Source organism: uncultured Fibrella sp. (assembly GCF_964250085.1).
Taxonomy (GTDB): Bacteria; Bacteroidota; Bacteroidia; order Cytophagales; family Spirosomataceae; genus Fibrella.
This window is the reverse complement of the sequence record NZ_CAXUEC010000004.1, coordinates 172,790-230,460: the sequence shown is the minus strand read 5'-3', so window position 1 is coordinate 230,460 and position 57,671 is coordinate 172,790. Positions and strand designations below refer to the sequence as shown.

The following is a 57,671-nucleotide window of genomic DNA, read 5'->3' as shown; positions in this document are numbered from 1 at the left end:
GTAGCTACCGCCTGATGTAATGTTCGTAAGCCCGTACACAAAACCAAGTGAGTTTGTGCCTGTGGCATTAGAGAAGTAGTACTCGCCCTGCGCGTTTGTTGTTACGCTAACGCTACCGGTAATGCCAGGGCCTTTCAGTTGAACCACCACGCCGCCTAAAGCTGGCTCGCCGGGGTCCTGCACGCCATCATTATCAGTATCAACCCACACCCGGTTCCCAATCTGAATGGGTGAAAGGTTACACAGGGCTTCCAGGTCGCCCAGGCCATTGGCCTTTCCATAGGTTAAACCACTACTGGTATAAAACTCCACACCCGCCCCCGGATTGTAGGCAGTGCCCGTTGGGATGCCATCCTTGGCACCCGTGGCATTGATCAGGCGTTTGATACCCCCCGTATTGAACTGATCCACCGGGTCAATGGCCGTCATCGCTACTCTGGCACTACCCGCCAGTTGGGCTAAAGATCCCTGCGAACTTATTCCGTGGTTGTCACCATCCTGTACCCGGTCTCCCCAGTAATATTTGCCATCGCCAGGCCCCTGCGAGTTTGCCTGTGTGGTTGATGTGGGACTGCCACAAAGCGACCCTGCCGACTCGATAGTCCAGGTGGGTGCGGTAGACGTACATTTCCGGGCACGAAGTATTTCGCCGGGCGAAATTGCACTTACCAGTGTTGTAGCTGAGCTGAACGGCAGGTAGTTTTGATAGCCCATCTGATCGCCAAAACGATCCCGGAGTCCAATGATCATGTCTCCTGTGCCAGGCTCAAACTCAATACCTGACAACCAGGCCTGGGGGTAGGAGAACGGATCTGTCCGGTCTGCCTGAAAGACCGTTGTCCAGGGACGCCAGTATTCGGCTCTTGGCTGCCCCGCCAAATCCGCGTTGGTAGGCTGCTTCTTGTAGGTCAGGGGAAAAGCGAGCACGGAACTAAATGCGGTGCTGCCCGTCAGCGTGGCCGGGTCGATAGCATACACGGTGGCACTCAAACCGGGGCTTGACCCGTAGGCAACCGTAGTGGAGCCCAGATCTTCTCGCGTGCAAACAACGCCGATGTATAGTTTGTCCCGATAATATTTGAGCGCAAACGGACGATACGACCCGTTTACTGTTGTTCCCGACGTTGTGCAACCTGGGTTTGGAATGGCCACAACGCCAGTGACCAATTTTGTGGCCACATCAATCGAGTACAGGCTGCGATTTTTAAGGTTGACTACATACAGGGTTTTACCATCATCCGAGAGTTCAATGTCTCCCAGGCTCGTTTTGCCCACTGCCGTGAATGAGTTGTTGTCATGGCTGGCAATCTGGAGGGTTGTTGGTGAGCCTGTTGAAGGCGTTGGCAGGTCATTGCTGTGCGTTTCAGATGCCGTACTGACAGCAGTGCCCCCGACCGACGTAAAATTGAAAAAGACGCTGGTGTTGCCACTGGTGGCTGAGGTTACGTTGGTTACGTAAATAGCATTCGGGCCACCGTCGGAAAAACCGACATGGCGTTTGGTGAATGCCGCCGAGAAAAGCTGCCTGGTGTCTTTCTTGTACGCGATTCCCCAGGAAGCCCCCACTTCACCGACAGTAGCATAATCGGTAACAGTAGAGCTATTGTCTACGGCTGTATAAGGAATGCCTATTAAAGCTGGTCGTGTTTCAAGGACTGGTGAATTTGTGGCATTGATGGCCACAAAGCAGGTCGTTACTAGCTGGGGAAAAGTAGATTGGCAGTAGTTGGCGGGGTAGTTCACGCCAAAATTTACCCCTGTCGTTCCGCCGGTGACGAAACGGACACTGGACTTACTGGCGGTCGTTGCTGCGCCCACAAAGCTGTCGAAATCACCACTTACCACGTTTGTGAATTCGAGTCGGAACTCAGCCGAACTGTTAACGATGAGCGTATACGCTCCACTACTGGTTGTCGTAGCAGAAATGGGTGCTGTAGCCGAATTGCTACTGTAAGCTGTTACAATAACACCTGCTACACCGGGTTCCCCGTAGGTATACGTACCTGAGGCGGGTATGGCCACGTAGGTTCCGTTGGCGTCGAAGTCTCTAAAAACTGTTCCTGTAATCGTCTGCGCCTGCGCAAGTGCGGGAAGCAAGCCTGATAAGGCTATAATTAACCAGACTAGTAGACGATAGGAGGTTGGCACACAGGAGAAAGTCCAGTAATTTTTTTTCATGACCGAAACAGAATACAGCTAGCTAAGTATTTATTTGTTCGGTACAGACAATTATAAGGCCACAGTAGGTCCTACTTGGGTATTTAAATATAGATAATATTACTTATGCCAATAGTTGTGTCCTATTGGAGATTTTTGTTCCTGTAATGAGTAAACTAAAAGCGTATGTACATGTACTCATACGTGAGATTAGTATATAGACTATATGGGTTACAATATGCCTTTTCCAAATACTCCTGATTCTATGTAAACTGGTTGTTGCGCTAGGCAATAACTGTACCACTCTTACTCTTCGGGCCGTTTATACAGGGCGCATTCGTTAAACTGGCAGCCAGTAGCCTGTGTAGTTGGGTTATATCGATGAGTAATTTGCATCACATATCGTGAGAGCATTTAACAGGCAGTAGTGTACGTCAACCGGATTAACTCCTCTGCCAGCGAACCAAAAAAACAGGCCAACCCCGTGTATCGGGCTGGCCTGACTAATGTCTATTAGATGGTTAACTTGTCAGCGCCCCATTGCCCTCACTAAAATAGGAGCGCATTTGGCCGGTAGACATTAGGCTGGTAACGGCCTATTGTTGCCGCCAGTCCGACAGGAAGAGGGGTGTATATGGACGCACGCCAAATAAGAGTTCGGTACAGGGCCTGGTGGCAAAATAGAGCTGAATAAGATCTACGCCAAGCAAGTGAATTTTTTTCATGACACTCAATAGTCGAAGGGTAGGTAGGGGAAAAATACTAATCAGTATAATGGGCAACTATGAGGCCAGTCTAACAAGGGTTTTCGGACTCCTTTCGGGCCGATAGAAATGAAAATATGTCTACTGAAGTGGTAATGCTTTACTAATGAGTGTATTATACGTATAGGTATCCTGCCTTTGGCTCCATGTACTACTTGATGAATTCCTGCTCTTCGTCTCTCTTAGTTTGCAATTCGAGTGTATAAAGAAATAATAAGTTTATTTAAGAAGTTTTGCAAAAACCGTGCCAACAGAAAAAGGTGACCTTGAACGAGATGCGCCAACAAAGCATTATAAGTAGTTTTACGACAGGCGGTAGTTAAGGTATAAGTGGGTGTTAAATTAGTTCGGTAAGCCAATTGCGCGCTATGAGAAGGTTGGTAGTGAGTACACAGCGGCTACGATTGTACGTTGTGGTTACAGGTCTGGTCTTTATCACTAGTTGTGAAAACTGGAATCTACCCATAAGTAGTAATAGTCTCACGAGTGGGTTGATTGCTTATTACCAATTCAATGGCAACACGCTGGATGTGGGCGGAAATAGCTTGACCGGCCAACTTATAAACGGAGCTTCGTACGGACCAAACCGAAGCGAAACGGCTCAGTCGGCACTGCAACTGGATGGGGTCGATGATTACTTTGAGATTCCCGATAATGCTAAGCTGCGTCCCGATTCAATCTCCATCAGTCTCTGGCTGAAAGCTGATCAGGTAGTGGATATCACAACGACGACCAGACATATATATAATAAAGACAATTTTTCGGATCACATCAATCAGCAGTACAGTGCCTTCATCAGTAAACCCAAGCTGCCCAATACAGCCACTGCCTGCTGCGAAATAAGTGTCGACGTAAACAACGACGGCTCTTGTGTCAGAGAAGACCCGGTTAAGAACAGACTGATTTACTACGCCCCGGCTTTTGAGTTGAATCAGTGGTACCATTTCGTCAGTGTTTTTACGGGGCAAACGCTGAAACTGTATATCAACGGTGAACTGAAGATGGCACAGCGAGAACAGACTACCAACCCAATTGACCGGTGTTCGGGCGGCAATCTGCGATTTGGTGCGCATACCAATGGCGACGAAAATTATTTCGATGGGTTGATGGACGAGATTCGGATCTATAATCGGGGACTCACCCAGGCAGAGATCACTGCACTCTATAAGCAATGAACGCGTCAGGTAGTTTCGCCCTTCGGTTTGCCGCTATCATGGCTATATGGCTCCATCAGGAGATGGCTATTGGCCAGCCTTCGGTGAATGGCCGGGTTACGGTGGCCAACGTTCGGGTTGACCTGGATACTAATCGGGCAAAAATACAGTACGATATAAGCGGGGTAACCAGTCGCGACTCGGTCTATGTGCAACTTGAAAGCCGGAGCCGGGGGCTGTTAAACGCCCTCACCGTGACCGGCGACGTGGGGACGGCGGTGCTGCCGGGCAAAAACAAAACAGCCTATTGGGATTACCGGCTCGATGGCCTAACGATTGAGGATGCCATTCGGGCAACCGTGCTTGTCAAGCAACCGTTGCAGCCGACGTCAGCCGTTACTGCTGGCGGTGGCCCGGCCAATGCGTTGCTATCGGTGGTAGCGCCGGGAGTAGGTACTATTTTTGTTCAGCCTAACCGAAAGGTGGGATTAAGGCCTTTACTGACAGGGGCTTATGTAGGGCTGTGGGTGTATGGGCTGGTTCGGAAAAGCCAGTCTACCCAATACTATGAGCTGTATACCAGTCAGCTAGCCAGTACCGACTATGCAGAAGCCAATCGATTGCATCATCACTATTTAGTTGCCTCCTGGGCCGCGGTAGCGTTGATGGTGACCGACGCGACATATACCTTTTTGAAGGGACGAAAAAACGAAAAGCAAAAGCGGGCAACCCGGCAGCAGGTTGCTATCAGGTACGTTGGCAGCACGCCAGCCGTTGGTATTCAGATTGATTTCTAATCAGGTACGTTCATGAAAAGCAGGTTAACGCTTCTGATCTGTTGTCTGCACGCAGGTAGTCCGCTGGCAGCCCAGCCGTCAATAATCAGTTCGGCCAGTAGTGAGTGGGTGTCGTTGAAAAAAGAGCCGCTGACGGCACCAATCATTAGCTGGCAGGCACCAGCGGTAAAGCAGGTAATCGAACACGGGCTTACCGCTACAGTGAAGGTTCGGGTACAGGCGGTCGATGCCATGACCCGGCTACAGTTCATCCGCAATGGCATTGAATTGAATCGGGAAACGCGCGGATTCAAGCGGGAGGGTGGCGTGGAATTTTCAGAAGTAATTCCGTTGGTAGCTGGCGCGAACGAAATTTATGTGAAGGCCACAAACGCGATCGGAAGCAGCAAATCTGAGCCACGGATCATTATCTGCCAGCCTGATTCGGCTCAGTTGGTGGTAACTGTACCTAAATCGTCGGCACAAAAACGGCTGGCGCTGGTTGTTGCCAACGGGAATTACGGCAGGTATCCGCTCCGAAATCCAACCAATGATGGCAAGGCTGTAAAGCAGCAACTGGAGACCCTGGGCTTCACCGTCATCTACAAAGAAAACCAGCCGTTGCGCGAGCTGAAGCACACGTTCGACGCATTCATGACGGAACTGGGTACGCATAACGTGGGCCTTTTTTACTACGCCGGCCACGGACTGATGGTGGGCGGAGAGAACTACGTTCAGCCGGTCGATGCTGATCCCAGAGCGGAGCCGGATGTAGAGTTTGAGTGTTACCCGTTGCGCCAGATCGTAGCTCGGATGGCCTACGCCAACGCCAGGGGAACCAACCTTGTTTTTTGGGACGCCTGTCGGAATAACCCGTATCGATCGTGGCGGCGGGGGGGGAGCGAACCAATGTTTGCCCCCGTTCAGCCTGCAGTGGGGACCATGATCGTTTTTGCGACCGAACCGGGCAAGCAATCCTACGATGGTGATGGGCAAAATGGTTTGTTTACCAGTGAATTACTGAAGCACATGAACCAGCCTAATGTCGACATTTTCGAACTGGTCGACCGTATTGATCAGGGCCTGGAAGAGCGCGGTTTCAAACAGCCGCCTTACCTGGAAGGGCGGCTACGAGGCAAGTTTATGTTCAAGGCGAACTGAGGTATGGCAACGTACCTGACCAACCGGCTACTGCCAATACTCAGCCTGTATCTGGGAATGAGCGTAGTGGCTTTACCCGGCGAGGCGCAGACGGTACACGCCATACTGGTGGCCGATACGAACGATCCGTTGCTGTATACGGCCTGCAAACGGGATATGGAAACCATGCACCGGCAGTTTGTTCAGGTAGCCGCCGCTATCCGGTATACGTTGAGCGAACAGGTTGTAGAGGGCAATGCATTTAGCACTAAACGGCTCGATGCGGTGATCCGAAACCTGGCACCGGCACCAACCGATGTTATTTTTCTGTACTACACAGGGCATGGCTACAACGCCAGTGGGCGGGCGGGGCGTTTTCCGGTCATGTTGCTCAACAAAGCGGCGGCGGTCAGCCAGCAGAACCCTGGTCTGGCAACGATTCACCAGGCACTGAAAGCCAAAAAGGCCCGATTGTGCATCACCCTCGGCGATTGCTGCAATCAGTTGGTCAGGAATATGCGTGGTATGGTCAAAAAAACGATCGCACCCAGGGCGTTGACGCTGACCAACGATTCACTGAATGAAGCGTACCGGACACTTTTCCTGCATGTGAAAGGGGATGCATTGATTGCCAGCAGCCAGCCACCGCAGCAAGCCTATGCGCATCCCGATTCGGGCAGTTTTTACACGCGCTCGTTCGATGAAGCGCTGGAACTGGCCAGCCAGTATAACAGGCAGGTGAACTGGGAAACGCTCCTGCGGGATACCCAAACCCGATTGACCCGGCATCAGGCCACTCGAACCAGGCTGTCTATCTACGAGGTGCATGTGGCTGCTCTTGCGCCGGTTCAACCGACCATTGATTTCGATCTGATCAACCGCTACCTGAACGAACTTAACGATACAACGCGCCCGGCAGAGTACCGGTTGGCGCTTATGAATCGCCTGACCAGTTGCTTCGTGAAGCAGGCGCGTATAGACACCTACGTTAATTCGACGCCGATGGGGCAACAGCCTATCGAAATGGTCCTGCAACGACTCTATTCGACGGCCGGTCAGAGTCAACAGCTTAACCTCATTGAACGGCTCTCGGAAGTAACCGCCGATGGTAAACAATACAAGCGGGCGGCTATTCAGGAAGTGCGGCCAGATACAACGGCCAGGTACGTTGCTGATACCCCAAAAACCGGACCGACTGCGCCAAAGAGTGCGCTGACGCTAACGATTCGGACCGATAAGGGGCGAACAGCGGTGGCTTATCTGGAAGGAAACCGGCTTGTTGTGGAAGCAAAAGCGAACCGGCCCTGCCACGTGCGACTGGTGTATGTGCTGGCCGATGGCACAAAAACCCTCCTGGAAAACGATTTCGAGATCAAGCCCGGACAGGAGAATCAGTACGTTCGTATGGCACCTGATGTGGCGTTTATCTGTGCGGCTCCGTTCGGTATGGAGTACTTGCTGGCCTACGCAGCCGATGCGCCATTCTGTCCGTTGCCGGTGACGCCCAATTCGACGTTTTATTGCCGCAACGAGAATGGATACACGATACTTGTCGGCTCCATTTCTGAACTACTAAAGGCAGTTACGTGCACAAAAGAAGAAAGCGAGGTAGCCGACGATCAACTTCAAATTGCTACCCGCGCGGCTTACTGATTACTTCACAACATAGCCATAGCGTGTAAAACGGGCCATATCCCGGTAGCTGATCCAGCAGAAGCCGCCATCGGCCCAGGCTTTCCCAAAGCTGTTCACTACCCGGAAGGCGCCCCCGGCCCGGTTATCGTCATAACCAATCAGGCAGAGGGCATGCCCCCTCAACTGCTTGTCCTGTGGCGATTCGTCGGGGGCCGGTTTCCAGACTTTACCGGCGGTATAGAACGAAGGCGGAATCACCATGCCCACCACTACGGGGGTGCCTCCGGCCAGTGCTTTCTTGAGGCTTATGGTTTTTTTCAGATCGCTATCCTGCACGTTGAACAACCGCTCATAATCCCGGATGCGATAGCGGGCGGCCAGCGCATCAACGGCTTGCGTCTGCTGGCCGCAGGCAGGGTACGGGAACCGGTTGAATGGCACACTGCCAATGTCTTTGAGTACCGTAAACACTTTAGACAGGTAGACGCCTTCTGCACAGGCATAGTCTCCATCGGTCTTGGCTTTTTCGTACAGATAGCTAGGCGAAAAAGCGAGTTTATTGATGCCTGCTCTGGTTTTTACCCGCCTGGCTTTGGCTTCCAGCATGGTGCGTAGGTAGTAGCCGCAGGCGAAGCCCACACAGGTGCCATACGCGCCCTGTGCCTGCACGGGGGGGCATAGTGACTCGAACGAAACCCGACCCGGAAGCGGCTCTTTGCTCAGGATTTCCTGAAAAGGCACTTGCGCGTATTCCTCATCGTCGAGCCGCAAACCAGGGCTGGGAGTGGTTTGCGCCGACACCGAAATGGCTGACAGCCAAAGCAGACAACCAATGAGGAAGGCGGTTTTCATGATCAACGGGCTGATGAAAGCGGCAACTGACTGAGCAGCAGACGGGCTTCCTGCTGGTAAGGATGCCCGTTGAGCCCAGCTATTTTTTCTAAAAGTGGCCGGGCCTGGGTACGTTGGTTAGTCTTCAGATAGGCCAATGCCAGATACCACTGCGCACTGGCAGACCAATGGCCCGGTTTACGGATCGACAGGGCCGTAAGCTCGGTGATAACGGGCTGAAGATCAGGTTGAGTTAACCCGTTGATGGCCATTTGTAACCGCATTGAATCCGGCGCCGCCCGGCTGTTTTCCAATGGGGCGGCTACCCGGTCAGGGTCGGGCGGCAGGGGTGGAACTGGCTTTGGGTCAGGCGAAAAGAAGCGGGTAAACGCAGCGTCGTTTTGAGCCATTTCCTGCCGTTGCTCTGTTCGGTTCGAGTAAACTACCCAGCCGATACCCAGCAGCAGGGCCAATGACGCCGCCATAACCCAACTTGCCCGGCCATACCGGAACAGGTTCCCGCCGGGCTGATGCTGCTGAGGCAACGACCCGACGGCCGGAGCGCCAACTGGCGGCTGGGTACGTTCCGGCTGGCTGACCTGTTTATCCGTTTCGGTTAGCAGACCCCGCTTGTCCAGGTCGGCGTGCAGTTGCTTGAATCGGTTTTTCTGGGCCAAAAACGACAAACCCTGTTTCAGTTCCCGCTGAAGGGCCACTTCCTGCCGGAGTTCCGGCTCTTGCCGGAGGCGGGCGTCGAACCGGGCCTTTTCCTCATCGGCTAATTGCCCCGACAGGTAGGCACCAATCTGTTCCAGTAGGTCATCGGATAGCTCCATCGTTATGCTGTTTTATACTGACTATACAGGGCCTTCAACCGCTGGGCGCATCGGAACCGTTTCACTTTGGCGGAGCTTTCCTGCAACCCGATTCTTGCTCCGCATTCGCCCAATGATTTCTCCTCCACATAAAAGCAGTTCAGCATGGTTTGGCAGTCGGCCCCTACTTCGGCAAAAGCCCGACCCACTGCCTGCCAGTCTACTTCGGCGGTACCCCAGATCGAGTCGGGTCCTGCCGGTGGATCGTTCGTGTCATCGCTAAACGTCCCATCAAGGCTAAATCCGCCACGTTCGTTTGCCTGATATCCCGATGACTCCTCGTCTTCATCGGCGACTTCCTGGCTGGTATCTACCTGTTGGAGGTGATTTCTTCGCAGGAAACTTACCCATTGATTCCGGCAGACGGTGAAGACGTAGGCCGCAACAGGTTTCCCCTGGAAAACGTACTTGCCGTTCTTCAATTTAAGGGCAAACTCAGCCATGCTTTCCTGCAAAATGTCGAGAGCATCATCGGTTGAGATGGGGCTACGTTGCCGGGCGTAAGGAATAAAACTTCGAAAAGCGCTGATGTACAGGCACTCCCAGGCTTGTTTGTAGTCGGCCAGCAGAGACTGGTAAAAGGCCAGGCTACCCTGTTCGACGTTCAGGCAGGGGTTATCAGTCTCTGGAGTCATGGTGATCGGCTTTGGTGGCACCGGGACGGCATAGGTACTGATTTGGCTGGCAAAAAGCAATTGCCCAGGTACGTTGCAGGTGGCAACGTACCTGGCACGGTCCCGTTTATAGTATCGCTGGTGGCGGGCACTCGTTATCAACGCGGTTACTTTTTTCTGCGCTGTTAACCTCAGCTACCGAGTTGCGATACACAGGTGAGATACCCTCAAAGTCAATTCATCTAGACCATGTATCAATCATGAAAACGTTACTTGCTTCATTGCTGGCGGTTGCCACGATCTACGCTGCCAATGCCCAATCGAATACGCTGTCGCTCAGCCAGTCGGGTTCGGGAAACACTACGCCGGTTTCGCAACGCGGCCCTGGAAATACGGCATCGGTAACGGTCGCCGGGGATAATAACCAGACTTCGCTGGGTCAGACTGGCGGCAATACGGCTACTGTCGTCGTGACGGGCAACCGAAATGTGGGCGCGCTACAGGCAGCAGGTAGCGAAGCGTCGCTGACGCAGATTGGCGACGATAACCGGGCGTCGACCACCAGTTTTGGATCGTCCGGCAATCAGTACAACCTGTATCAAAACGGAAACAGAAACACGGCGCAGGTAGAGTCTGTTTGGGGAGGAAATAACCAGGTATCGATTGCTCAGACGGGCTATAACAACCAGAGTACTGTCAGGGCGTCGGGGTATGATGGGCAGTCTATGCCTTTCAACAGCTACAACAACCAGGTGATCATCAGTCAGACGGGCAACGATAATGTCAGCAATGCCAACATTCAGTACAGCTCATTCAACCGAGTGACGATTAGCCAGACGGGCGACGACAACGTCGCCAGAACCAACCATACAGGTGGAGCCAACTATGGACAGGGTTCGTATAACCAGGCAACTATTTCGCAAACTGGCGAGGCAAACCAGGCTGTGATTGAACAGCCCGGAAGTGTAAACCAGGCGACTCTGACGCAACTCGGCAGCAGTAACGAAGCCCGCCTCATGCAGGGTAGTAACCTGAACACAGCCACTGTTCTTCAACGGGGTAACGCTAACGTACTGGCCGGGCTAGGTTCGGGGGCTACCAGCGCGATGCAAACCGGCGGTAATGGTAATGCATTGATGCTCACCCAATCAGGCGATGGTAACGTACTGCGCTTCGGGCAGATCGGCAACAATAATACGGCCACCGTGACGCAGGGCGCTAACTAAATAGAGTCTCTATCATCCTACTTTTTGGACAATCATGAAAACGGTCATACTAGTTGCCCTGGCGGCAACCACTTTCTCTGCGGCTCAGGCCCAGGTCAATACGCTATCTCTGAATCAGACGGGGAATGGCCATCAGGCAGCGGCTACCCAACAGGGGGCTGGTAACATGGGTGCCATCTCGGTGGGGGGCACTGGCAACAGCACAACGTTGGAACAGATAGGAACGAGTCTGCGGGGGTCTATTGTAGTAGCGGGCAACAGAAATACGGCCCTGGTTCAGGCTAACCATTACCTGAACGAAACCACCGTACGGCAAGTCGGTGACGACAACGTGGGCGTAGCTGCGGCTACGTTCCTCAGCGACCATAATCGGGTAGCGCTTCAGCAATACGGAACTGGCAACCACGGTACTGTTTATACGGCAGACCACAGCGACGATAATCAGATTAGTGCCTGGCAACGCGGTAATGGCAATACGGGCGACGCTTATGCGGCCTATCACAGTACCCATAACCGGATTACCCTAAACCAGAGCGGCGACGGGAATACAGCTTCTGCTATTGCCTACGGCAGCGACAGAAACCAGATCGGTCTGACGCAGACGGGCGACGGGAATACGGGCTCTGCCGCTGTCTGGAGCGCCGATAGAAATCAGGTTTCCCTGTATCAGAGTGGGGATGGAAACAGGGGCACTATGTCGGCCAATGACGGAAGAGATAATTACGGCAGCATGGTGCAGGCAGGAAATGGCAACGACGCAACGTTCTCACAGGCAGGCAGTTCCAATACGGCGACGGTGCGGCAAACGGGTGATGGCAACACGCTCACCAATCTGGAGGTAGATCCCAATGGTCGGGTACGTATCCGCTACCTGGGCGCGGTTCAGCAGGGCATCGGCAATACGTTTACACTGACCCAAACGGGCGATAGTAACACGCTACGCTTTGGCCAGAACGGTACTAATAACGTCGCTACGGTAACGCAGGGAGCTTATTAAATGGTCATTTATTGTCATTAGGTGGTCATTAGGCTGCGCTGTCATTAAGTGGTCATTGATGGTCATTTGTCGCAAAACAATAAATGACTATAAATGACTACTCAATGACAGCGCAGCCTAATGACCACTTAATGACAATAAATGACCATCAATGATCAACTTCACCATGAAACTCTTTGCTACTTTCCTCTTGCTCAGTGGATCAATAGCCGCTGTAGCTCAATCGGAAGCCTATTTTCGCGCACCGGTAGCAGACCGGGCGATGGCTGGATTGTCGGCCGGGGAAGCTACCCTTGTGCAGACGGGGCAGCTCAATCAACTGCACTATCAGGCAACCGGCCGCAGTAACATCGTGAACCTCTCGCAACAGGGTACAGCCAATGCGCTGGACCTCACGATTACCGGCACCAACAACCGGTATTCGTTTGCCCAGCAGGGCGATAATAACGTGGCCCGCTGGCAGTCGCGGCAGAGCAATGCCCAACTGGATGTATTGCAGCGAGGCGACAACAACCAGCTCATTCAGACCGGAAACGGCCGGGCAGCGGGTGTGCCGTTGCGTATCGAACAAACGGGTGGGATGCAACTACAGATTCAAACTGGTTTTTAGTCATGAAAACGATACTCGCCCTGCTGCTGTCGCTGCTGTCGGCTCTGGCCATCGCCCAGGACCCTGCTTCGGGCAACGACCTTGACCTGGACGATAAACTAGTCGAATGCCCGGTAGACGATAATGGCGGCAACAGCCTGATTCTGGACAATACCCGCACCAAAGTTGGCAAAGATTTTTACGACCTGTTCTACAAATACTGGACCACCCGAACACCCCCGGCCGACAGTAGCAAGCAATATGCCGATACGCTGATGGCGGTTGATGTGGTGATTGTGGTGGAGGAGATTCCGTCGCCGGGCACGGCCAGCCAGATCATGATCAGCATTGACGATCAGCCCGTCTGGCAACAGTTTGTGCAGGCCCGCTACGAACTGCTCGAAGAAGACGCGCTCTATGCACTGGAGGTGGTGCGGGAATACCTGACCACGTACCTGGAAACGCAGCAGCAACTCGGTAATAAAGACCAGAAAGGCAGCGGGGTGCATTAAGTGGTCATTACGCTACGCTGTCATTAAGTGGTCGTTTATTGTCATTAAGTAGTCATTACGCTGCGCTGTCATTTGAGGTCATTAAGTGGTCATTTGTCGCAAAACAATAAATGACCACTTAATGACAGCGCAGCGTAATGACTATTTTTTTGTTAACCTTCCTGACTTCCTGCGATATACAGACAGAACAACTTTCTAAGCTGCCTGTCTATGAAAACGCTAGTCATCACTGCCTCCCTGCTGTTGCTATCTGCCGGTCTGCATCAGCTTCACGCACAGGGCCTTGTGTACCGCCCCAACAACCCGGCTTTTGGCGGAAACACCTTCAATTACCAGTGGCTGCTCAGTTCGGCCCAGGCCCAGGATACCCACAAAGACCCGGCGGCAAAAAACACCGCATCGGCCAGTAGCCTCAATGGGCTTGCCGGCAGCTCATCGCTTCAGAGCTTTACCGACAACCTGCAACGGCAATTGCTCAGCCGACTGTCACAGAATATTCTCAGCAAGCAGTTTGGCGAAGACGGCCTGAAAGAAGGCACATTCACTTTTGGCGATATGCAGGTTGTGATCAGCAACGCGGCCGAGGGAGTCATCATCCGTATCAACGACGGCAAAGGGGGCGAAAGCGCCATCACGGTCCCTTACCTCTGAATCGACTCACGCCAAACCTCCTTTTCGCCATGAACACGTCCTATACAAACAGCACCGGCACGCTGCTGATCTTCACCTGCCTTGCCTGGCTGCTGACTGGCTGCAACGCCTATTTTTACCAGCCCACACGTACCCAGTCGGCCCGGCTGGGTGAAGAGACCGCCGCAACGGCTCAACTGCATAAGCTACCAGCCCCACAAGAGAAACTGGTGGCGGCAGTGTACAAGTTTCGGGATCAGACCGGCCAGTACAAACAGAGCGAAACAGGGTCGGGTTTCTCAACGGCGGTGTCGCAGGGAACCACCAATATCCTGCTGAAAGCGCTGGAAGAAAGCGGCTGGTTTGTGCCTATCGAGCGCGAAAATGTAGGTAACCTGCTCAACGAACGCAAGATTATCCGGTCGAGCCTGGCGCAATACAAAGAGAACGATAACCTGCCTCCCCTGATGTTTGCGGGTATTATTCTCGAAGGCGGCATCGTTTCCTACGACGCCAACACCATCACCGGCGGGGCCGGGTTACGCTTCTTCGGCACGGGTGGCTCCAGCCAGTACCGGCAGGATCGGGTAACGGTGTACCTCCGCGCTATAGCCACCAAATCGGGTAAGATTCTCAAGACAGTTTATACCTCGAAAACCATTCTCTCGCAGGCTATCGACGCAGGTACGTTCAGGTACGTTAGTTTCAAACGCCTGCTTGAAGTAGAGACGGGCTTTGCTACCAACGAACCGGCTCAGATGGCCGTGACCGAAGCCATTGAAAAAGCCGTGCAGGCGTTGGTGCTGGAGGGCATCCGCGACAACCTGTGGTCGGTTGAGGCTAAAGCCGCCGACCAGGCAAAGACCATGCTGCTGGCCTACGATCAGGAAAAACTGGCGATGAGCCAGACCGATGTGTACGGAGCGCGTAACACCGTTGACCCCTCGCGGCTGACGATTCAACCCTACGCCTCGGTGTGGCGGTATAGCGGTGACTATGTTACGTCGGGTATGCGAACGGGCTACGGGGTATCGGCCGATGTATATCTGTCGCACTCGTTTGGGGTTCAGCTCAATATAGGCGTTGGCACCCTGGCCAGCGACCAGCGGTTCAGTTGTCCGGTCAGTACGCTACAGGGCAACTTCATCTACCGCTCGTTACCATTTCGCAAGATCACGCCGCTGATTTATGCGGGCGTCGGAATGATTTCGTGCCGTGCCGGGAGTTCGCCGGTGGATATACGTGGGAAGCAATATATGTTGCTTAACGGTGGTATCGGTACCGAATACACCATCAACCGGCTGGTTGGTCTGCGGACCACGCTGGAGTATCAGCAGCCCATGACCGACGCTCTGGACGGCGTACAGGCGGGTAGCCACAACGACTATTATCTGCGCGGCTCCGTTGGCCTGTCGTTCTATCTCGGCCGCTCAACCCGGCAAACTGCCCCGGCTCATCGTTGATACGACTCACCACCTTATTTCGCCAAAAGTCATGAAAAATTTACCTGTATTCAGCTTGCTTATCGCCCTCCTGCTCACGGTTTGGGGGTGTACGGAAGAACTATCAGTAGAACCCCTGCAATATGGCTCGGTTACCGGGCAGGTACTGAGCAAAAAGGATGGAAAACCAGTTAGTAAAGCGGCTGTCCGGCTTAATCCGTCCGGCCGAACTATCCAGTCGGATACGCTGGGCCGGTTCCGGTTCGATACCATTCTGGCTGGTAAATACACGTTGCAAGCCTCTAAAGAAGCTTTTCGCGATGAGCTGATGAGCGTTGAGGTGTCGGGCAACTACGGTACGGCCACAGTACTCTACCTGGTCAGCGAAAATCCGTTGCCAACCGAACCGGTGCTGCTATCACCCGCCGCCAGCGTGAGTACTGTTGCCACGACCGCCACGCTGAAATGGAAAGCGACCGACCCGAATAAAGACCCGCTTACCTACGAGGTGGTGGTTCTTCGGGAGGGAAACACGGTGCCGATGCAGACAGTGACAAGCCTGGTCGCCGATTCGCTGGTGTTGAAGAATCTGGCCTACGGCACCACGTATTACTGGCAGGTGACGGTCTCGGATGGGGTCAATTCAGTGACCGGGAAGATGTGGAGTTTCCGCACCGCGCCGTTTCCCGATGCACCCTACACGTTTGCCCGGCGGGTGGGTGGCCTCTACCAGATTTTTGTCTCTACAGACGGGGTCAATGCCATTCAACTTACGCAGTCGGGCAACAACTGGCGACCCGTTGCCAGCCCAAATTCCAGCCTCAATAAGAAGCAAATCGCGTTTATCTCCAACGTAGACACCGATCTCCATCTCTTCGTGATGAACGCCGACGGCAGCAATCTACACCGCGTAACCAACGTACCTGTAGCGGGACTGCTGCCCACGGACCTCGCCTTCTGCTGGTCGCCCGATGGGACGCAACTGCTCTATCCGGGCAACAATAAACTGTATGTGGTAAACGCCGATGGGTCGGGAAATGGGTCGCGGGTGGTGGCCCAGGCGCCCGTTGGCCGCACCTTTGCAGGCTGCGACTGGACCCCGCAGGGCGACCGGATCGTGGCACGTACCTACGGCACTACGATCTACGACACCCGCTTTGTTACGCTCTCGCCGCAGGGGCAGGGCAAGGACACACTGACGATCTACACCCGAGTGGGCGGCCGGGTGGGCAACCCCGTCTTCTCGATTACCGGACAGGAGGTGCTGTTTTCGTATGACCGAATTGCCTACCAGAACGAGCAGGGTCGCCAACTCAACGCGCAGCTTGCCTTGCTGGCGGTTGCCGCCAGGTCGATACCCCGCGATTTTATGGCCGACGGAACCGCCAAACCGGCAGGAACCAATGACCTTGAACCCCGTTTCTCCCCAAATGGCTCGAAAATTATCTTCACGAACATAAGCAACACCGGAACGGGTGAAGCAACGGTCATGACCATCGATTTCGATGGAAAAACAGCCCAAGCCCGCACCGCACTCATCAAAAGCGCCGAAATGGCCTACTGGCGGTAGGATTGTAATGGTCATTAAGTGGTCATTAAGTGGTCATTAAGTAGTCATTACGCTGCGCTGTCATTAGGTGGTCATTACGCTGCGCTGTCATTTATTGTTTTGCGACAAATGACAATAAATGACCTCAAATGACAGCGCAGCGTAATGACTACTTAATGACAACAAATGACCACTTAATGACAGCGTAGGTAATGACCACTTAATGACCTCACAATTAATACAGGCGAAAATCGGTAGTGTGGAAAAGCGCGATCAAGTTGATTGCGCTTTTTTTGATGTAAAACGGATTTTATTTGGCTTTTTGCCTGAAATCGTTCCTTTTATAAGGTGTCGGACTGAAAAGCAGGTTGTTCTTTCGCCGGTAGAGCTATTTTTGATTTTTAAACCAAACACAACACTCATCTACATGCGTAAACATCTCCTGTTGCTGTTGGCAGCAGTCGGGTTGACCCAATTGGGAATGGCACAGCAAGGGCTGGCACAAACCATAATTCCCCAAAATGGCGTCCACGACGAACGGCCCAACCTCTATGCCTTTACCAATGCCACCATTGTGGTGGACCCCCAAACTACCCTGCAAAATGCTACGCTCGTTGTTCGTAATGGACGAATTGAAGCCGTAGGTACGTCCGTAACTGTACCGGCTGGAGCCGTTGTTGCCAACCTGGCGGGGCGGCGAATTTACCCCAGCCTGATCGATCTTGACTCTGACTATGGCATGCCTGAAATTGTTCGGGCGGCACCGGGGCAGGGGCGTGGCTTTGGCGGTGCTCCCCAGCTTGAGTCGAACAAAAAAGGAGCGTACTACTGGAACCAGGCCATTCAGCCCGAGAATGATGCCAGTCTACTTTTCAAAGTAACAGGACCTAAAGCCGATGAACTGCGCAAACTGGGTTTCGGGGCCGTATTGACCCACAACCACGACGGCATTGCCCGTGGTGCCGGTGCACTGGTTACGGTGGCCGATGACCGGGAGAACATGGTGCTGCTGCGCAACGGACTTAGCCAGCACTTTTCGTTTAGTAAAGGCACGTCAGGGCAGTCGAATCCGAACTCGATTATGGGAACGGTAGCGCTGATCCGTCAGGCACTGTACGATGCCGACTGGTTCAAACGGTCGAATCAGAAGCCGCAGATGAATCTGTCGCTCGATGCGTTCAACCGGATGACGGGCGTGCCGGCGTTCTTTGAAGTAGGCGATAAGCTGGGTGTGCTTCGGGCCGATAACATTGGCGACGAGTTCAAGATGCAGTTCATCATTCGGAGCGGAGGTGATGAATACCAGCGCATCGACGAGATCAAAGCAACTGGCGCTACCCTGATTGTGCCCGTGACTTTCCCTCAAGCCTACGACGTTGAAGACGCCTGGGATGCTGATAACGTATCACTGGCCGAAATGAAACACTGGGAAATGGCCCCCGCCAACGCCGCGATGCTGGCCGCCGCGAATATTCCCTTTGTGCTGACCAGTTCAGGTCTGCGTAACCGGACGGAGTTTATGGCCAACGTGCGGAAAGCCATCGAATATGGCCTCACCGAACAGCAGGCGCTGGAAGCTTTAACGGTTCGGCCGGCCAAACTAATCAAGGCCGACGACCTGCTGGGTACGATGGCAGTGGGCAAAGTAGCCAACTTTATCATCACATCGGGCAATCTGTTTTCGCCCAGCAACATCATCTACGAAAACTGGATTCAGGGCAAACAATACGTAGTGACCAATCCCAACATAGCCGATGTTCGGGGTACGTATGACCTGAAAGTGGGTACGATCCCCAATTTGAAACTTCTGGTCACGGGCGATAACCCGGAGAAACCAGCGTATCAGGTAACGAGTGGCGATACCACGAAACTAACGCCGATTGTAACGCTCGACAACAACCTGATTTCGATGCGGGTAGCGCTGAACAGGCGGCAGCCGGCGGCGTTGACACGCTTGACCGGCTACCGCGATGGAACTGGTTTTAAAGGGGATGGCGAACAACCAAACGGACAAAGCGTAAACTGGTCGGCTACGCTCAGCAAACCGTTCAGCGCGTCGATTGCAAAAGCCGATACGGCCAGGAAGCCTCAACTTGGCGGCATGTTGTATCCGTTTGTGGGCATGGGCAACGCCAAAAAGCCGCAGGCGCAAACGATGCTCATTCGCAACGCTACCGTTTGGACAAACGAAGCGGCTGGTGTTCAGGCTAATATGGACGTGCTGGTGACAGACGGAAAGATTGCTCAGATTGGTAAAAACCTGCCAGCGCCTGCCAGCGGAAGCGTCGTTGACGGAACGGGCAAGCACTTGACCAACGGCATCATCGACGAACACTCACATATTGCGCTGGTGTCTATCAACGAAGGGTCGCAGTCGAGCACGGCTGAGGTACGCATGGCCGACGCCATTAATCCCGACGATGTCAATATCTACCGGCAACTGGCGGGTGGTGTTACGTCATCGCAGTTACTTCACGGATCGGCCAACGCCATTGGCGGTCAGTCGGCCATTGTGAAGCTGAAGTGGGGTGAACCCGGCTCGAATATGCTCATCAAAGGAGCCGACGGCTTCATCAAGTTTGCGCTGGGCGAAAACGTAAAGCAGTCGAGCGCACCGGCCGCCGCTCAGGTACGTTTCCCACAAACGCGGATGGGCGTTGAGCAGGTATACATGGACCATTTCATGCGGGCCAAAGAATACGCCAAAGCCTGGGCTGATTACAACGCGCAGACGAACGTATCAGCAAAAGGAAAGAAAGGAGTAGCTGCTACCACGCTCGAAATGCCCCGTCGCGACATTGAACTCGACGCCTTGTCGGAGATTCTGGCGAAGAAACGGTTCATTACCTGCCACTCGTATGTACAGTCGGAAATCAACATGCTGATGCACGTGGCCGATTCGCTGGGTTTCAAAGTCAATACATTTACGCACATCCTGGAAGGCTATAAAGTGGCCGATAAAATGGCGAAACACGGCGTTGGCGGCTCGTCGTTTTCTGACTGGTGGGCGTATAAAATGGAGGTAAAAGATGCCATTCCGTATAATGCCGCCCTGATGAGTCGCGAAGGCGTAACGGTATCGATCAACTCGGATGATGCCGAAATGGCCCGCCGCCTGAACCAGGAAGCCGCCAAAACGGTGCTGTATGGCGGTATGACGGAAGAGGAAGCCTGGAAAATGGTAACCCTGAACCCCGCCAAACTGCTTCACCTCGACAGCCGGATGGGTAGTATAAAGGCTGGTAAAGATGCCGACCTTGTTTTGTGGAACAACAACCCCCTCTCGATCTACGCCCGCCCCGAATTCACGATGATCGAAGGCGCGATCTACTACAGCCGGGAAAGCGACGACAAGAACCGCGAAACGATGGAAGCCGAACGCGCCCGCCTGATTCAGAAGATGCTTCAGGCCAAAACCGGTGGACAAACTACCGTGCGGCCCACCATGCGTCGTCAGCGTATGTGGCATTGCGAAGACGTTGAAGGTGTCTACGCAGAAGGAGAAGAGAAAAACTAGCCACAATTGACGCTATCATGAAACACATTTTTATAACCATACTATCGCTGGCCTCACTTACGAGCTTTGGCCAGAATCCCGCGCCGGGACGTACCCAGGAGCGGCCCATCGCGTTGCTGGGCGCTACGATCCATACGGGCACCGGGCAGGTCATCCAAAATGGCCTAATCACCTTCGATAAGGGAATCATCACCAACGTAGCCGACGCCAGCACGATCCGTCTCAACACCAACGAGATGCAGGTGATCGATGTGACGGGGAAACACATTTATCCGGGCTTGATCTCGCCAGCATCACTGGTGGGTATGCAGGAAATTGAATCGGTACGTGCTACTGTCGACTCGCGCGAAATAGGGGTGCTGAATCCGAACATGCGGTCGCTGATTGCCTATGATTCCGATTCGGAGATCATACCAACGATCCGCAACAACGGTATTCTGCTTACACAGGCCATGCCGATGGGCGGCACCGTGTCGGGTTCGTCGTCGATCATGCAAACGGATGGCTGGAACTGGGAAGACGCCGTGCTGCGGAAAGACGATGGCCTCTGGCTGAACTGGCCGGGTTATTACGCCCGCGAGTTTGACTTTGAGACATTTCAGGCCGTAATCAAGAAAAACGAACGGCGCGACGAAGCGCTGCGTGCGTTGCTGGCCACTTTCGCGGAGGCAAAAGGCTATGCCGACGGTGCGAAGCCATCATCGTCGAACCTGCGCTTCGAGTCGATGAAAGGTCTATTTAAAGGAACGCAGAACTTGTATATCCGCGCCGATTATGCCAAAGACATCATTGAAGCGGTGCGTTTTGCCAAAGCGGCGGGTGTGCCCAAAGTGGTGATTGTTGGAGCAGAAGATGCCGATAAGGTGGCTGGTTTTTTGAAAGACAACAACGTACCTGTGATCCTGAGCGCGTTGCACCGCCTGCCTAACCGGCAGGACGAAGCCACGGATATGCCATATCGCCTGCCGGGTATTCTGCACAAAGCGGGCGTAGTGGTGAGCTTGAGCTACGCCGAGGAATGGTGGCGTACCCGTAACCTGCCTTTCCTGGCGGGTACGGCCGTTGGATTCGGTGTTACTGATCGCGAGGAAGCCCTGAAAATGGTAACCTCAAATACGGCCAAAATCCTGGGTATCGACGGGCAGGTAGGTACGTTGGAGCCGGGTAAACACGCTACGCTGGTGGTCTCGAAAGGAGACCTGCTTGATATGCGGACCAACATGGTCGAGCACGCGTTTATTCAGGGGCGAAAGGTTGATCTGGACGATAAGCACAAACGCCTTTACAACAAGTTCAAAACGAAGTACGGGCAGAAGTAGAGTTGCTCGTTATGCGTGGCGGTCGTTCGTCGTCATTGATGGTTTCTACGACAAATGACAATGAATGACCGCCACGCATAATGACTATTTCTTTTCGATCAATGCCACGCAAAATCCGGCAATTCCTTCCTGACGACCCACAAAACCCATATGTTCGGAGGTGGTGGCTTTGATGGCAATATCGGCCTCAGGTACGTTCATTACGTCCGACAGGCAGGCGACCATCGCCGGAATGTGCAGGTTTAGTTTCGGCTCCTGCAACACCACCGTCACATCGACGTTGCCTACTTCCCAGCCCGCCTCGCGAATCATACGCATGACCTCGGCCAGCAACACCTTGCTGTCGACACCTTTCCAGCGTGGGTCTTTATCCGAAAAATGGTAGCCGATGTTCCGCATGTTGGCTGCACCAAGCAGGGCGTCGCAAATGACGTGGCAGATAATGTCGGCGTCTGAATGCCCGAAGGCCCCGTGTGTGTGCGGAATCTGAATACCACCCAGCCAAAACGGGTGCCCTTCTACGAGTTTATGGACATCGTAGCCCTGTCCAACGCGAATTTTCACTTTATCTGCTCTCTTATTTAATATAATCCCTGTTGCCGTCTGTATACCCGCACCGATTCTAGAAATTGGGTAGCTTGCTCATCGGCATCCTGTACATCGTCTAATGAAATGTCGAAATCAATGTCATAATCACCACCTTGACGAAGATTAAACAAGGCAGTGATGGTATTACTACAGTTTCCGGCAAAAATACCTGAACGAATAAACTGCTTCCGGAACTCGGTATGTGCACCAGTATGTGTTTTTGGAACAGGGCCATCAGTTGTATATAACACAGTCAGAATACCGTCAAACAGGGCGTAATAAGCTCGGTTGCAGGTTCCTGCGATACGTTCTTCCCGCAACAGAATAGTGGCTTCCTCCAGGTCGTTTAGGGCTCTTTGATAATGAGCGGCGGCCCTTGTCAAGTCAATCATAGTTGAATACTCTCCTGTTGCACGGCCTGATAAAGAAGGGTATGTGTTTTCAGGTACGTTTGAAGGGCTACCGGGAATACGGATACTTCGACCACATACTTTAAAGCTAGGGGACCAATGACTTGTGCCATCTGACGCACCTCATACCCCGCCTGCATATTATCATCCCGCAGGATTACCATAAAGTCTACATCTGATTCCCATGAAAGTCTCCTCTTGCATATGAACCATACAGAAGTATTCTGTCAAGCCGACTACCATACAAGTCAGTCAAGGCTTGTTTAAGCGCGGCACATAACTCCTGGAGGCTTGTTGCGGAAAGTGCTTTGGGAGCGTATGCAGTGCTCATAAGTTTTTATCAAAAATTAAGCAGCTTCGGAGCGGCGGTAGTAGAGCGTCGAACTGTTTTCGGGGCGGAGAACCTGACGGGCAGCCGCCTGAATGGCGTCGGGTGTAACGGCCTGAATCTTGTCGGCTTCCTGATTTACCAGTTCGGGATTACCGGCGTTGGCGGCAAAAGCCAGGTTCATGGCCCGGTTCAGTAGTTCCACTTCCGAGAATGCCAGCGTCGATTCTGCCTGGTTTTTCACCTTCGTCAGTTCGTCTGCAGGTACGTAGTTATCGATCACATCCTGCAACACGCCCTGAACGGCGGCATCGGCTTCTTCAAGCGTAACACCTTCGTTGAGCGTTCCCTGCACCAGCAACAGGCCAGGGTCGATTGAGGAGGTAATGTAGGCACCTATGTTGCTGAATAAAGACTGCTCTTTCAGCAATTTCTGATACAGGCGCGACGATTTGCTGCGCCCCAGCAGGTCGCTGAGCAAGTCGGCTTCGGCAAAGCCCGCATCGAACCGACCCGGCATATGATAGGCTTTGTACAGGGCGTTCAGGGGTACGTCGGCTGTTGTTTCGGCAAAGCGGGCCTGCGTCTGGTGCGCTTCCACAGGCAGGTTACGAACGTAGTCTTTCCCGGCTGGAATTGGCTCGAACCACTTGCGGCACAACTGCTTCACCTGCTCGGTGGTGACGTTGCCCGCTACCACCAGAATGGCGTTGTTGGGTAGGTAATATTTATAAAAAAAGGCTTTCACATCGTCGAGCATCGCATTTTCTATATGGCTGATGTCTTTGCCAATGGTAGCCCACCGGTATGGATGTTGCTGATACGCCAGCGGCCGGAGTTTCAACCATACGTCGCCGTAGGGCTGATTCAGGTATCGCTGATTGAATTCTTCGATCACTACCTTTTGCTGCACATCGAGTACCTGCTGATCGAACGACAGGCTGAGCATCCGGTCTGATTCAAGCCAGAAAGCCGTTTCGAGATTGGCCGACGGCAGGGTGATGTAGTAGTTTGTGATGTCGGGGCTGGTGAAGGCGTTGTTCTCGCCACCCACGCGCTGAAGGGGTTCGTCATAACTCGGAATGTGTTTTGAACCGCCAAACATCAGGTGCTCGAACAAGTGAGCGAAACCCGTCTGGTTGGGATTTTCATCGCGTGAGCCAACGTTATACAGGATATTGACGGCGGCCATTGGCGTGCTGGCATCCTCATGGACAAACACCTTGAGGCCGTTATCCAGAATAAATTTAGTGTATTGAATCATCGAAAATGGTTCGCAGAAACCCTTTTGAGGGCCATAAACAAAAGTACATCCACAATCGCAGACGGGCAATAAACCATTACCAGTGAAAATCCGTCATATCAGGGATACTGCCTACCTATGAAACGCATCCGGTTACTACTTCTGTTCGTACTTGTTCCTTTTCTTGCTCCCGCACAAATCCTGACCGATCCTGCTGCGCAACAAACGGTGGCGAAAGCACTCGATCATATCTATAATTATGAGTTTGCGGAAGCAACTCCTTACATCCGACAAATTCAGGTCAAGTACCCGCAAAGTCCGATTGTGCCCGTGCTGCGCGCCCTGACGTTGCAGTGGCAATACCTGCCCATCAGCGACAGCCGCACGGTGACCAACCAGTATGTTCAACAAGTTGAACTGGCCATTCAGGGTGTCGAAAAAATGATTGACAAGAACGACGACGACCCGGAAGCTATTTTCCTGGGCTTGACAGCGCACGGCTACATGTCGATGAAGCACAACTTCGATAACGAGACGATGAAGGCCGTTAGCGAATCGCGGAAAGCGTATGTCTACATGAAAGATGGCTTCAACCTGCTTGATAAAAACGTGGAGTTCTATTTCTCGACCGGCCTGTATAACTACTACGTTGAGCGCTACCCGATCGATCACCCGGCGGTGAAACCGTTCATGTTTTTCTTTAAAAATGGTAATATTCCGCTGGGCCTGAAGCAGATGGAGGTCTCGGCAACGCGGGCGCTGTTCACCCGACCGGAGGCTAATCTTTATCTGGCGCATATTTACGTGAAGCATGAAACCAACTTCCCAAAGGCGGTCGAGCATCTGGATTTTCTGGTGGATCACTACCCTAAAAACCCAATTTTCATGCTCAGGTACGTTGAGGCACTGTTGCTGGCCGGGCGTTATGAGGCCGGGCAGGCGGCGCTGCAAAAGCTGAAAAAAATGCAGCATAAACTGCTTCCCGCGGCCATTTATACCTTCGATGGCATACTGGCCGAACGGATGGCTAAAAATGATTCGGCGGCGGCGGTGGCCTATAAAGCTGCGCTGAAACAACCGGTTGATATTGCCTATACAACCGAAGAACACGGTATGTCCTACGCTGGCCTGGCCAGAATTGCCGCCCGGGCCAATAACCGTGCCCAGGCTAAAGAATACTACAAAAAAGCACTCGATATTGCTGAGTACAAGTTTGTTATCCGCGAGGCAAAAGCGTATAAGTAGGTTGGTTAGGGTTTGTGGTTTGGAGTTCGTAGTTGTCCTGTGCGTTGATAGTATACTCGTGCAAATCAACCATTAACTCCAAACCACAAACCGCAAACTCGTTTATGGCTTCCCGCCGTTCTTTTCTCCATCAACTTGCAGGTACGTCTGCCTTACTGACGGCGGCTCCCTCGGCCATAGCCGGGCTGTATTCGGGCGATACGTACCTGATTGATCCCATTCGGCCTCGTTCGGCCAACGATTCCATCAACATTGCCCTTATTGGAGCGGGTATCATTGGGCATTATGATCTGAATGCAGCGTTGAAAGTACCTGGCACTAAAATCGTGGCCGTAGCTGATTTATACGACCAGCGGCTCATTCGGGCCAAAGAGGTGTGGGGCAACGAGATTCAGACTACCCGCGATTACCGTGAACTGTTGAAACGCCCGGATGTAGATGCTGTGCTGATCTGCGTGCCCGATTTCTGGCATGACCGTATTGCCATCGATGCCTTGCAGGCGGGCAAGCACGTGTATTGCGAGAAGCCGATGGTGCATCATATCGAAGAAGGCGCGGCGGTAATTGCGGCGCAGAAGAAATCGGGGAAAGTGTTTCAGGTGGGTAGCCAGCGGGCCAGTGCATCAGCCATTCTGGAAGCCAAAAAATACTATGAGCAGGGAGCCATTGGCGAACTGACCTACGTGGAGGCCTGCGTTGACCGGGCCGATGCGCTGGGAGCCTGGCAATATACGTTGCCACCGTCGATAGACCCAAAAGAGATCGACTGGGCGCGCTATATTACCATGGCCGATACCAAGAAGCCGTATAGTGCCGAGCAATTCTTCCGGTGGCGGAATTACAAAAATTATGGCACCGGCGTAGCGGGTGATCTATTCGTTCACCTCATCACGGGCCTGCACACGATTACCGGTGCCATCGGGCCAACGCGCATTTTTTCGCTGGGTGACCTGAACTACTGGAAAGATGGCCGTGATGCCTACGACCTGGTAACGGGCCTAATGGATTACCCAAAAACGGCCAACAATCCGTCGTTCCAGTTCATGACGCGCGTGAACCTGGCTGATGGACGGGGTGGCCTGAACCAGACGCGCCTGGTAGGAACCGATGGCGTGATTGAGATTGGTTGGAATGACTTTGTGCTAAAACGGCTGAAACGGCCAAATGCACCTATGTACAGCACCGGCTATGATGCGCTTTTCACGTACCCGAAAGCCATGCAGGACCAGTTTGTGCAGCAGTATGATCAGAAATACCCCGCCGATCAGTTTAGCCGTCAGGTAAAGCAGGAGCCGGAAGTGACTTACAAAGCGCCCGCCGGTTACGACGATCGCCTCGATCACATGATCATGTTTTTCAACGCCGTTCGGGAAAATAAACCGTCGATGGTCCGCGAAGACGCTGTTTTCGGGCTTCGCGCGGCGGCCCCGTCGCTAGCCGCCAACCTGTCGGCCCAGCTACGCAAGCCCATTCAGTGGGACCCGGTGACGATGAAGGTGGGGCCGTAATGAACCTGATGTAGAATGAGCAATGGCTCTGCTACAGCACGTTACGCTGACTAGCAGAGCCATTGATCATTCTACATTATTAGTTTCTCTTCGAAATCTCGTCGCGGATCTTGGCGGCGCGTTCGTATTCTTCGTTGCCCAGGGCTTCGTCGAGCATTTTTTGCAGTTCGTCGACGGTCATGTCTTTCAACTGTTCGCTGAAAGCGCGGGGCGACTTGTTAGACGTGCGAACCAGCTCTTCCTGCTCTTCATCTTCTTCATCGGCCGATGCAGTAATGCCCGCTTCCGACAGAATAGTTTCGTAGGTGAAGATCGAGACGCCAAAGCGAATACCGATAGCAATGGCATCGGAAGGGCGGGCATCGACTACGGTTTCCTGCACGCCATCGGAACAGACGATGCGGGCGAAGAAAATGCCTTCGCGCAGATCCGAAATCACAATTTCGCGAACCGTGAAACCGAAATTCTTGGCAAACTGCTTAAACAAGTCGTGCGTCATGGGCCGGTTGGGCACAATCTTCTCGATCTCAATGGCAATGGCCTGCGCTTCAAACATACCGATAATGATCGGTAAACGACGATTACCGTATTCTTCGCCAAGCACCAGCGCAAACGAACCCGACTGCGACTGACTCGGCGATAAGCCTAATATCTCTAACTTAATTTTTTCCACGACGCAAAATTAACTGATAGCAGGCTTGTTTGTTCCGTCAATTGTTGGAATGTCGGACCGTTTGTTAGACAAATCCGTTTCAAAAGCTCTGGCAACGTACCTGAGCTGACACCAAAACAACCAAAAAAGCACCTAAATCAGTTGCCTACTTTACTTTCACCATCAGGGTTATGATGTTAGCGGTCATGCCCGTGCTCCGCAGATAATGGCCGTAGCGTAGTTCAAGCGCGTTCCATCCGCGAATACCCATGATGCCACCCGGGGGCGCGTACCGGATGCCCGATCCAACAAAGTGGGTGCTCATGTTGCCTATATCATAATCGCTGGTGTAGTAGGTTTGCGTTGGGCTATGCTGACCGTACGGACGAAAATAATCGACTGCTGTCTGGGTATGAAACCGATAAAACGGGCTAATCGACAGGAAGGGCGTTAGTTTTACCGGTAACTCGACACTCGCCGTATGCGCAACCATGCCCCAGTCATCCACGTAGAACCGATAAAAGGAACGCAGAATCGCCCGGTCGCCCTGGAAATAATTCGCCCGCAGGCTGACCGGAAATTTCAGGCGGGTTCCCGGAAGTTTTTCCGTTGTTTCGGCCCCATTGGTGAAATACACGCGGTGGAAAGGCGTGCTGAGCAACCCATCCTGATACGACGGTTCAACGGTAGCCAGCATCTGTAGCCGCTTATTGATCACCTGCGACACGGATAGGGCCAGATTGAACGAATTTCGGGGCTTACTATCCACTTTGACCCGGTCGTTTTGCGAGCCTGAGCCGTAATAGGCCGGGCGAAGTTCAGACGGCAGAATGGCGTCGTACGTATCCAGAAAGGCACTGGCGCGCAGGCTCACTTCCCGGTTCCGGTCGGCCGATAGCTTAGCGAACTGAGCCGTAAAGCCATGCGAACGGTAATCGTATTCCGTAGAGTATGAATAACCAAATCCTTTGGTTATCCGGCTTTTAGGGTCAAACACCCGCCACGAAACAGACGGGTAAATATGAACATCACTTTTCGAGGCCGACGAGATAGTCAGCGGATCAATATTATCAGACGAAGCGGAGGTATAGTAATCAATATTAGCGTCGATATTGATCGTATGCAGGCGGCCATAGCGATCCGTTTTAGATAGTGTCAGGTCGAAAGAATTAGCGAAATCGGTTAGTTTCTCCGTGCCAATACCACCCGTAATGGCCGATTTGTTGCCATCCTGATTGTAGTAGCTGGACACAAAGTTGATCTCCTCCACTTTTAACGGGCGTGCTTCATACGACGAGGGCGTTTCTGGTTTCGATTGCCCCCAAACAGTAGAAAGGGAGAGTAACATAGCAACGGTGAATACGATTTTTTTCATAAGCTGGCAGCAGCGTAGACAGACAGACGATTTAATTACAGCCACAGCCACCGCTGCTTTTACCGCCACTGGCCCCCGACGGCCCTTCCCGGTAGAGGTAAAAACTACCCTCGAATTTTTCGGATTTGCGGTTGGATAGCTCCATTTCCGAATCGTTGATCCGGTTTTTCTGATATTCTTTCACATTGACACAGGCGCTTCCCGCGAGCGAAAGTACAAGCGCAAGGAAACCAACAAGGAGGTGGTTTTTAAAGCGAGTCGTTTTCATAGTAGGTTACCGTAGGTTTCTGAATAAAAAGGCATTTTTTGTCATCCCGCCGGAAGGAGGGATCGTGGCGTTTCTGTTAGGAAAGACAGATTCTTTCAGTAGAACGCTACGATCCCTCCTTCCGTCGGGATGACAAAAAATCAATGCAAGCGGATATTTTTTGACGTGAACAGCCGGTCGTGGTCGTCGATCAAAATGCAGCCGACGTGTGGTAGCTGATCGATCAGGTGCCGCCCAACAGCCTGGCCCATCACCATGACGGGTGTCGTCAGGGCGTCGGCGAGTTCGGCACTGGGCGCCAGGATCGTCACACTCTTCAATCCGCTGACCGGGTAGCCCGTCCGTGGGTCGATGGTGTGGCTATAGCGTTTGCCGCCAATCAGCACATATTTTTCGTAATCGCCTGACGTGGCCACGGCAAATCCGCTGATCGCCAGTTTAGAAAAAGCCGTTTGGCGCGTATCGGGATCGGCAATGCCGATGGTCCAGGGTTGTCCATTTGGTTGCGTTCCCCAGGCCGTTAGGTCGCCCGCCGCGTTGACAACGCCCGATGTAATGCCCAACCGGGCCATAACGTACCTGGCCCGTTCGGCGGCGTATCCTTTGCCAATACCGCCAAAGCCGATGCGCATGCCTTTTTCCAGAAGAAAGACGCTGCGTTCGGCCTCATTCAGCAGTATATTCCGGTAGTTGATGAGCCGCACCGATTGCCGGGCCGTTTCGCGGTCGGGGAGGGCGGTCATCGTCGTGTCGAAATTCCAGAGCCGCTTGTCGATGGAGCCATACGTGAGATCGAACGCGCCCTGCGTCAGTGCCGATAATGTCAACGCCCGGCCAATCAGCGCAAACACTTCCTGGTCGACTATCACCGGAGCTACTCCCGCCTGTGCGTTGATCTGGTTGGTCTGGCTATCGGGGCTAAACGTCGTTAATAAAGCTTCAATCCGACTAACTTCGGCAATAGCTGCGTCGATGCAAATTTCGGCAAAATCAGCATCGGTGTTTACGGCGCTGATCTCGAAGCGATTACCCATCAATCGCAGCACCTTTTTGTGCAGCAAACCGGCTGGGTCAGTGAGCAGCGACGTGCTGGGCATCGATCTCGTTGACAAGGGTTTGTACGGTAAGCGCGGCCGGATAACCCACCCATTGTTTGAGGGCTTTTCCGTTGGCATCGATCAGCACCGTCAGCGGAAACTGGCCTTCGGGGTTGTAGCGTTCGGCCAGACTTTCGTTATGTGTAGTCTGTTGCGGGCTAAGCTGGTTCTTTTTTGACCGGGGAAAATCGGCGCGCACCAGCACCAGATGCTGGTCGGCATAGGTTGCGAACGCGTCAGATTCAAACACCTCTTTCTTTAATTTGATGCAGGGGCCACACCAGTCAGAGCCTGAAAAATTGAGCAGAATGAGCTTGTTAGACCCCTTTGCCTCCGTTTTAGCCTGTTCAAAATTGAGTTGCCAGGCTGGGGCATTGATCAGGCTCAGCATAAAGAAAAACGCAACTAAAGCTTTCATAAGAATCTAGCTGTAAACGACTAAGGTTACACCGTCGGTGAGCACTTTATATGACTTAATTCCACTGCCCGCGAGGCTGTTTTTGCCTGTTCCGTCGAGGTTGAAACGGGCTCCGTGATCGGTGCAGTAAAACTCTGTACTGTTGAAAATGACCTTTTTCTTCGGCTCATGACTACACGTTTGCGTCACGGCTGCATACGTACCTGCGGTGACGTGAGCTACCACAATGCCGCTCAGGATAACGTACCCACCCACATTTTTCAACCCGGTGGTTGTTGCCAGCGTGATCGTCAGGAGTGGATTTTTTATACCCAATATGTCAGAGGTAGTGGCCGTAGAGCTGGTCGGCGTACTCACTGATGTGGTCGTTGGAGACGTAACTGTTGTGCCATTGGGGCCGGTAATCGTCTGTCCCTGTGCGTTTAGTGTCAAGGCGGGTACGTAGGTATCGTCCTCATGTACACAGGAGGTTAATACAGCCATCAATGCCGCGCCCCTGAAACCAAGGTTCTTTAGAAATGTATAGCGGTTCATTTTAGGGAAAGTTACCGTTTATAGTAGTCAGTACGCACCACTCACCCGGTTCGTTGCTCGATAACGGGTAGAAATAACAACAAAAAAGCGTCTCTTCCGACACAGCGGAAGAGACGCTTCAAACAATATGTTGCTAAGCGGCTAAAAGTAGCCAGGTAATAACACGCTAGTTCAGTGCCTGAACTGCTTTGGTTAGCCTGGGCAGTACGTCAAATACATCGCCGACGATGCCGTAATCGGCCGATTTGAAGAACGGTGCATCCGGATCTTTGTTGATCACTACAATCACTTTTGATGAGTTTACACCCGCCAGGTGCTGAATGGCACCAGAAATTCCCGCCGCGATGTACAGATTTGGACTAACCTTGATGCCGGTCTGGCCAACGTGCTCATGGTGCGGCCGCCAGTCCAGATCCGATACCGGCTTCGAGCAAGCTGTAGCGGCATGAAGTGCTTTCGCCAGATCTTCGACGATGCCCCAGTTTTCCGGGCCTTTCAAGCCACGACCCGCCGACACAACCAGATCTGCTTCAGGGAGTAAAACGTCGCCCGTGGCCTTTTCGGTATTGGTCACTTTCAGTACAAAATCGCTGTCGGCAACAGTTGGCGAGAATGCCTCTACAGTAGCTGAAGCGTCGGTCTCTTCGGGAGTAAGGGTATTTTTCTTGATCGCCAGAATTTTGACATCGGCTTTCAATTCATTGAACGCGAAGGCTTTACCGGTATAGATGCTAGTCTTCACGCGGAAACCACTGCTCAGATCGGGCAGGTCGATTACGTTCGGGGCAAGCCCTGCTTTTAGTTTACCGGCAAGCCGGGCGGCCATTGCATCGCCCAGCGACGACTTTGCCAGCACCACCACGTTTGCACCTTCCTGTTGAGCCGCTGCGGCCACCACCGAAGCGTAGGCCATACCGTTTGGTTCGTTCAGTTTTGCGTCGGCGGCGTGCAATACTTTAGCGGCACCAAAGCGGCCGGCCGTGGCCAACTCGCCCTGATCGGCCGTGCCGATCACCACCGCCGTTGCCGACGTACCCAGCATGCCGGCTACTTTCGAGCCGTAAAATATGGCCTCCTGCGAGGACTTTTTGAGCTTCCCTTCGTCGAGTTCAGCAAAGATTAGGACAGACATAACAATGGACAGTTATCAATTATCAATTATCAATGATCGGTCTCAGCGAACTGAAGCAACATTGTTAATTGATAATTGTACATTGATAATTGATTAGATGACTTTCGCTTCAGTGCGGAGGAGCGTAATGAGCGTTTCGGCTTCGTCGGCGGGGATCATTTTCACGCTACCACGGGGGGCGGGCATTTCGTAGCTGGCCACGGCCGTGAGCGAATCCTGCCCGGCGGGCTGAACAATTTTCAGCGGCTTGGTCCGGGCTGTCATGATACCGCGCATGTTCGGAATTTTCCATTCAGCGATGGGCTCCTGGCAACCCAGTACCAGCGGCAACTGCGCCTCGATATCTTCCTTACCGCCCTCGATTTCGCGGGTCATCTTGGCCGTTGTGCCGTCGATATCCAGTTTCATCACGGGCGAAATCGACGGAATGCCCAGCATCTCGCCTACGATGCCATGCACCTGACCACCATTGTAGTCGATGGATTCGCGGCCCATCAGAATCAGGTCGTAAGGCGTTTCTTTGGCGACGGCGGCAATCTGTTCGGCCACGAAATACGCGTCGATTGGTTCGGCGTTGACCCGGATAGCGTCATCGGCACCAATGGCCAGGCACTTACGGATAACCGGCTCCGCGTCGGCTTCGCCCACGTTAAATACCGTTACCGACGCGCCCAGCTTTTCTTTCAGCTCAACGGCCCGCGCCAGCGCGTAGTCGTCGTAGGGGCCGGTGATAAACTGCACACCCGCTTTGTTGAACTTGGTGTTGTTATCGGTAAACGTAATTTTGGTCGTTGTGTCGGGTACGCTCGTGACACACACTAAGATTTTCATAAAGAGAAAACGATTTAAGGTTTAAGGTCTGGAGCCTAACGTTGATTGATAGCGTGTACCATCCGGAAACGCAACAGTTAGACGTTAAACCCGCAGCGGCGGACCGCTTAAACATTGGACTTTTCATTGCAAAAATACACACGATCTTTTAAAATGGTATGCATGCATACTACTTTTCTTACTAACTCATGAATCAGGAACGAATCCAACAACTCCTTCAGTTTGTCCAGGATGAACCCGGCGAGCCCTTTAATGTTTATGCCCTCGGCATGGAATACCTGTCGGCCAACCCCAGTCAGGCCCAGCATTACTTCGAACGGCTCCTGACCGACCATCCGCAGTATCTGCCTACGTATTACCACGCCGCTCAACTCTACACTGATTTGGGCAACCGTGCCAAAGCCGCCGAACTCTACGATTTCGGCCTGCTACTAGCCAAACAACAAGGCAACGAAAAGACGTTCGATGAGCTAAAACGCGCCTACCGCGCCTTCCAGGATGACGAAGACGATTTGTAGCCTACAACTTCGTATATTTGGTATAACACAGGTCCTATTTCGATGACAAAGCACACACTTACAGAAACGATACCCGATTTGCCGGTGAGTTTTCAATTGATGAATTGATCGAGCGTTTGGTACTAATTGAGAAAATAGAGAAAGGCCGACAACAGTACAGTGAAGGGAAAGTCCTGACTTCTGACGAAGTGAGTAAGCGGATGCAGGAATGGGGCAAGTAAGTTGGACTGAACAGGCTTATCAAGATTTACGTGCGATCTACGATTATGTATCAGAATCATCGAAGTCGTATGCAAAATTGCTAACAGATAGATTGTTTACCTGATCGCAGATGCTTGCTACATTCCCGGAAATGGGTAAGGCTGTGCCGGAGTTTAGGGACAAGCAGGTACGTGAGTTGATTGAGGGTAGCTACAGAATAATTTACGAAATTCTGTCTGAAGATATGGTTTTGGTGTAAACTGTTTAGCATAGTTCAAGGCCGTTACCAGATGGCTTGTAGTTCATGCGTATTTTGCGCCAATGAAGATCACCGGCGTTATTCTCTACCAATACAATATTCCGCTGAAGGCACCCATTGCCATTTCGCTGGGCACAATTGATGCCGCCCGGAACATGCTCGTTTGCATCGAAACCGACGCGAGCTTGACGGGCTGGGGTGAAGGGTCGCCGTTCTGGATGATCGTGGGCGAAACGCAGGCGTCGGGGCTGGCGGCGGCGCAGGACATGGCCCGGCTGTTGATCGGGCGCAATCCGCTCGATATTGAAGGCTGTTTGCAGGCAGTCATTCGCTACCTGCCCGGCCATCCCACCACCCGCTCGGCGTTCGACATGGCCTTGTATGATCTGGCCGCCAAAGCCGCCAACATGCCGCTATACCAGTTTCTGGGCGGAGCAAACCGCACGCTGGTCACCGACGAAACCATCTACATCAACGATCCCGAACGCATGGCCGACGACGCCCGCCGCATTGAAGCGAATGGGGGAGAGGCCATCAAAATAAAGGTCGGCACCACCGCTCAGGCCGACCTCGACCGGCTGGCGATGATCCGGCAGGTGATCCGCTACGAAACGCCCATTCGCCTCGACGCCAATCAGGGGTGGGACGTACCTACCGCCCGGACGGTGCTGAGCAAACTGGGCGACTGGAATGTGGAGTACTGCGAACAACCCATCCTGAAAAGCAACGTACCTGGCCTTCGCCTGTTACGTCAGCAAACCAACGTACCCATCATGGCTGATGAATCGGTGTTCGATGCCGTGGATGCTCTGCGGCTGGTACGCGAAGAAGCCGTTGACTACCTGAACATTAAACTGTCGAAAAGCGGCGGTATTTACGAAGCGCTGAAAATCAACGCTGTAGCCGAAGCCGCCAATATGTCCTGCATGATCGGCTGTATGTCGGAGTCACGGCTGGCACTGACGGCCAACGCCCACTTTGCATCGGCTCGTCAAAATATCCGTTTCTGTGATCTGGATGCCTGTTTCGAGCATGCCGAAGATCCCGTGCTGGGCGGCATCGTTTACGACGGCTACCTGATCACGATTCCCGACGTACCTGGCATCGGCGCCGAAATCGACCCGATTTTTCTGGCGAATTGCGAGTCGGTTCGGGTAGCGTAAGAAGGTAGCGCCGAAGCTCCAGCTTCGGTCGGCAATAGTTGGTTTACACAACCGAAGCTGGAGCTTCGGCGCTACCTTTCACGCTATGCCCGTAACGATTACCACTACCAAAACCGACGATGACCTGCGCGGGTTACTCGCGCTGCAACAGCGCAATCAGGTACGTAACCTAACGCCCGAACAGCAACAGGAGCAGGGGTTTGTCACGCTCGTCTACTCGTTCGAGCAAATGAAGCGGATGCACGATGCTGCCCCCACCGTCATTGCCAAAGACGGCGACGAAGTGGTTGCCTATGCCATCACTACCGTGCCCAGTGTGAGGGCCGACGTACCTGAACTGGCCACCCTGTTCAGTCTCTTCGATACGCTGACCTACGAAGGAAAACTACTGTCTGAGTATGCCTATTACGTGGTAGGGCAGGTTTGCGTCGATGCCCGGTATCGTGGTCAGGGCATCTTCGATAAACTGTATGCCTATCATAAAGCACTGTATCAGCATCAATACCGCCTGTTTATCACCGATATTTCGGCCCGGAATACGCGTTCGCTGCGGGCACACCAACGGGTAGGATTTAAATCCATTCACGCTTTCCATGAACCCGATGCCAACGAAACTTGGGAAGTGGTGGTTTGGGATTTTACGAAATGAAAAAACTTCTTTACCTCTGCCTGCTTTCTACGGCAGTGCTCGCCCAGCGGCCAGCTTCGCCTTCGTCGGTACCGAATCAGTTTACCATCAGTGCAAATCCGGCAAAACAGGGTTTTTCACCAGACCGGTTAAAGCGGGTCGACGCGCTATTGCAAGGTTTTGTTGATCAGGGTATAGCCCCCAACGCGGTGGCGATGGTGGTTCGAAATGGCGAAGTGGTGCTGCACAAAGCCTACGGCTACAGTAATCTGGAGAAAAAAACGCCCGCCCGAACGACCGATATCTACCGGATTGCGTCGCAGTCGAAAGCCATTACCACCACTACCCTGATGACCTTGTTCGAGGAAGGAAAATTCATGCTCGACGAGCCAATCTCGAAGTACATTCCGGCGTTCAAAAACCCGGTTGTGCTGGTCAGCTACGAGAAGAACGACCCCGTAAAAGGAGCCTATGAAACGCGCCCGGCCAAGTCGGAAATCACGATCCGGCAATTGCTGTCGCACAACGCGGGCATTCCCTATGAGCACCCGCTCGATCAGCGGCCGGAGTTTAAAATTCCGTTCTTTGGCTCAAAAGAACCCGATAAACTGGAAGACGTAGTGAATAAACTCGCCAAACGCCCGCTGCTAAAAGACCCCGGCGAGAGCTTCACCTACGGCCTGAACACCGACATTATCGGGCGGCTGGTCGAAATCCTTTCCGGTGAACCACTCGATGTGGCCATGCGCAAACGTGTACTCGATCCGCTGGGTATGAACGATACCCATTTCTACCTGCCACCCGGCCAGGCTGGACGATTGGTGGAATTGTACACGAAAAATGCCGATGGCCCAATCACCGTAAACACCAATGATACGTACCGGACTTTCGCCGTTTCGGGGGCAAAAACATACTTTTCGGGTGGCGCAGGTCTGGTGGGTACCGTAGAGGATTACGCCAAACTGTGCCAGTTGTTTCTCAACGGCGGCACCTTCAATGGAAAGCGAATTCTAGGCCGGAAAACCGTCGATATGATGCTGCGGAACCAGATCGGCGAGGCCAACGTCTGGGATCGACAGGATAAATACGGGCTTGGTTTTCAATTGATTACTGCTAATGGTCATTACGGCGATCAGGCCACGCCGGGGTCGTTCACGTGGGGCGGCATGTACTGCTCGGAGTACACCGTTGACCCCACCGAAAACCTGGTTATGCTGGTCTTTACCAATGTGCAACCCTACGCCTACTACGGCGATTTCGTCCGCAAATTCAGGGTCGCTGTATATCAGGCGTTAGAATAACCATTTTGTATTCTGGCCGGGAAGAATCATTTTTAGAAATTAATTGCCTCAGCTATTGGCTTACGCCTGGCCCTTCGACTAGGCGTAAGCCAATAGCGAGAGTCACAACAACGTACCTACCGCAATCCCGTCGATTTTTACCCTCTTCTCATGAAACTAAACATTACGTCTAAAATCGTCATTGGCTTTGTGCTGGGCGTTCTGATCGGTCAGATCTTACACAGCTATTATGATGTGGCCACCGCCGAGGCCATTGGCCAGAAGTTTCAGGTAATCAGCAAGGTGTTTCTGAAACTGATCAAGATGATCATCGGGCCGCTGGTGTTTTCTACGCTGGTTGTCGGTATTGCCAAACTCGGTGATTTTAAGGTAGTTGGCCGAATCGGGATTAAAACGCTGGGCTATTTCTATTTCGCCACTATTCTCTCGCTTATCATTGGGCTGGTTGTTGTCAATATCACCAAGCCGGGCAGCATCCAGAGCTGGCCGCGTCCCGCCGCAGGTACGTCCATTGGCGTAGAGGGTAAGAAATTAAATTCGCTGGAAGATTTTATTCTTCACATCTTCCCCGATTCAGCCTTCCGGGCGTTGGCCGAAAATGAAATCCTTCAAATCGTAGTCTTCTCCCTATTCTTTGGGGTGGCGCTGGGTGCTATCGGCGATAAAGGCAAGTCGATCACCAAGGCGTTGGATGCGCTGAGCGAGCTAGTCTTTAAAATGGTTGGGTACGTGATGCAACTGGCTCCGTTTGCCGTATTGGGCGCCATGACGGCCGTTGTTGCGTCGAAAGGCCTGAGCATTCTGGCGTCGTATGCTTATCTGTTGCTTTGTTTCTACGGTGGGTTACTGTTCTTCATCTTCGTGGTGCTCTTTGCTATCTGTACCGTGTCGAAGATTCCGTTCTTCCGGTTATTGCAGGCCATGAAAGCGCCGCTGCTACTGTCGTTCAGTACGGCCTCGTCAGAAGCCTCGCTGCCGCAACAGATCAAGGTGCTGGAGAACTTCGGCATCTCGAACCGAATCATTGGCTTTGTGCTGCCGCTCGGCTACTCGTTCAACCTCGACGGGTCGATGATGTACATGACGTTCGCCACGGGCTTCATTGCGCAGGCCTACGGTATTCCGCTGACGTTACAGCAGCAGATTTTCATGCTCTTAACGCTGATGATCACCTCAAAAGGCATTGCCGGTGTACCCCGCGCTTCGCTCGTCGTTATTGCCGGCACACTCGCTCAATTCAACCTCCCCGTCGAAGGGCTGGCCTTGATCCTGGGCATCGACCCCTTCCTCGACATGGGCCGTTCGGCTACCTCCGTAATGGGTAACGCCGTAGCTACTACCGTAGTAGCCAAGTGGGAAGGCGAACTCGACCTCAACCACGTACCTGTGCTGGAAACGGAATAAACGTACCACGGACTTTAGTCCGTTTTGCTACATTAAACGGACTAAAGTCCGTGGTACAACCACACTGACCCCTGCTAATCCCGCTGGAATTTCGTACCTTTGCGGCCGAATTTCAGCCACAACGAACGCGAATGATATCAGTATCGAACGTCTCGCTGCGCTACGGCAAGCGGGTACTCTTTGACGACGTTAACATAAAATTTATACCCGGTAACTGCTACGGCGTTATCGGGGCCAACGGAGCCGGCAAATCAACGTTTCTGAAAATCCTGTCGGGCGAGATTGAGCCACAGACCGGGCAGGTGACCATGGGGCCTGGCGAACGGATGTCGGTGTTGAACCAGAATCAGTTTGCCTTCGATGAGTTTCCGGTCCTGCAAACGGTGATTATGGGCAACAAACGCCTGTATGAGATCATGCAGGAGAAAGACGAGCTTTACGCCAAAACCGAATTCACCGACGCCGATGGCGAACGCGCCGGGGTGCTGGAATCGGAGTTTGCCGAAATGAACGGCTGGGATGCCGAATCGGATGCCGCCTCGCTGCTGTCGGGACTGGGTATTACCGAAGACCTGCACTACACGCAGATGGCCGACCTGAACGCCTCGGAGAAAGTGCGTGTGCTGCTCGCCCAAGCCCTTTTCGGCGACCCGGATATCCTGCTGCTCGACGAACCGACCAACAACCTTGACGTTGAATCGGCTATTTGGCTCGAAGGCTTCCTGGCCAATTTCAAAAATACGGTGATTGTGGTTTCCCATGACCGTCACTTCCTCGATCAGGTGTGTACGCACATCGTTGATATTGACTTTTCGAAAGTGAAGCAGTATGCCGGTAACTACACGTTCTGGTACGAATCGAGCCAGTTGGCCCTGCGTCAGAAGCAGGATCAGAATAAGAAGACCGAAGACAAGCGGAAGGAACTGGAAGAGTTTATCCGTCGCTTTTCGGCCAACGCCTCGAAGTCGAAGCAGGCAACGAGCCGCCAGAAACTGCTGGAAAAACTCACTATCGACGATATTGCCTATTCGTCGCGGAAATATCCATACATTCACTTCAAGCCGGAGCGCGAACCCGGTGACCAGATTCTGACAGTCGAGAACCTGTCATACACCGGTGAAGACGGCCAGAAGCTGTTCAGCAACGTGTCGTTCTCGATGAACCGCAACGATAAGGTGTTCCTGTATAGCCGCGATAGCCTGGCCGTTACGGCGCTGCTCGATGTACTGTCGGGTACGAAGCAGGCGGATACAGGTACGTTCAAATGGGGGGTGACAATCACCAACGCCTATTTCCCGAACGATACCGGCCGCGACGCGTTTTTTCAGGCCGCCGATGACCTGAACCTGGTTGACTGGCTGCGGCAGTATTCGGTCGAAAAAGACGAGTCGTTTATTCGGGGCTTCCTGGGGCGGATGCTCTTCTCGGGTGAAGAATCGCTGAAAAAAGCGTCGGTGCTGTCGGGGGGCGAGAAGGTACGGTGTATGCTCTCGCGGATGATGCTCTCGGGGGCCAACGCCCTGATGCTCGACGAGCCAACCAACCACCTGGACCTGGAATCGATCGAAGCAGAAAACCGCGGACTGATCGAGTTCAAAGGCCCGGTGCTGTTCTCATCCCATGACCACCAGTTTGTACAAACCATCGCTACCCGCGTGATCGAACTGTCGCCAACCGGTATGCTCGACAAGCTGATGACCTACGACGAATTCATTGCCGACCCGCGCGTGAAACAGCAGCGGGACGAATTGTATAAACAAGTTGCATAACTAAAACGGGTTTGTGGTTTGTAGTGTATGGTTTGTGGTTGCGCTGCTTACTTGCGTGTCGTGACTTAGCAGCGCAACCACAAACCATACACTACAAACCACAAACCTTATTTTCCAATGAAAGCTCTAATGAATACCGATCGTGGCACGATGACGATCGAATTTTTCGAAAAAGATGCACCGGGTACGGTTGCCAACTTTGTGAAACTGGCTAAGTCTGGTTTTTATGATGGCGTTGTCTTCCACCGGGTGATCCCCAACTTTATGATTCAGGGCGGCGACCCAACCGGTACGGGTTCGGGTGGCCCCGGCTACAGCATTCCATGCGAACTGAACGGCGACAATCAATACCACGATCGCGGTGTGCTGAGCATGGCACACCGTGGCCGCAACACCGGTGGTTCGCAGTTCTTTATTTGCCACAATCGGCAGAATACCGCTCACCTCGACCGCAACCATACGGTATTTGGAAAAGTGACCGACGGTATCGATCTGGTTGACCAGATCAAACAAGGTGATAAAATTCAGTCGATCACCATCACAGAAGAAGAAGCCGCTGTATAAGCTGTAAACTTTTTTTGGAAGCCCCGCCAGATTCTGGTGGGGCTTTTTTTGTTTGAATCGGCGTAGAGGCTGGTCCGCCAGTGCGGCAAAATTTGCGCCCCTACATGCGTCAGCAACGTACCTACAAAATCCCTTATTTGCAGTATGATAGCATTACCTCCCTGGACACTGACGGGCAACGGCCTTGTTCTGATTGCACACTTCCCTGAGAAATTCGTGCGGCAACATGGCTTTCTGGATGAGTACCAGCAGGCGGGTTATCGTGGCTGGGTCGGAACGGTCATGCTCGTCGATTACGCGTCGTCGAATGTGGGGCCTTATTGTGAGTTGCTGTTCATCCCTGGCCTTTTCAAACTGAAAGGGCGAACCACGTTTTCGATCTCGAAGATTTATGTCTCGACGCAGGTGAGCGTCGATAACGGCATTGCGAACTGGGGTATTCCAAAAGAACGAGCCGATTTTACGATTACTAAGCAGGAAGATGGTTCGACGACGTACCTGATTGGTAAAGATGGTATCGGTTTTTTCTCGGTGCGTGTTAGTACAGGTGGTTTGTCGTTTCCCGTTAGTACGAAATTGCTACCAGCCTTTCAGGTCATGCAATGCCGGGGCGACGATATGTTGCTGACAGCACCCTCTGCCAGTGGCACCGGCCAACTGGCCTCGCTACACGATTTGCAGATCAACGGCAGTTACTTCCCCGACATCCGGCAGGGAACGCGGCTGGTGGCCATCGCTGTCCGCGACTTTACTATGGTTTTTCCCGATCCAGAGTCGTTGTGACGTTAGTTACGTCTGATTGCTGACGTGCGAAGCAATCAGGCGTAACTAACGTCACAACGCCAAAGCAACGTACCTAGCCCTGCACGCGGCGGAGGTTGTCCAGAATGACGGCGGTGGCAATGCCCACGTTCAGCGACTCGGCGTCGCCGTAGCGGGGAATGGTAATCCGTTGCGTAACAAATGGCGTCACTGCCGGGCCAATACCATTGGCTTCGTTGCCCATCACAAGGTATCCGCCCGATGGATTGAACGCGCTCTGATGCACGTCGTCGCCAACCAGAAAGGCACCGTATATGGGCGCATTGGCCTTGTTGAGCACGTCGGTAAGGTCGCCGTACCACCAGTTTACCCGCGTAAAGGAGCCTTTACTGGACGAAATGACCTTTGGGTTATACACGTCGGCGGTGGTGTCTGAGCAGAGAATGGTGTCGATACCGTACCAGTCGGCAATGCGGAGAATCGTGCCCAGGTTGCCGGGGTCGCGAATATCATCAAGAACCAATACCCAAGCGTTCGTCGCGCGCAAAAGCGGTACATTTGCACGCATACGCACAACGGCAAGGGCGGCGTTATTGCTTTCGAGCGTACCCAGGCGGGTCAATTCGTCGGCAGTAGCGGGTTCAATCCGGCAACGTTGGCGGTCGGCGAGCGCGGTGTTTTCTTTGTAGAATGCTTCGGTTGTCAGTAAAAAATCGACAGCAAACGTTGATGCCAGCACTTCCTGGACACTCTTGGCGCCCTCGACCAGAAAACAGCGCTCCTGTTGACGGTATTTTTTCTGATGCAACGACCGGACGAACTGCGCGACAGATTTTGAGATCATAAAAGGATGAATAAACTTAAATCGGTTCGCCGATTCGGTATACTGGTTTTGCAAGAGCCTGCGAGCGGGTCACCAACTCGCTATTCCTTATTCCGCATTGGCGGGTTGGTTATTCCCTATGCAGTAGTCATTTTGTTCTTCACCGCCTGTGCGCCCGCAAAACGGTCCGAGAATCAATACCTGCTCTACTCGCAGTCGGTGAAAGGTAACCAGATCATCGAAACCGAAGAACTGGAAGCCTTGATTCCCCAACGGCCCAATAAACGGCTGCTCCAACTGCCCTTCACGCCCGGTCTGTGGATTTACCTGGGTACGTCAGGAAATTACAATCCAGATTCGGCCCGGCAGGTACTTGAGGCTCGAACAGCCCGTTTCGAGCAGGAAAGTCAGGTGGTAGGCAATGATCCCAAAGCCCTGAAAAAACTGAATCGCCAGTTTAACCATGATGCCCGCAAAACGCAGAAATACATTGAGAAAGGCAATTGGTGGATGCGCAATTTTGGCGAAGCTCCAGTTTACTACACAAAAGCTGATGCCGAAGCGAATACGACAAAAATGCAGCTTTTTCTGCGAAAAAAAGGGTTTTACCGCGCAAAGGCAACCTATACGGTCGATACACTGGCCGACAAACGAGTACGGGTAAACTACGCTGTATCTGAAGGCGTACCTGATGTGATCCGGGCAATCTCTTACCAGATTCCAGACAAACGAATCGACTCGCTGGTTGGCTACTCCCTTGGCTCCGCCCTGATTAAAGTCGGCGATCGTCTCGACGAGGCGCAGGTGTTGGCCGAGGCTGTACGCATCGAGGAATTGCTGCGGAATAGCGGTTACTACGGGTTCTCGCGGCAGTACATCAAACCATCGGGCAGAGATTTCGCCGGGGCCGCGCCGGGTGACTCCTTGAGCTGGCCCGTTGAACTGACCATGACAATCCTGAACCCGCCCGGTAAGAACAGCCACCCCGTTTATTATGTCGGCGATGTGCAGATGACCCTTGCCAGAGATCCTAAACTGGCTACCGATACGGTGAGGCGTAACGGCATTCAGTATTTCCTGGAACAGGGCATGTACTCGACCCGGCTGCTCGACACCAAAATTGCCCTGCGTCCCGGTTCGCTCTACCGCCTGCGCGACTATTCGGACACGCAACGGCAACTATTCCTGCTGAATCAGTTCCGGTTTGCCAATGTCAACTTCACCGACACCACTGGCCGTCGGCTGCGCACCGTCATTACCGCCACGCCGCTCGATAAGTACGATATTACCACTGAGTTAGGTGCCACCGTCCTGTACTACGGGCAGGGTTTTCCGGGTCCGTATGCCAATGCGTCGTTGCGGGTGCGTAACCTGTTTGGCGGGCTGGAAACGTTTGAAATATCGGCCCGGTTTGGCCTTGAAGCGCAACTGGGGTTTGCGGCCGATTCGGTCCTCTACTCGCAGGAATTCGGCCTGACAACGTCGCTGCTGTTTCCGCAGATTCTGTTTCCCGGCAAAGCGCGTTTTCTGTTCAATACGCTCAACCCACGTACCCAGTTATCGGTGGGCTACACCATTACCAGCCGCCCCGACTACACCCGGCGGAACCTGCGGGCTACCATGACGTACCTGTGGCAACGTACCCAGGCTCAGCAGTTCAACCTCAGCATTGCCGACGTCAACTACCTACAGGCGGCCATTCAGAATACCAGCGTCGGGCAGCAATTCGAGAAGTCGCTCGAAGATCTGGCGGCGCAGGGAAGTACCATTCGGAACAGTTTTCGCAACGCTTTTTTCTCCAGCGTCAGCTTTGGCTACACCTATAATACCAACATACTAGGCCAGAACAAACGGGCTAATTTCTTCCGCGCCACGGCCGAATCGGGTGGAACGACGCTGAATTTCCTGAAAACATCGGCGGTCGAATCGCTGACGCAGAGTACGGGACTTCAGTTCTACAAGTACCTGCGTACCAACATCGACTACCGGCATTACCTACCTATTGCGCCGCGTGCGCTGCTTGCTTTCCGGGCCAACGCCGGGCTGGTGTTTGGCTACGGCGAAAACCAGACCGCGCCCTACGAAAAACGCTTCTTTGCAGGTGGGTCCAACAGCGTGCGGGCCTGGTTGCCGCGGCGATTGGGGCTAGGAGCGTCGTACCCTCGTTCGACGGTGCTGGCCGATGGTACGACGGCGCCCGTTTTTGCCGATGATAAAAGTGGTCAGTTCGATTACCGGTTCGAGCAGCCGGGCGATGTACTGATCGAAGGCTCGGCCGAATTGCGGGCGCGGCTGTTTAAGTTCGTTGCCGACGTAAACGGAGCCGTTTTCGTAGATGCGGGGAATGTGTGGCTCCTGCGCGATCCGGGCAACAACCCCAACGCGGTATTCCGGCCAGGTACGTTCTATGAACAGCTCGCCGTTGGCACCGGCTTGGGCCTGCGCCTCGACTTCTCGTTCTTTGTGCTCCGCTTCGATTTCGCCGTCAAAGCCTATGATCCCTCGCGCAGGTACGTCGACGCGGCCACCGGCCAACTCGTCGACGAACGGTTTATCCTGAACAAGTTTTCGTTTAAAAATGCCTTTTCCGGCACCAACCCGGTGAATGTCGTCTTCGGCATCGGATATCCGTTTTAGGGCAACCCCACTCCTAACCCCTCCCCGTTAGGGAGGGGAACATGCTCGGAATTCGCTGATGCGGTTCCCCTCCCTAACGGGGAGGGGCCAGGGGTGGGGTTTACAGCCTCACCATCAGCCGCTTGACCATCTCGTTTTTCCACGATACGAAGTCGCCTGCTTCGATATGGGCGCGGGCTTGCCGGACCAGCCAGAGGTAGAACGTCAGGTTCTGGAGCGAGCCGATCTGCCCGGCCAATAGCTCATCCGCTTTGTAGAGGTGACGCACGTACGCCTTAGTGTAGAAGGTACTGGCATAGCCACCCAGCCCCGCGTCGATGGGGCTGAAATCGCGGCTCCACTTTTCGTTTTTCATGTTCATGATGCCCTCCGTGGTGAACAGCAACCCGTGGCGACCGTTGCGGGTGGGCATCACGCAGTCGAACATGTCTACGCCCAGGGCAATGGCTTCCAGGATGTTGGCGGGCGTACCCACGCCCATCAGGTAGCGCGGTTTGTGGCGGGGCAGAATCTCGTTGACCAGGTCGATGGTTTTGTACATCTCCTCGGCGGGTTCGCCCACGGCCAGCCCGCCAATGGCATTACCGGCACGTTCCTTACCCGCAATGATCGCCGCCGACTCGCGCCGCAGGTCTGGGTACGTACTTCCCTGCACAATGGGAAACAGATACTGATTGTAGCCATAATGCCCTTCGGTTTCGTCGAAACGCCGGATGCAGCGGTCGAGCCAGCGGTGGGTCATGTCCATCGACTGTTTGGCGTAGGCGTAGTCGCAGGGGTAGGGGGTACACTCATCGAAAGCCATCATAATGTCGGCCCCGATCGTGCGCTGAATATCCATCACTCCCTCCGGCGTAAACGTGTGCTTCGACCCGTCGATATGCGATTTAAACGTAACGCCTTCCTCTTTGATCTTCCGCGTGTTTGACAATGAATACACCTGATATCCGCCTGAATCGGTCAGGATGGGCCGTTTCCAGCCGTTGAAGCCATGTAAACCACCCGCATGCTGGATCACGTCGAGGCCGGGGCGCAGGTAGAGGTGGTAGGTATTACCCAGAATAATATCGGCATTGATGTCTGTTTCAAGTTCGCGCTGATGCACCGCCTTTACTGTTCCCGCCGTTCCGACGGGCATGAAAATGGGCGTCTGAATCGTACCGTGATCGGTGGTTAACGTACCTGTGCGAGCCTGCGAAGCCGGATCGTTGTGTTGAATTGTAAACGTCATTGGTTAGAGTTTACCGTTTGCTGTTTTCTGTTTACAGTTGCGCTGTCATAAATACCTCGAGGCTAGTTAGCAGCGCAACTGTAAACAGAAAACAGTAAGTGGTAAACAGAAAGCATTGTGCTGAAACCACAAAGGTACGATGCCGCCGTTTGTCTCTATCTTTGCGGCCTTGATTAGTCTGCTTCCTCATTTGATTAAACTGCTACCGTTCTGGTGATTACTAGTTTACTGGCGGGATGGCTCGGCGTTCTGGCGATTCAGGTGCTTTGCCTCCTTTTTCTGTTTGCCCGAACGGCGTTCCGACCCGTATCGGCGCCGGTTGGTGCACCGCCCAACGCACAGGGCGTAACCATCGTGGTGTGCGCCAACAACGAGCACGACAACCTGCTCGAACTGCTTCCGATGCTCACGGCGCAGGATTATCCGCTCTTCGAAGTGCTGGTCATGGACGACCGCTCGACCGACCTCTCCGACGTACTTTTGGAAGAACTGGTGCCGCTGTTGCCTAACCTGCGCTACATCCGCGTCGACGTGGAGGCGGCTCACGTAACGCCCAAGAAATACGCGCTGACGATTGCGATGAAAAAAGCAACGTACCCAACCGTGTTGCTCACCGACGCCGACTGCCGACCCGCCTCCGACCAATGGCTGGCCGGCATGGTCGCGCCCCTCCAGAATGCGTCGACCGAGATTGTGCTGGGTATCTCGCCTTATGACCGCAAGCCCGGTTTACTGAACTTCCTGATCCGGTCTGAAACGCTGTTTACGGCGGTGCAATACGTGTCGATGGCTGTTGCGGGTCGTCCGTACATGGGCGTTGGCCGCAATTTGCTGTATCGGCGCGAGTTGTTCTTTCGGCACAAGGGCTTTTACAGCCACATGCGCGTGTGGGGCGGCGACGACGACCTGTTCGTAAATGAGGCCGCCACCGCCCGGAATGTAGCCGTTAGCCTGCACCCCGACACGTTTACGACCTCGACACCCAAAGAAACATGGCAGGCCTGGCGACGGCAGAAGCAACGGCATCTGAACGTGGGCAAACGCTACAAAACGGGCGACAAGCTCCGCCTGGGCCTGATCACCGCCACCCACGTACTCACCTGGCTGTTGGGGCTGATCGTGGCCGGGTACGTTGTCTGGCTCGCCCTGACCCAGCAGAACGCTGCCCTGCTACAACCACTGTTACTGATCGCCACTGGCCTTTTTCTGCTTCGTTTTGGCTTATTTTGGGGACTGATCGGCCGCATCAGTCACCGGTTCGGGCAAATGGTTCGCTGGTACGCGATCCCCGCCACCGACCTGACGCTGGCCATCTATTACTGCCTGTCTACCGCACGCATGGCTCTAATCTGGCGCCGCAAGCAAACGGGGTGGTAATTCCGGTTTGTGGTTTGTAATCTGTGGTCTGTGGTTGTGCTGCTAAAGGGCGAACCCGTGATCGGCAGCGCAACCACAAATCACACACAACAAACCAAAAACAAACTTGAACGACATTCTCACTTACTTCCCCAACCTCACCGACGGGCAGAAAGCGCAGTTTGCGGCGCTCGACGGGCTGTATCGCGACTGGAACGCGAAAATCAACGTTATATCCCGGCAGGACATCGACGCCCTGTATGAAAAGCACGTACTGCATTCGCTGGGCATCGCCAAAGTGATTCAGTTCAAACCCGGCACCGAGATCCTTGACGTGGGCACGGGCGGCGGTTTCCCCGGTATTCCGCTGGCGATCCTGTTTCCGTTAGCTCAATTCCACCTGGTCGACAGCATCGGGAAGAAGATCACCGTGGTTAACGGAGTAGCCGAGGCGTTGGGACTCACCAATGTGCGGGCCGAGCAGGTACGTGCCGAATCGATCGGGCAGAGCTACGACTTTGTGGTGAGCCGGGCCGTCACGCGGCTACAGCCGTTTATGAGCTGGATGCGATACAAAATCACGAAGCGCGGTAACAACGACCTGCCGAACGGGGTTCTCTACCTGAAAGGCGGTGATTTGACCGAAGAACTGGCCGAAATTCCCGATAAGTACAAGATTTACAACCTCTCTGATTATTTTCAGGGCGAATTTTTCGAGACAAAGAAAGTAGTACACGTGAAAAAATAGTGTACTGGTTGCTGTTTACCGGCTTCTGTTGCTTCGCTCGGGTACGTATGGTGCCGTAGGGGCGCAGCAGAAGCCGGTAAACAGCAAACAATACACATAAAAGCAATGAACGAACGATTTACAAGCAGCAGCTTCAAAGATCCAATCCGGCAGGACGTGATCGAGTTTAACGACAAGGGCGTCACCTTCCGGGTGAAGAAGCTTATTGGCGGCACCGACAACTTCATCTTTTACTCCGACATATCGGGCGTAGAGATCGACAACGGTCTCTTCTTCGCTACGATCCGGGTCATTCCCCGTGCGCGGCCCGAGATCGTACTCAACAACTTCACCAAGGGTGATGCGCGTCGGGTAAAGGAGTTGATCCTGGAAAGCGTACCCAATCACCGCCCCGACGCCTTCGGCGGACCGACTAACTACGGGACGCGGTAAAAAAAACGAGTTATTGATGGTCATCCGTAGTCATTGATAGTCATTATGTTGCGGGAGCCTGATGACTACCTAATGACGGGCAATGACTAAAAAAGACGAATTTTTCCGTCAATCACTTGCGCAGAACCGTTCAGCGGCCTACTTTTGCACCACGATTTCACCACAACGGTAGGTCGTCCGGCACATTCCCGAATAGCTCAGCCGGTTAGAGCATCTGACTGTTAATCAGAGGGTCGCTGGTTCGAGCCCAGCTTCGGGAGCAATACAGTAAAGAAGCCCTAAGTCATTGCGATTTGGGGCTTCTTTCGTTTCCACACCTCAACGAAGCATCGACATGGTAGCGCTCGACAGGCCTCAAAGCCCCTTCGGTGTCCAGAAGCTCATCTAGTCCTGACCGACGTCCAGGTTGCATCATCGCCACCCCAGACCCTATTGGAACCGTGAACTGGGACAAAGACATCGCCATCATGGACGGCCATTTGTTCAAAATCGGCGCTTACCTAACCAAAAAAGGAATCAGCGTTTTATAAGTACAGGGAGCAAGTCCAGGTTTATGAAAAACGCGCTCAAATCTGCCTGATTTGAGCGCGTGTCAATTATGGATTAGCAACCGTAACGTATACAGGCTGTTCCCTCAGTAACAACTGGCCCTACCTACGCTTTTCTTATGAAAACATACGTTGGATCTGGTGATCCATTACTCACACGGAGTTTTGCCAAATTATTCTCTACCCACAATTGCTGATCAAGGATGGAACTAGAAAAAGGGAATACCGGATACGGCTTTGTATCGATGCTCCAGTATCCCACACCCTGATCGAACCGAAATGTGAGTTGTTTCCCAGTCCTGAACGTAAGCTTCAGGGTACGGGAGTGGCTGATTTTCTTCCTGGAGTCATGCATGATCACATCGCAGTGACTTAGTTCTCTCTCAAGCATTTCGATAATAAACGATTCCCTGTCGTCGTCTTCCTCCGGGTGCCAGTTGCTGCGAATTGAGCGGACGTTTGATAATTGCTTCTCTGATTCTGCGCAAAGCGTGTGCAGGTTCAGCGAACAAGTAGGGGCTATGACAAACGGCATTGATTTTATGATCTGGGCGAAAAGAATGACCGTCAGTGGCGAAAATAGATACCGGTCCGAGTAGGTTAATGAACTTACCTCATGCTGGCTAAAATCGGCCAAAAGGCCAGGCGATTCCTGTTGTATCAGGGCCCAGAACTTCGCTCCAAAATCAGCGAGTGCGCCATTCAGACCGGTGGTAACCATAATCTCTGCCAAGTCTGGACTTGCAGCAGGTAGCAGTGTGTGTGTGTTTACTGGAATACCGGTTAGGGTATGAGCAAAGGCCGACGACCTCACCAGTATGGCTCCCTCCGTATCACCCCAGCAGTCACTGAACGCAAGGGCTTCTTCTTTTCTGGTGGAAAAGGCCATTTTGGTAACTCCCGCATTGGTGACGAGGCTTGCCAGCCAGCCGCTTTTCAGCGTAATCGGCTGGCTCCATGTCAGGAGCTGAATCCGGTTATCAATGGCCAGTAAGCTGTACAAATCACGCTTGCTGTCAGTATCCAGCAGGTTCAGTTTGTGGTTATCCATCCAGATTTCGACCCTGGCAAACTTCTTTAGATACTCAGCGACCCGTTTGCGAATAGATGATTCGCTGATGTTCCAGTCCGCTACATCACCCGCTACCAATAGCTGTAGCACGTCGCCCGGTTCAGCCCGGTAATAGCTCAATGTCTGTCGCAAATCATAGATGCAGTGCTGCGATGTGCTGCCCAATAGTTGATCTTCAGGCTGAAGGCCCAATTGGTTCAGGTAATCTTCGTTCAGAAACGTTAGGGCCTTAAACCGGTCGAGCTTGCTGGCTACTTTCTGCGTGTCGTATTGCAATAGGCAGCTTTCGCAGGCATTGCGGCATCGGGCGGGGCAGTTCAGCAGCATTCTAGCTTTCACGAACATTTCCTGCAAAAAATGAGGAGCCTGCGATGTAAAACCTGAGCCGCCGCCGTTGGTGTCGTAGAGACAAATGGCGTAAACAGGCTGCGTATCCAGTTGCTGATTTTTGACCTGCTTTACCTGCACGCCAATTTCTTCCACGTTGATACCCAATGATTGAGCCAAGCCATGCCGTAAGGCAACGCCAACTGACCAGCATATATCCTGATTTTGGGGAACATCAGTTCGTAAAAACTGACTGTTAGGGTCTTTGAGGTATACTTCATATACGTCCGTATGATGCACGTGGCCCAGATGCAGGTTCTTCTTAATACTGTCTGGATTTGGGTTACAATTGATTTCTCCCTCGCTGCGGCCCGATTTTTTGCCTCTTAGCTTCTTGTGATCTTTAAAGTTTATGGGTAAAATGCCCTTTTCCCTCATCGACTCGGCATAGCCGCATTCCAAACAAACGGCAAACCCTTCACCCCACTCCCCTGAATTCCGGTAGAAAATCTCGCCCCGCTGATCGCTTTTATAAGAACCCAGGGCTGCATTGGGAAACGGCTGAACTGATGTTTGGGTGTTGATCCAGGGCACCTGAGCCGGTAAATACTTTTGCTGCGACACATTGTTGGTTACTTTTTCGTAAAATCCTGTGGCAAAGCCAGTTGGTTCGATAAAATCCAGGCTATTATCCGAGGAAATAGGTTTGTCGCAACTTGTACAGCGATTATTGAATCCGGTTTTGGCCACGCCCGATGCCCCGCACCTATGGCAATGCCAGGCTGTTTGCAGTAACTGCTCTTCCCGTACCCCATCATTGGGGTTATGCCAGTTTAGAGTAATTCCTTTTGAAGTATACACTTTTCCATCAAGCACTATTTCGGCCCCCGGAGCATATTCGTTCAGGGCAATGGCAATATCGCGCGAGGGTTTGTCTTTGATACGCGACCGGTTGTCTTCCCGCTGCTTTTTCTCTCCTTCTGCCCCCCGATTCTGTAGGAAACTGTCGATGGTAAAGGGGTTGAAGGTGGCAATATTGGTCGGAAAACCATACCCTGGCAGGTAGCCGCCCGTAATCAGTTCCGATAGCAGGTATTCCTCTTTATGCCGGCTGATATCAAAGGCAATCCGTTTGCCATAAGGCGTTTTGTCTTCACCCGCTGCGAACTGTAGTTCGGCTTCCAGTTCCTGTAGTTCACGGGTCCATTTCTGGTCGATCTTATCCAGGCACTCTACCGAGTCCCGATAGAGTATTTTGATGTCTTTGCTGGCCAAAATACTGTCGTATCGAATGCTGTCCAATGCTGTCTGTATTTTGGTATCTATATTGTTGGTATTCAGCTCAATAAGCCAGGATTGCATCTGCTGGCAGACCGATGGTTTTTCGCTGGTGCCGTTGAAAAACCAGCCTGATTTCAGAGTGATTGTATTACCTGCCACGCCCAGTTTATGGTTGATGAAATAGCCAAACAACCAGGCATTCAGGTGCCGCTGCACAATGCGTTCGCTGGTGAGGGTGATGTTGGGCTGCTTCATGCTGGCGTTGAATGGCCAGAGCGGATTGCGAAATACCTGCTGATCGAGCGGGTTGTTTTTGCACAATGTGAGCGACAGTGACCGCGATTCGCTCCGCCGCCCAGCCCGCCCGGCCCGTTGCAGGTAGTTGGCCGGGTGGGGGGGCACATTGTTGTTGCAAACGATGGTAAGGCCGCCAATATCAACGCCCATTTCCATCGTAGTGGAGCAACTCAGTACGTTGATTTTTCCGGCTTTAAACCAGTTTTCGTACTTCTGAAGTTTATCCGCCGATTGTTGCGCTGAGTGTTCGGCAGCCCGGTAAAAATAGCCGTCTTCTGCAATCCGATCACTCAAATTGGTCCATATGCCTTTGTTGCGCATCGCCCTTACGGCGGTATCAGTTAGTAGCCACTGCCGTACTTCGTCCAGTATAAGTTGGTAAGACTGCGCCTGAACAGCCGGTTTTTCTGGCATTTGAATGGGCTGGCATTCGTGGGTTCCCAGCGGCGCCTCGATAGGCAGATAGGGCGTATACCCCTGCAGTGTGGTATCGAGTACGCGCAGGGTGACTGGGCACTGCCACGCTTTATTGATAATGCCAAACTGTAGTTTATTCAGTTGTAACTGAAACCGCCCGTTGCTGTCGCCCTCCAATAGCTGGGCTTTCACCAGCGCATTCCAGGCCTGCTCCATCAGCGAATCCAGCATGTGGATCTCCTGCCGGGTGATGCCAGATACGGTCAGGTCGATTTGGAAAGCGTGGGCCAGTAACCGAATCAGGCGATGCTGCCGTGTTTTACGACTCTTCTGATAAGACACCCACTTACGGTTAAGCCCTTGGTTACCATCAGGGTTATTGGGGGCTATCAGATACTTGGGCGTGAATTTATTGCCCAGCCAGTTCAGCCAGTCAATGTCGATACTGATGTACCCCCCGTCGCGGACGTGGTGGTCAAGGCAGATTTTCAGAAAATCGCGCCAATCGGCCAGGGTAAACTGCTGTTGAGCCCATTCGTCGGGTACGTTGGTAATGGTGTTCAGACCCTGATACCCTACGGCTGTCAGCCCCAAGGTTTCCAGCGAATTGCCTCGGTGGGGGCGCCGGCCAACATCGCGCACCAATAATACCTGCACCAGCGTTTTAACTTCCCTGAAAACACCCGGTATTAGCTCGTGGTAGTAGTTGAAAATATGCTGAATATCAAGGTCATGACTCAGTTTTTCAACCAGATCAGCCCAGCCGATGGTGTTCTGGCTTAGTTGAGCGGCATCGTTTCTGAGCTTTTGAATGAGTGTGAGTAGGTGGGAACTAGGGTTCGGAAAATGTTCGAGATCGGTGATCTGTTTGGTCAACTCGTCAATCTCGGTGGTCTTGCTATTTCGCTGAATGGTTCGGTAAACCAGTCCTCTGGCTTTCATCCGTTCTGCATCCTGCTGCATCTTCACCGCAATGCGGGCCGTTCCCTGGCGGCTGTCTGTGAACGTCAGCAGGGTGCGGCCCCGCATAGGCGTACGCATTGGATCCGACCCATCGGGAATGTGTTCGAGCAGGGTTGGCACAATGGCACTGGTGTAAAAAGGCATACCCAGGTAGGCTGGCCGAAATATGTCTTGCCGACCTTTACCTTTCCCGCAGGCGGCGCAGAACCCATCCTGCTCATTCCAATGGATAGCAATGGTTTTTTCAGCCCCAGGGTTATCCAAAACACCCGCCAGATCAAGTTTGGAAGGTATGTATTCTGGGTGATACAGTTGACTCAGCAGGGTAAAGGACGCTTTCTGTAGGTCGTCCCCGTCGTCCCCGTTCCCCTGATCGGCTTCATTTCCGGGATCGTCACTGGTTTCCAGATCGAACTGAAAATCGTCGGTTTCATGCTGCCCGGCCTGAACAAGTAGTCTGTCTCCGTTTCGTGTTTCTACCCTGGCCCGCAGATGGCCTGCGTTACATTCATTACAAAACACAAGTTCATAAACCGGCGCTCCGCAATCGCAGGTAAGCCGCTGCTGGGTATAAACGTACCCAAACCCCCAGTCCGCATCTGTTAGGGGCGTGCCTTGCTTTCGATGACAGTTTTTATCGGCGCAGGCCCAGAATCCATGAAGTACTTTGTGGAAAAAATGGCCCCGCAGTGGCAGAAAGTGAATATCGTTCTCTTTAAGATCGCCCTGAGATGCCAGATCGAGCCAGCCGAGGGCTTCCTGTTGCCGCGCTTCCGGGCTGGTTATGTGCTGAAATAGCTGATTGGCCAGGTCAGTTAGTTGCTTAGGCTGTTGGCGTCCGTCGCGTTTCTGAATCAGAAAACTACGCACACTACGGGCCATATCGTTGCTGTAAACAGCCGATTTTCGGTTGGTTTCGGACTTGGCATTCAGCTCATTCAGACTAAACTGGTTTGGCGCGGCAGGGGGCGGCAATACAGGTACGTTCCGATGCCCGTCGATGATGTCGACACTGTCTTCTGAAACACCCGCCAGGGTGGCAAGGTACTTTCGGAGGTTTTTATGAGCCTGCTCATCAGAGCCAATCGTGGCCGAAGTAGCGATAAACCGAACGTCTCTGGCCGCCACACCGAAGCCGTTTAAAGCCCGCCGAATCAGTAGCGATAGCTCGGCGGCCTGCGAACCGATGTATGTATGAGCTTCATCCAGAACGATATACTTTAGTGTCCCCTGCGATTTTGCCAGAATAGGCCGATCCTGTTTTCGAATCAGCATATATTCCAGCATGGTGGGGTTGGTAATCAGAATGGGCGGCGGCGACTGCCAGAGCGACTCCCGGTCGTGGACTTCACTTTTGGGCCGGTCGTTTATCGTTGCGGCATTGAGGCGCTGGTCTGTGTTGCCATTGTAGAGACAAAACCGCAGCTTGTGCGCATACGGCAAAGTCCAGGCCAGCAACCGCTCCCGCTGACTGTTGATGAGGGCGTTGAGCGGATAAATAAATAACGCCTGTACACCTACTAACTGACCCGGAGCCGCTGGCTGCTCCAATTGCCTCACCAGGTCGTTCAGAATAGGCACCATAAAGCATTCAGTTTTGCCCGAACCCGTGCCACTGGTCACTACTATGGACTTTTTCTCTGGTTGTGCCAGCGTTGCCCACGCCTTTAACTGATGCGTATAGGGCTTGAAATAGGCCTTGAGGGCCTGCCCCGACAGATCCAGTTTTTTGTCGCCGAACGTCACATTTTTGTGTTCGCTAGCCAGCGCTTTTACCAGAGATGGCAGGAGGGTCCCCCGGTCAGCTAATTCCTGAAACGTAACATCGCCAGCTGTCCAGGGGAAAAGGGCCTCGAAAACGGGATCACCTAATAGCCGATTGCCTGCTTTAAGCTCACAGGTTAGCTGGTGCCGGAGGTGATTACGTAGTGACTCCGATTTGATGCCCAGCGTACCTAGTGTGGCTTCTACCGAGCGACTACTGATTTCGTTAAAAAGGGGCTTGAAATAAGGCTGTTGACTCATAATGTGGGTGTGGTTTGATTGGCTAGTGTTAACCAGCAGTATGATTGAATGAGGTTAAGGGTCTGGTTAAAGTAATCGGTGTCGAAGTCGATTAATTGCATCACTTTATGTCTGTCCCAGTTAGAGATAGGCAATTTGTCTGGATGGACCGAGTGATAAGCGAGCACAATGGGTAGATACGTTACTGGCCGGATATATCCGAAATTTGGTGGAATCGTAGGCAGTAGATCCTGAATTGGGTTCGGCAATAGCTTAAAAGCGTTGAGGAGATCGGGCGATAGGTGAACCGGAAATTTTTCTTTGGTCTGATGCAACAGCCCAGACTGCCCGCCTCCGCCGAGGATTGGTCCGCTCAAGCCGTATTTAACAAATAGAGTGTTTCCACTGGAGCTAAACTCCTGACTAGCTGCTTCGTCCAACAGGTTGGTGCGGATGATCTGCCCTACGCTGATCAGCGAAAAACTACTTTCCAGTTCCTGCACTTTCGCTACCAGAACTATCCTGGCAACGGCATCAGAGGTAGTATGCGTCAGGTACGTATGGAAAGCCTGAAAGCCTTCTAACCAGGTAGCAATGGGAATCAGGTGCCAGTTTACCGAGAAGGCCCGGCTTAGTGCCGCGATTGGTATCGAATCGAAACGGAGGAAGAACGCTACTAATCCTTTGTTTGAACAAATCAATGCTTTCCAGACATCGAGTGCGTTCATGGGTAGGTGCTTAGTTGCTTTGTAAAGCAAGTCGAGCGTTGTCCAGTTGACATTCTCGAAATCGTCGCCCATGCGGTCGAATAAGTTGGTTAATACAGCCTGGCGATTGTCGAACGAATGGTTGCTGGCTTCGTGCAGCTCGTCTACAGTTTCGCGGGTGTCTACCTCTATTAACTCGGTTCGGATCGCTACTGATGGGCGTATACTGGCAGTTGAGTCTGCGGCCGAGAAGAAAAACCATTTCCCGCCTTCAGCACAATGAGCTGGAAATTGCCAGCCTCCATCGCCCAATGCTAAGTCTACAAGACTCTCGGTGGTAAATCGCTCAGACAGTGGAAAGGCACGTATGCGTATGTCGGCATCTTCCGGTACGGTACCGCCCAGCGTGACCAGGGTAGATGGGTAGTCGTAACGGGCCTGATAGGTGTATTGCGATACGTAAATACTGGTGCCTCGGTTATGCTGAATCCGGACAACGGCGTCGATCGCGCGGGCAAATGACAGCAATCGTTCAATTGCGCTCCGGTATTTGGTCAGCGGAATCTCCTGGTTGCTGAACGGGGCCATCCGTATTTGTTTGTCGATCGTAAAAGCCGACGACTCCCGGTTGTGTATGTCGTTGAGTGTAAGTGTAATGTTATGAACCTGAGCGGTCGACGATACATTAGTGAGCATCAAACTAGCACCGTACAACATCTGAAGATCAATCGCTTTGCCATTGGCCATTATCATACCCGACCGGTCTCTAAACGTACCTGCCGCCGTTGGGTACGGAACATGCAGCGTTATTTCCCTGGCTGTGGCTGTAGACAACAATACGGTCAGTTTCGCAGGCTGATTACTGCCGCTTACGATGACCTGATGCTGGTTTGTCGATTTTGA

At 53.0% G+C, this 57,671-nt stretch carries 49 protein-coding genes and 1 tRNA gene (2 of these 50 running past the window's edge); 29 read left to right on the top strand and 21 right to left on the bottom strand.

All coding sequences use genetic code 11. The features are described 5' to 3' along the window. Both ACFE8Q_RS14600 and ACFE8Q_RS14595 read right to left on the bottom strand, forming a co-directional pair. Nucleotides 1-2,097, bottom strand: the start of a protein-coding gene (locus tag ACFE8Q_RS14600) for an SdrD B-like domain-containing protein (RefSeq protein ID WP_375446149.1). It extends 5,796 nt beyond the left edge of the window; 2,097 of the gene's 7,893 nt are visible here — the first part of the coding sequence; it begins with the start codon at nucleotides 2,095-2,097; the stop codon falls past the left edge of the window. Between the two features lie 656 nt (nucleotides 2,098-2,753). Beyond that, a complete protein-coding gene (locus tag ACFE8Q_RS14595; protein ID WP_375446148.1) occupies nucleotides 2,754-2,882 on the bottom strand; it encodes a hypothetical protein in 129 nt (42 codons plus the stop codon). Between the two features lie 530 nt (nucleotides 2,883-3,412). On the opposite strand from ACFE8Q_RS14595, the gene ACFE8Q_RS14590 reads away from it, so the two are divergent. Genes ACFE8Q_RS14590 through ACFE8Q_RS14575 form a run of 4 tightly spaced genes read left to right on the top strand, consistent with a single transcriptional unit; the run spans nucleotide 3,413 to nucleotide 7,644 of the window. After that, on the top strand, nucleotides 3,413-4,096 hold the full coding sequence (locus tag ACFE8Q_RS14590) for a LamG domain-containing protein (RefSeq protein WP_375446147.1): 684 nt from the start codon (nucleotides 3,413-3,415) through the stop codon (nucleotides 4,094-4,096). After that, nucleotides 4,093-4,872: a hypothetical protein gene (locus ACFE8Q_RS14585; protein ID WP_375446146.1), complete on the top strand. Its 780-nt coding sequence runs from the start codon at nucleotides 4,093-4,095 to the stop codon at nucleotides 4,870-4,872. The genes ACFE8Q_RS14590 and ACFE8Q_RS14585 overlap by 4 nt, the downstream gene beginning before the upstream one ends. Before the next feature lie 12 nt (nucleotides 4,873-4,884). Next, a complete protein-coding gene (locus ACFE8Q_RS14580) occupies nucleotides 4,885-6,012 on the top strand; it encodes a caspase domain-containing protein (protein ID WP_375446145.1) in 1,128 nt (375 codons plus the stop codon). A 3-nt stretch (nucleotides 6,013-6,015) separates the two neighbouring features. Next, entirely contained in the window at nucleotides 6,016-7,644 is a 1,629-nt protein-coding gene (locus ACFE8Q_RS14575; protein WP_375446144.1) for a caspase family protein, read from the top strand. Here the strand turns inward: ACFE8Q_RS14575 and ACFE8Q_RS14570 are convergent, their stop codons facing one another. From ACFE8Q_RS14570 to ACFE8Q_RS14560, 3 genes are read right to left on the bottom strand one after another with little or no spacing between them, the layout of a single operon-like run. Further along, a complete protein-coding gene (locus ACFE8Q_RS14570) occupies nucleotides 7,645-8,478 on the bottom strand; it encodes a C1 family peptidase (protein ID WP_375446143.1) in 834 nt (277 codons plus the stop codon). It lies immediately after the preceding gene. Between the two features lie 2 nt (nucleotides 8,479-8,480). Continuing rightward, nucleotides 8,481-9,293 carry a hypothetical protein gene (locus tag ACFE8Q_RS14565; RefSeq protein ID WP_375446142.1) on the bottom strand — a complete coding sequence of 271 codons (813 nt, stop codon included), beginning with the start codon at nucleotides 9,291-9,293 and terminating at the stop codon, nucleotides 8,481-8,483. 2 nt (nucleotides 9,294-9,295) lie between these two features. Beyond that, nucleotides 9,296-9,967 carry an RNA polymerase sigma factor gene (locus ACFE8Q_RS14560; protein WP_375446141.1) on the bottom strand — a complete coding sequence of 224 codons (672 nt, stop codon included), beginning with the start codon at nucleotides 9,965-9,967 and terminating at the stop codon, nucleotides 9,296-9,298. A gap of 239 nt (nucleotides 9,968-10,206) precedes the next feature. Here ACFE8Q_RS14560 and ACFE8Q_RS14555 point away from each other — a divergent pair, with 239 nt between their 5' ends. The 9 genes from ACFE8Q_RS14555 to ACFE8Q_RS14515 all read left to right on the top strand — a co-directional run bounded on the left by ACFE8Q_RS14555 (nucleotide 10,207) and on the right by ACFE8Q_RS14515 (nucleotide 21,727). Next, entirely contained in the window at nucleotides 10,207-11,172 is a 966-nt protein-coding gene (locus tag ACFE8Q_RS14555) for a hypothetical protein (RefSeq protein WP_375446140.1), read from the top strand. 34 nt (nucleotides 11,173-11,206) lie between these two features. Next, complete coding sequence (locus tag ACFE8Q_RS14550; RefSeq protein WP_375446139.1) at nucleotides 11,207-12,169, top strand: hypothetical protein; 963 nt, start codon at nucleotides 11,207-11,209, stop codon at nucleotides 12,167-12,169. A gap of 166 nt (nucleotides 12,170-12,335) precedes the next feature. Further along, nucleotides 12,336-12,779, top strand: coding sequence for a hypothetical protein (locus ACFE8Q_RS14545; protein ID WP_375446138.1), 444 nt, complete (start codon nucleotides 12,336-12,338; stop codon nucleotides 12,777-12,779). A gap of 2 nt (nucleotides 12,780-12,781) precedes the next feature. Then, entirely contained in the window at nucleotides 12,782-13,270 is a 489-nt protein-coding gene (locus tag ACFE8Q_RS14540; protein WP_375446137.1) for a CsgE family curli-type amyloid fiber assembly protein, read from the top strand. A gap of 210 nt (nucleotides 13,271-13,480) precedes the next feature. After that, nucleotides 13,481-13,921 carry a curli production assembly/transport component CsgF gene (locus ACFE8Q_RS14535; RefSeq protein WP_375446136.1) on the top strand — a complete coding sequence of 147 codons (441 nt, stop codon included), beginning with the start codon at nucleotides 13,481-13,483 and terminating at the stop codon, nucleotides 13,919-13,921. A 29-nt stretch (nucleotides 13,922-13,950) separates the two neighbouring features. Beyond that, a complete protein-coding gene (locus ACFE8Q_RS14530) occupies nucleotides 13,951-15,363 on the top strand; it encodes a CsgG/HfaB family protein (protein WP_375446135.1) in 1,413 nt (470 codons plus the stop codon). A gap of 31 nt (nucleotides 15,364-15,394) precedes the next feature. Beyond that, entirely contained in the window at nucleotides 15,395-16,912 is a 1,518-nt protein-coding gene (locus ACFE8Q_RS14525; protein ID WP_375446134.1) for a carboxypeptidase regulatory-like domain-containing protein, read from the top strand. Between the two features lie 406 nt (nucleotides 16,913-17,318). Then, nucleotides 17,319-20,408 carry an amidohydrolase family protein gene (locus ACFE8Q_RS14520; RefSeq protein ID WP_375446133.1) on the top strand — a complete coding sequence of 1,030 codons (3,090 nt, stop codon included), beginning with the start codon at nucleotides 17,319-17,321 and terminating at the stop codon, nucleotides 20,406-20,408. Nucleotides 20,409-20,425: 17 nt separating this feature from the next. Next, complete coding sequence (locus ACFE8Q_RS14515; RefSeq protein WP_375446132.1) at nucleotides 20,426-21,727, top strand: amidohydrolase family protein; 1,302 nt, start codon at nucleotides 20,426-20,428, stop codon at nucleotides 21,725-21,727. A gap of 84 nt (nucleotides 21,728-21,811) precedes the next feature. On the opposite strand, the gene ispF is transcribed toward ACFE8Q_RS14515, so the two are convergent. From ispF to ACFE8Q_RS14495, 4 genes are all read right to left on the bottom strand, one after another. Further along, nucleotides 21,812-22,291, bottom strand: a complete 480-nt coding sequence (gene ispF / locus ACFE8Q_RS14510) for a 2-C-methyl-D-erythritol 2,4-cyclodiphosphate synthase (protein WP_375446131.1) — start codon at nucleotides 22,289-22,291, stop codon at nucleotides 21,812-21,814. 17 nt (nucleotides 22,292-22,308) lie between these two features. After that, nucleotides 22,309-22,707 carry a HEPN domain-containing protein gene (locus ACFE8Q_RS14505; RefSeq protein ID WP_375446130.1) on the bottom strand — a complete coding sequence of 133 codons (399 nt, stop codon included), beginning with the start codon at nucleotides 22,705-22,707 and terminating at the stop codon, nucleotides 22,309-22,311. Then, on the bottom strand, nucleotides 22,704-22,889 hold the full coding sequence (locus tag ACFE8Q_RS14500; RefSeq protein WP_375446129.1) for a hypothetical protein: 186 nt from the start codon (nucleotides 22,887-22,889) through the stop codon (nucleotides 22,704-22,706). The genes ACFE8Q_RS14505 and ACFE8Q_RS14500 overlap by 4 nt, the downstream gene beginning before the upstream one ends. A gap of 183 nt (nucleotides 22,890-23,072) precedes the next feature. Further along, nucleotides 23,073-24,317 carry a M16 family metallopeptidase gene (locus tag ACFE8Q_RS14495; RefSeq protein ID WP_375446128.1) on the bottom strand — a complete coding sequence of 415 codons (1,245 nt, stop codon included), beginning with the start codon at nucleotides 24,315-24,317 and terminating at the stop codon, nucleotides 23,073-23,075. A 117-nt stretch (nucleotides 24,318-24,434) separates the two neighbouring features. On the opposite strand from ACFE8Q_RS14495, the gene ACFE8Q_RS14490 reads away from it, so the two are divergent. Together ACFE8Q_RS14490 and ACFE8Q_RS14485 are read left to right on the top strand one after the other, a co-directional pair. Beyond that, nucleotides 24,435-25,541 (top strand): tetratricopeptide repeat protein, encoded by a 1,107-nt coding sequence (locus ACFE8Q_RS14490; RefSeq protein WP_375446127.1) that lies wholly within the window; start codon nucleotides 24,435-24,437, stop codon nucleotides 25,539-25,541. 104 nt (nucleotides 25,542-25,645) lie between these two features. Further along, entirely contained in the window at nucleotides 25,646-27,049 is a 1,404-nt protein-coding gene (locus tag ACFE8Q_RS14485; RefSeq protein WP_375446126.1) for a Gfo/Idh/MocA family protein, read from the top strand. A 79-nt stretch (nucleotides 27,050-27,128) separates the two neighbouring features. Here ACFE8Q_RS14485 and ACFE8Q_RS14480 read toward each other — a convergent pair whose 3' ends face one another. The 8 genes from ACFE8Q_RS14480 to ACFE8Q_RS14445 all read right to left on the bottom strand — a co-directional run bounded on the left by ACFE8Q_RS14480 (nucleotide 27,129) and on the right by ACFE8Q_RS14445 (nucleotide 33,356). Continuing rightward, nucleotides 27,129-27,722 (bottom strand): bifunctional nuclease domain-containing protein, encoded by a 594-nt coding sequence (locus ACFE8Q_RS14480; protein WP_375446125.1) that lies wholly within the window; start codon nucleotides 27,720-27,722, stop codon nucleotides 27,129-27,131. 145 nt (nucleotides 27,723-27,867) lie between these two features. Then, nucleotides 27,868-29,076 carry a DUF3570 domain-containing protein gene (locus ACFE8Q_RS14475; RefSeq protein ID WP_375446124.1) on the bottom strand — a complete coding sequence of 403 codons (1,209 nt, stop codon included), beginning with the start codon at nucleotides 29,074-29,076 and terminating at the stop codon, nucleotides 27,868-27,870. A 31-nt stretch (nucleotides 29,077-29,107) separates the two neighbouring features. Further along, nucleotides 29,108-29,344: a DUF4266 domain-containing protein gene (locus ACFE8Q_RS14470; RefSeq protein WP_375446123.1), complete on the bottom strand. Its 237-nt coding sequence runs from the start codon at nucleotides 29,342-29,344 to the stop codon at nucleotides 29,108-29,110. 140 nt (nucleotides 29,345-29,484) lie between these two features. Then, nucleotides 29,485-30,441 carry an FAD:protein FMN transferase gene (locus ACFE8Q_RS14465; protein WP_375446591.1) on the bottom strand — a complete coding sequence of 319 codons (957 nt, stop codon included), beginning with the start codon at nucleotides 30,439-30,441 and terminating at the stop codon, nucleotides 29,485-29,487. Beyond that, nucleotides 30,416-30,859: a thioredoxin family protein gene (locus tag ACFE8Q_RS14460; RefSeq protein ID WP_375446122.1), complete on the bottom strand. Its 444-nt coding sequence runs from the start codon at nucleotides 30,857-30,859 to the stop codon at nucleotides 30,416-30,418. The genes ACFE8Q_RS14465 and ACFE8Q_RS14460 overlap by 26 nt, the downstream gene beginning before the upstream one ends. Before the next feature lie 6 nt (nucleotides 30,860-30,865). After that, a complete protein-coding gene (locus ACFE8Q_RS14455) occupies nucleotides 30,866-31,393 on the bottom strand; it encodes a Rieske 2Fe-2S domain-containing protein (RefSeq protein ID WP_375446121.1) in 528 nt (175 codons plus the stop codon). A 166-nt stretch (nucleotides 31,394-31,559) separates the two neighbouring features. Next, nucleotides 31,560-32,525 carry an electron transfer flavoprotein subunit alpha/FixB family protein gene (locus ACFE8Q_RS14450; protein ID WP_375446120.1) on the bottom strand — a complete coding sequence of 322 codons (966 nt, stop codon included), beginning with the start codon at nucleotides 32,523-32,525 and terminating at the stop codon, nucleotides 31,560-31,562. A gap of 93 nt (nucleotides 32,526-32,618) precedes the next feature. Further along, entirely contained in the window at nucleotides 32,619-33,356 is a 738-nt protein-coding gene (locus ACFE8Q_RS14445; RefSeq protein ID WP_375446119.1) for an electron transfer flavoprotein subunit beta/FixA family protein, read from the bottom strand. Nucleotides 33,357-33,544: 188 nt separating this feature from the next. On the opposite strand from ACFE8Q_RS14445, the gene ACFE8Q_RS14440 reads away from it, so the two are divergent. From ACFE8Q_RS14440 to ACFE8Q_RS14400, 9 genes are all read left to right on the top strand, one after another. Further along, nucleotides 33,545-33,874: a tetratricopeptide repeat protein gene (locus ACFE8Q_RS14440; RefSeq protein WP_375446118.1), complete on the top strand. Its 330-nt coding sequence runs from the start codon at nucleotides 33,545-33,547 to the stop codon at nucleotides 33,872-33,874. Between the two features lie 331 nt (nucleotides 33,875-34,205). Then, entirely contained in the window at nucleotides 34,206-34,334 is a 129-nt protein-coding gene (locus tag ACFE8Q_RS14435) for a type II toxin-antitoxin system RelE/ParE family toxin (protein ID WP_375446117.1), read from the top strand. 62 nt (nucleotides 34,335-34,396) lie between these two features. Next, on the top strand, nucleotides 34,397-35,497 hold the full coding sequence (locus ACFE8Q_RS14430; RefSeq protein WP_375446116.1) for a mandelate racemase/muconate lactonizing enzyme family protein: 1,101 nt from the start codon (nucleotides 34,397-34,399) through the stop codon (nucleotides 35,495-35,497). A gap of 85 nt (nucleotides 35,498-35,582) precedes the next feature. Further along, entirely contained in the window at nucleotides 35,583-36,146 is a 564-nt protein-coding gene (locus ACFE8Q_RS14425; RefSeq protein ID WP_375446115.1) for a GNAT family N-acetyltransferase, read from the top strand. Next, nucleotides 36,143-37,426 (top strand): serine hydrolase domain-containing protein, encoded by a 1,284-nt coding sequence (locus ACFE8Q_RS14420; protein WP_375446114.1) that lies wholly within the window; start codon nucleotides 36,143-36,145, stop codon nucleotides 37,424-37,426. The genes ACFE8Q_RS14425 and ACFE8Q_RS14420 overlap by 4 nt, the downstream gene beginning before the upstream one ends. 150 nt (nucleotides 37,427-37,576) lie before the next feature. After that, nucleotides 37,577-38,830: a dicarboxylate/amino acid:cation symporter gene (locus ACFE8Q_RS14415; protein ID WP_375446113.1), complete on the top strand. Its 1,254-nt coding sequence runs from the start codon at nucleotides 37,577-37,579 to the stop codon at nucleotides 38,828-38,830. A 131-nt stretch (nucleotides 38,831-38,961) separates the two neighbouring features. Continuing rightward, nucleotides 38,962-40,599, top strand: coding sequence for an ABC-F family ATP-binding cassette domain-containing protein (locus tag ACFE8Q_RS14410; protein ID WP_375446112.1), 1,638 nt, complete (start codon nucleotides 38,962-38,964; stop codon nucleotides 40,597-40,599). 117 nt (nucleotides 40,600-40,716) lie between these two features. Then, complete coding sequence (locus tag ACFE8Q_RS14405) at nucleotides 40,717-41,163, top strand: peptidylprolyl isomerase (RefSeq protein WP_375446111.1); 447 nt, start codon at nucleotides 40,717-40,719, stop codon at nucleotides 41,161-41,163. Nucleotides 41,164-41,307: 144 nt separating this feature from the next. Next, on the top strand, nucleotides 41,308-41,946 hold the full coding sequence (locus tag ACFE8Q_RS14400) for a hypothetical protein (RefSeq protein WP_375446110.1): 639 nt from the start codon (nucleotides 41,308-41,310) through the stop codon (nucleotides 41,944-41,946). 73 nt (nucleotides 41,947-42,019) lie between these two features. On the opposite strand, the gene ACFE8Q_RS14395 is transcribed toward ACFE8Q_RS14400, so the two are convergent. Then, complete coding sequence (locus ACFE8Q_RS14395) at nucleotides 42,020-42,769, bottom strand: TrmH family RNA methyltransferase (protein ID WP_375446109.1); 750 nt, start codon at nucleotides 42,767-42,769, stop codon at nucleotides 42,020-42,022. A gap of 6 nt (nucleotides 42,770-42,775) precedes the next feature. Between ACFE8Q_RS14395 and ACFE8Q_RS14390 the strand changes: the two genes are divergently transcribed. Further along, a complete protein-coding gene (locus ACFE8Q_RS14390; protein ID WP_375446108.1) occupies nucleotides 42,776-45,385 on the top strand; it encodes a BamA/TamA family outer membrane protein in 2,610 nt (869 codons plus the stop codon). A gap of 100 nt (nucleotides 45,386-45,485) precedes the next feature. On the opposite strand, the gene tgt is transcribed toward ACFE8Q_RS14390, so the two are convergent. Then, nucleotides 45,486-46,616 (bottom strand): tRNA guanosine(34) transglycosylase Tgt, encoded by a 1,131-nt coding sequence (tgt, locus tag ACFE8Q_RS14385; protein WP_375446107.1) that lies wholly within the window; start codon nucleotides 46,614-46,616, stop codon nucleotides 45,486-45,488. A 213-nt stretch (nucleotides 46,617-46,829) separates the two neighbouring features. Here tgt and ACFE8Q_RS14380 point away from each other — a divergent pair, with 213 nt between their 5' ends. The 4 genes from ACFE8Q_RS14380 to ACFE8Q_RS14365 all read left to right on the top strand — a co-directional run bounded on the left by ACFE8Q_RS14380 (nucleotide 46,830) and on the right by ACFE8Q_RS14365 (nucleotide 49,412). Then, on the top strand, nucleotides 46,830-47,993 hold the full coding sequence (locus tag ACFE8Q_RS14380) for a glycosyltransferase (RefSeq protein WP_375446106.1): 1,164 nt from the start codon (nucleotides 46,830-46,832) through the stop codon (nucleotides 47,991-47,993). Between the two features lie 106 nt (nucleotides 47,994-48,099). Beyond that, nucleotides 48,100-48,720, top strand: coding sequence for a 16S rRNA (guanine(527)-N(7))-methyltransferase RsmG (gene rsmG, locus ACFE8Q_RS14375; RefSeq protein WP_375446105.1), 621 nt, complete (start codon nucleotides 48,100-48,102; stop codon nucleotides 48,718-48,720). Between the two features lie 105 nt (nucleotides 48,721-48,825). Beyond that, on the top strand, nucleotides 48,826-49,152 hold the full coding sequence (locus tag ACFE8Q_RS14370) for a hypothetical protein (RefSeq protein WP_375446104.1): 327 nt from the start codon (nucleotides 48,826-48,828) through the stop codon (nucleotides 49,150-49,152). Between the two features lie 186 nt (nucleotides 49,153-49,338). Further along, nucleotides 49,339-49,412: transfer RNA gene (locus tag ACFE8Q_RS14365), tRNA-Asn, on the top strand. Between the two features lie 394 nt (nucleotides 49,413-49,806). On the opposite strand, the gene ACFE8Q_RS14360 is transcribed toward ACFE8Q_RS14365, so the two are convergent. Further along, nucleotides 49,807-56,082 carry a DEAD/DEAH box helicase gene (locus tag ACFE8Q_RS14360; RefSeq protein ID WP_375446103.1) on the bottom strand — a complete coding sequence of 2,092 codons (6,276 nt, stop codon included), beginning with the start codon at nucleotides 56,080-56,082 and terminating at the stop codon, nucleotides 49,807-49,809. Continuing rightward, nucleotides 56,079-57,671, bottom strand: the 3' portion of a protein-coding gene (locus tag ACFE8Q_RS14355; RefSeq protein ID WP_375446102.1) for an STY4851/ECs_5259 family protein. It continues 1,761 nt past the right edge of the window; only the last 1,593 of its 3,354 coding nucleotides appear in the window; the start codon falls outside the window, past its right edge; the stop codon is at nucleotides 56,079-56,081. Before ACFE8Q_RS14355 ends, ACFE8Q_RS14360 begins: the two co-directional genes overlap by 4 nt.

Coding starts and splice junctions, on each gene's coding strand:
- ACFE8Q_RS14370 (WP_375446104.1), top strand. CDS start 48,826: ATGAACGAACGATTTACAAGCAGCAGCTTCAAAGATCCAATCCGGCAG.
- ACFE8Q_RS14460 (WP_375446122.1), bottom strand. CDS start 30,859: ATGAAAGCTTTAGTTGCGTTTTTCTTTATGCTGAGCCTGATCAATGCC.
- ACFE8Q_RS14580 (WP_375446145.1), top strand. CDS start 4,885: ATGAAAAGCAGGTTAACGCTTCTGATCTGTTGTCTGCACGCAGGTAGT.
- ACFE8Q_RS14515 (WP_375446132.1), top strand. CDS start 20,426: ATGAAACACATTTTTATAACCATACTATCGCTGGCCTCACTTACGAGC.
- ACFE8Q_RS14410 (WP_375446112.1), top strand. CDS start 38,962: ATGATATCAGTATCGAACGTCTCGCTGCGCTACGGCAAGCGGGTACTC.
- ACFE8Q_RS14570 (WP_375446143.1), bottom strand. CDS start 8,478: ATGAAAACCGCCTTCCTCATTGGTTGTCTGCTTTGGCTGTCAGCCATT.
- ACFE8Q_RS14430 (WP_375446116.1), top strand. CDS start 34,397: ATGAAGATCACCGGCGTTATTCTCTACCAATACAATATTCCGCTGAAG.
- ACFE8Q_RS14560 (WP_375446141.1), bottom strand. CDS start 9,967: ATGACTCCAGAGACTGATAACCCCTGCCTGAACGTCGAACAGGGTAGC.
- ACFE8Q_RS14475 (WP_375446124.1), bottom strand. CDS start 29,076: ATGAAAAAAATCGTATTCACCGTTGCTATGTTACTCTCCCTTTCTACT.
- ACFE8Q_RS14535 (WP_375446136.1), top strand. CDS start 13,481: ATGAAAACGCTAGTCATCACTGCCTCCCTGCTGTTGCTATCTGCCGGT.
- ACFE8Q_RS14520 (WP_375446133.1), top strand. CDS start 17,319: ATGCGTAAACATCTCCTGTTGCTGTTGGCAGCAGTCGGGTTGACCCAA.
- ACFE8Q_RS14595 (WP_375446148.1), bottom strand. CDS start 2,882: ATGAAAAAAATTCACTTGCTTGGCGTAGATCTTATTCAGCTCTATTTT.
- ACFE8Q_RS14440 (WP_375446118.1), top strand. CDS start 33,545: ATGAATCAGGAACGAATCCAACAACTCCTTCAGTTTGTCCAGGATGAA.
- ACFE8Q_RS14450 (WP_375446120.1), bottom strand. CDS start 32,525: ATGTCTGTCCTAATCTTTGCTGAACTCGACGAAGGGAAGCTCAAAAAG.
- ACFE8Q_RS14470 (WP_375446123.1), bottom strand. CDS start 29,344: ATGAAAACGACTCGCTTTAAAAACCACCTCCTTGTTGGTTTCCTTGCG.
- ACFE8Q_RS14540 (WP_375446137.1), top strand. CDS start 12,782: ATGAAAACGATACTCGCCCTGCTGCTGTCGCTGCTGTCGGCTCTGGCC.
- ACFE8Q_RS14465 (WP_375446591.1), bottom strand. CDS start 30,441: ATGCCCAGCACGTCGCTGCTCACTGACCCAGCCGGTTTGCTGCACAAA.
- ACFE8Q_RS14455 (WP_375446121.1), bottom strand. CDS start 31,393: ATGAACCGCTATACATTTCTAAAGAACCTTGGTTTCAGGGGCGCGGCA.
- ACFE8Q_RS14445 (WP_375446119.1), bottom strand. CDS start 33,356: ATGAAAATCTTAGTGTGTGTCACGAGCGTACCCGACACAACGACCAAA.
- ACFE8Q_RS14390 (WP_375446108.1), top strand. CDS start 42,776: ATGAATAAACTTAAATCGGTTCGCCGATTCGGTATACTGGTTTTGCAA.
- ACFE8Q_RS14525 (WP_375446134.1), top strand. CDS start 15,395: ATGAAAAATTTACCTGTATTCAGCTTGCTTATCGCCCTCCTGCTCACG.
- ACFE8Q_RS14425 (WP_375446115.1), top strand. CDS start 35,583: ATGCCCGTAACGATTACCACTACCAAAACCGACGATGACCTGCGCGGG.
- ACFE8Q_RS14545 (WP_375446138.1), top strand. CDS start 12,336: ATGAAACTCTTTGCTACTTTCCTCTTGCTCAGTGGATCAATAGCCGCT.
- ACFE8Q_RS14575 (WP_375446144.1), top strand. CDS start 6,016: ATGGCAACGTACCTGACCAACCGGCTACTGCCAATACTCAGCCTGTAT.
- ACFE8Q_RS14490 (WP_375446127.1), top strand. CDS start 24,435: ATGAAACGCATCCGGTTACTACTTCTGTTCGTACTTGTTCCTTTTCTT.
- ACFE8Q_RS14500 (WP_375446129.1), bottom strand. CDS start 22,889: ATGGTAATCCTGCGGGATGATAATATGCAGGCGGGGTATGAGGTGCGT.
- ACFE8Q_RS14485 (WP_375446126.1), top strand. CDS start 25,646: ATGGCTTCCCGCCGTTCTTTTCTCCATCAACTTGCAGGTACGTCTGCC.
- ACFE8Q_RS14420 (WP_375446114.1), top strand. CDS start 36,143: ATGAAAAAACTTCTTTACCTCTGCCTGCTTTCTACGGCAGTGCTCGCC.
- ACFE8Q_RS14585 (WP_375446146.1), top strand. CDS start 4,093: ATGAACGCGTCAGGTAGTTTCGCCCTTCGGTTTGCCGCTATCATGGCT.
- ACFE8Q_RS14530 (WP_375446135.1), top strand. CDS start 13,951: ATGAACACGTCCTATACAAACAGCACCGGCACGCTGCTGATCTTCACC.
- ACFE8Q_RS14435 (WP_375446117.1), top strand. CDS start 34,206: ATGCTTGCTACATTCCCGGAAATGGGTAAGGCTGTGCCGGAGTTTAGG.
- ACFE8Q_RS14555 (WP_375446140.1), top strand. CDS start 10,207: ATGAAAACGTTACTTGCTTCATTGCTGGCGGTTGCCACGATCTACGCT.
- ACFE8Q_RS14395 (WP_375446109.1), bottom strand. CDS start 42,769: ATGATCTCAAAATCTGTCGCGCAGTTCGTCCGGTCGTTGCATCAGAAA.
- ACFE8Q_RS14400 (WP_375446110.1), top strand. CDS start 41,308: ATGATAGCATTACCTCCCTGGACACTGACGGGCAACGGCCTTGTTCTG.
- ACFE8Q_RS14360 (WP_375446103.1), bottom strand. CDS start 56,082: ATGAGTCAACAGCCTTATTTCAAGCCCCTTTTTAACGAAATCAGTAGT.
- ACFE8Q_RS14415 (WP_375446113.1), top strand. CDS start 37,577: ATGAAACTAAACATTACGTCTAAAATCGTCATTGGCTTTGTGCTGGGC.
- ACFE8Q_RS14495 (WP_375446128.1), bottom strand. CDS start 24,317: ATGATTCAATACACTAAATTTATTCTGGATAACGGCCTCAAGGTGTTT.
- ACFE8Q_RS14405 (WP_375446111.1), top strand. CDS start 40,717: ATGAAAGCTCTAATGAATACCGATCGTGGCACGATGACGATCGAATTT.
- ACFE8Q_RS14505 (WP_375446130.1), bottom strand. CDS start 22,707: ATGATTGACTTGACAAGGGCCGCCGCTCATTATCAAAGAGCCCTAAAC.
- tgt (WP_375446107.1), bottom strand. CDS start 46,616: ATGACGTTTACAATTCAACACAACGATCCGGCTTCGCAGGCTCGCACA.
- ACFE8Q_RS14550 (WP_375446139.1), top strand. CDS start 11,207: ATGAAAACGGTCATACTAGTTGCCCTGGCGGCAACCACTTTCTCTGCG.
- ACFE8Q_RS14565 (WP_375446142.1), bottom strand. CDS start 9,293: ATGGAGCTATCCGATGACCTACTGGAACAGATTGGTGCCTACCTGTCG.